The organism is Sphingomonas sp. P4_G2 (assembly GCF_056401155.1).
The window spans coordinates 1-42830 of the sequence record NZ_JBFUJY010000013.1 but is presented as its reverse complement, the minus strand read 5'-3'; the positions used below and the strand labels follow the sequence as shown (position 1 = coordinate 42830).

The 42830-nt window shown below is 64.2% G+C and carries 47 protein-coding genes and 1 pseudogene; 20 read left to right on the top strand and 28 right to left on the bottom strand.

The features are described 5' to 3' along the window. The first annotated feature begins 68 nt into the window (after positions 1-68). Positions 69-1358 (top strand): homogentisate 1,2-dioxygenase, encoded by a 1290-nt coding sequence (hmgA, locus tag AC1DRD_RS21865; RefSeq protein WP_478043016.1) that lies wholly within the window; start codon positions 69-71, stop codon positions 1356-1358. A 9-nt stretch (positions 1359-1367) separates the two neighbouring features. Here the strand turns inward: hmgA and AC1DRD_RS21860 are convergent, their stop codons facing one another. From AC1DRD_RS21860 to AC1DRD_RS21830, 7 genes are all read right to left on the bottom strand, one after another. Continuing rightward, complete coding sequence (locus AC1DRD_RS21860) at positions 1368-2885, bottom strand: hypothetical protein (RefSeq protein WP_478031608.1); 1518 nt, start codon at positions 2883-2885, stop codon at positions 1368-1370. Positions 2886-2967: 82 nt separating this feature from the next. Beyond that, positions 2968-3396 (bottom strand): hypothetical protein, encoded by a 429-nt coding sequence (locus AC1DRD_RS21855; protein WP_478043015.1) that lies wholly within the window; start codon positions 3394-3396, stop codon positions 2968-2970. A gap of 82 nt (positions 3397-3478) precedes the next feature. Beyond that, positions 3479-3877 carry a DUF1801 domain-containing protein gene (locus AC1DRD_RS21850; RefSeq protein WP_478043014.1) on the bottom strand — a complete coding sequence of 133 codons (399 nt, stop codon included), beginning with the start codon at positions 3875-3877 and terminating at the stop codon, positions 3479-3481. Between the two features lie 19 nt (positions 3878-3896). After that, positions 3897-4124 carry a hypothetical protein gene (locus AC1DRD_RS21845; protein ID WP_478043013.1) on the bottom strand — a complete coding sequence of 76 codons (228 nt, stop codon included), beginning with the start codon at positions 4122-4124 and terminating at the stop codon, positions 3897-3899. Between the two features lie 36 nt (positions 4125-4160). After that, on the bottom strand, positions 4161-4571 hold the full coding sequence (locus tag AC1DRD_RS21840; RefSeq protein WP_478043012.1) for an SRPBCC family protein: 411 nt from the start codon (positions 4569-4571) through the stop codon (positions 4161-4163). After that, positions 4568-4891 (bottom strand): ArsR/SmtB family transcription factor, encoded by a 324-nt coding sequence (locus AC1DRD_RS21835; protein ID WP_478043011.1) that lies wholly within the window; start codon positions 4889-4891, stop codon positions 4568-4570. Before AC1DRD_RS21835 ends, AC1DRD_RS21840 begins: the two co-directional genes overlap by 4 nt. A 56-nt stretch (positions 4892-4947) precedes the next feature. Then, a complete protein-coding gene (locus AC1DRD_RS21830) occupies positions 4948-6021 on the bottom strand; it encodes a winged helix-turn-helix domain-containing protein (protein WP_478043010.1) in 1074 nt (357 codons plus the stop codon). A gap of 86 nt (positions 6022-6107) precedes the next feature. Here AC1DRD_RS21830 and AC1DRD_RS21825 point away from each other — a divergent pair, with 86 nt between their 5' ends. After that, positions 6108-6704, top strand: a complete 597-nt coding sequence (locus tag AC1DRD_RS21825) for a hypothetical protein (RefSeq protein ID WP_478031600.1) — start codon at positions 6108-6110, stop codon at positions 6702-6704. 71 nt (positions 6705-6775) lie between these two features. Here AC1DRD_RS21825 and AC1DRD_RS21820 read toward each other — a convergent pair whose 3' ends face one another. Both AC1DRD_RS21820 and AC1DRD_RS21815 read right to left on the bottom strand, forming a co-directional pair. After that, positions 6776-7837: a serine hydrolase domain-containing protein gene (locus AC1DRD_RS21820; RefSeq protein WP_478043009.1), complete on the bottom strand. Its 1062-nt coding sequence runs from the start codon at positions 7835-7837 to the stop codon at positions 6776-6778. A gap of 258 nt (positions 7838-8095) precedes the next feature. Beyond that, complete coding sequence (locus tag AC1DRD_RS21815; RefSeq protein WP_478031598.1) at positions 8096-8431, bottom strand: hypothetical protein; 336 nt, start codon at positions 8429-8431, stop codon at positions 8096-8098. A 201-nt stretch (positions 8432-8632) separates the two neighbouring features. On the opposite strand from AC1DRD_RS21815, the gene AC1DRD_RS21810 reads away from it, so the two are divergent. Continuing rightward, positions 8633-10090 (top strand): amidase, encoded by a 1458-nt coding sequence (locus AC1DRD_RS21810; RefSeq protein ID WP_478043008.1) that lies wholly within the window; start codon positions 8633-8635, stop codon positions 10088-10090. A gap of 37 nt (positions 10091-10127) precedes the next feature. Here the strand turns inward: AC1DRD_RS21810 and AC1DRD_RS21805 are convergent, their stop codons facing one another. Both AC1DRD_RS21805 and epsC read right to left on the bottom strand, forming a co-directional pair. Further along, on the bottom strand, positions 10128-10472 hold the full coding sequence (locus AC1DRD_RS21805) for a DUF2794 domain-containing protein (protein ID WP_478031596.1): 345 nt from the start codon (positions 10470-10472) through the stop codon (positions 10128-10130). Beyond that, positions 10472-11152, bottom strand: coding sequence for a serine O-acetyltransferase EpsC (epsC, locus tag AC1DRD_RS21800; protein WP_478043007.1), 681 nt, complete (start codon positions 11150-11152; stop codon positions 10472-10474). The genes AC1DRD_RS21805 and epsC overlap by 1 nt, the downstream gene beginning before the upstream one ends. A gap of 161 nt (positions 11153-11313) precedes the next feature. Between epsC and AC1DRD_RS21795 the strand changes: the two genes are divergently transcribed. Continuing rightward, a complete protein-coding gene (locus tag AC1DRD_RS21795; protein WP_478043017.1) occupies positions 11314-12084 on the top strand; it encodes a sulfite exporter TauE/SafE family protein in 771 nt (256 codons plus the stop codon). Positions 12085-12089: 5 nt separating this feature from the next. Here the strand turns inward: AC1DRD_RS21795 and AC1DRD_RS21790 are convergent, their stop codons facing one another. After that, positions 12090-12602, bottom strand: coding sequence for a MarR family winged helix-turn-helix transcriptional regulator (locus tag AC1DRD_RS21790; RefSeq protein ID WP_478043006.1), 513 nt, complete (start codon positions 12600-12602; stop codon positions 12090-12092). Positions 12603-12701: 99 nt separating this feature from the next. Between AC1DRD_RS21790 and AC1DRD_RS21785 the strand changes: the two genes are divergently transcribed. The 8 genes from AC1DRD_RS21785 (at position 12702) to AC1DRD_RS21750 (ending at position 22667) form a co-directional block, all read left to right on the top strand. Further along, the gene (locus tag AC1DRD_RS21785; protein ID WP_478043005.1) at positions 12702-13184 is read left to right on the top strand and encodes a DUF3237 family protein; all 483 of its coding nucleotides are present in this window, start codon (positions 12702-12704) and stop codon (positions 13182-13184) included. Between the two features lie 9 nt (positions 13185-13193). After that, the gene (locus tag AC1DRD_RS21780; protein ID WP_478043004.1) at positions 13194-14861 is read left to right on the top strand and encodes a CocE/NonD family hydrolase; all 1668 of its coding nucleotides are present in this window, start codon (positions 13194-13196) and stop codon (positions 14859-14861) included. After that, complete coding sequence (locus tag AC1DRD_RS21775; RefSeq protein WP_478043003.1) at positions 14858-15307, top strand: DUF3237 domain-containing protein; 450 nt, start codon at positions 14858-14860, stop codon at positions 15305-15307. The genes AC1DRD_RS21780 and AC1DRD_RS21775 overlap by 4 nt, the downstream gene beginning before the upstream one ends. A gap of 42 nt (positions 15308-15349) precedes the next feature. Continuing rightward, positions 15350-16129: an IclR family transcriptional regulator gene (locus tag AC1DRD_RS21770; RefSeq protein WP_478043002.1), complete on the top strand. Its 780-nt coding sequence runs from the start codon at positions 15350-15352 to the stop codon at positions 16127-16129. Positions 16130-16273: 144 nt separating this feature from the next. Further along, complete coding sequence (locus tag AC1DRD_RS21765; RefSeq protein ID WP_478043001.1) at positions 16274-18733, top strand: TonB-dependent receptor; 2460 nt, start codon at positions 16274-16276, stop codon at positions 18731-18733. Between the two features lie 63 nt (positions 18734-18796). Continuing rightward, a complete protein-coding gene (locus AC1DRD_RS21760) occupies positions 18797-19750 on the top strand; it encodes a TauD/TfdA dioxygenase family protein (RefSeq protein WP_478043000.1) in 954 nt (317 codons plus the stop codon). Then, entirely contained in the window at positions 19747-21375 is a 1629-nt protein-coding gene (locus tag AC1DRD_RS21755) for a thiamine pyrophosphate-requiring protein (RefSeq protein WP_478042999.1), read from the top strand. The genes AC1DRD_RS21760 and AC1DRD_RS21755 overlap by 4 nt, the downstream gene beginning before the upstream one ends. Next, positions 21372-22667 (top strand): spinster family MFS transporter, encoded by a 1296-nt coding sequence (locus tag AC1DRD_RS21750; protein ID WP_478042998.1) that lies wholly within the window; start codon positions 21372-21374, stop codon positions 22665-22667. The genes AC1DRD_RS21755 and AC1DRD_RS21750 overlap by 4 nt, the downstream gene beginning before the upstream one ends. Before the next feature lie 3 nt (positions 22668-22670). On the opposite strand, the gene ahpD is transcribed toward AC1DRD_RS21750, so the two are convergent. Beyond that, positions 22671-23192, bottom strand: coding sequence for an alkylhydroperoxidase, AhpD family (gene ahpD, locus AC1DRD_RS21745; RefSeq protein WP_478042997.1), 522 nt, complete (start codon positions 23190-23192; stop codon positions 22671-22673). 167 nt (positions 23193-23359) lie between these two features. Continuing rightward, positions 23360-23905: a peroxiredoxin gene (locus tag AC1DRD_RS21740; protein WP_478031579.1), complete on the bottom strand. Its 546-nt coding sequence runs from the start codon at positions 23903-23905 to the stop codon at positions 23360-23362. A gap of 156 nt (positions 23906-24061) precedes the next feature. Here AC1DRD_RS21740 and AC1DRD_RS21735 point away from each other — a divergent pair, with 156 nt between their 5' ends. Both AC1DRD_RS21735 and AC1DRD_RS21730 read left to right on the top strand, forming a co-directional pair. Then, on the top strand, positions 24062-24964 hold the full coding sequence (locus AC1DRD_RS21735) for a hydrogen peroxide-inducible genes activator (RefSeq protein ID WP_478031578.1): 903 nt from the start codon (positions 24062-24064) through the stop codon (positions 24962-24964). 97 nt (positions 24965-25061) lie between these two features. Continuing rightward, entirely contained in the window at positions 25062-25691 is a 630-nt protein-coding gene (locus AC1DRD_RS21730; RefSeq protein WP_478042996.1) for a fasciclin domain-containing protein, read from the top strand. Positions 25692-25920: 229 nt separating this feature from the next. Here AC1DRD_RS21730 and AC1DRD_RS21725 read toward each other — a convergent pair whose 3' ends face one another. Genes AC1DRD_RS21725 through pgsA form a run of 3 tightly spaced genes read right to left on the bottom strand, consistent with a single transcriptional unit; the run spans position 25921 to position 27169 of the window. Beyond that, positions 25921-26361 carry a molybdenum cofactor biosynthesis protein MoaE gene (locus AC1DRD_RS21725; protein WP_478031575.1) on the bottom strand — a complete coding sequence of 147 codons (441 nt, stop codon included), beginning with the start codon at positions 26359-26361 and terminating at the stop codon, positions 25921-25923. Beyond that, complete coding sequence (gene moaD / locus AC1DRD_RS21720) at positions 26358-26618, bottom strand: molybdopterin converting factor subunit 1 (protein ID WP_478042995.1); 261 nt, start codon at positions 26616-26618, stop codon at positions 26358-26360. Before moaD ends, AC1DRD_RS21725 begins: the two co-directional genes overlap by 4 nt. Then, a complete protein-coding gene (gene pgsA, locus AC1DRD_RS21715) occupies positions 26618-27169 on the bottom strand; it encodes a CDP-diacylglycerol--glycerol-3-phosphate 3-phosphatidyltransferase (protein ID WP_478031571.1) in 552 nt (183 codons plus the stop codon). Before pgsA ends, moaD begins: the two co-directional genes overlap by 1 nt. Positions 27170-27588: 419 nt before the next feature. Here pgsA and AC1DRD_RS21710 point away from each other — a divergent pair, with 419 nt between their 5' ends. Next, the gene (locus tag AC1DRD_RS21710; protein WP_478042994.1) at positions 27589-28875 is read left to right on the top strand and encodes an MFS transporter; all 1287 of its coding nucleotides are present in this window, start codon (positions 27589-27591) and stop codon (positions 28873-28875) included. Between the two features lie 24 nt (positions 28876-28899). Here the strand turns inward: AC1DRD_RS21710 and AC1DRD_RS21705 are convergent, their stop codons facing one another. Both AC1DRD_RS21705 and AC1DRD_RS21700 read right to left on the bottom strand, forming a co-directional pair. Further along, entirely contained in the window at positions 28900-29064 is a 165-nt protein-coding gene (locus tag AC1DRD_RS21705; RefSeq protein ID WP_478031569.1) for a hypothetical protein, read from the bottom strand. Between the two features lie 112 nt (positions 29065-29176). Then, positions 29177-30238, bottom strand: a complete 1062-nt coding sequence (locus tag AC1DRD_RS21700; RefSeq protein WP_478042993.1) for an ornithine cyclodeaminase — start codon at positions 30236-30238, stop codon at positions 29177-29179. 119 nt (positions 30239-30357) lie between these two features. Between AC1DRD_RS21700 and AC1DRD_RS21695 the strand changes: the two genes are divergently transcribed. Beyond that, on the top strand, positions 30358-30777 hold the full coding sequence (locus tag AC1DRD_RS21695) for an Lrp/AsnC family transcriptional regulator (RefSeq protein ID WP_084250018.1): 420 nt from the start codon (positions 30358-30360) through the stop codon (positions 30775-30777). 175 nt (positions 30778-30952) lie between these two features. Here AC1DRD_RS21695 and AC1DRD_RS21690 read toward each other — a convergent pair whose 3' ends face one another. From AC1DRD_RS21690 to AC1DRD_RS21675, 4 genes are read right to left on the bottom strand one after another with little or no spacing between them, the layout of a single operon-like run. Beyond that, positions 30953-31345 carry a cupin domain-containing protein gene (locus AC1DRD_RS21690; RefSeq protein WP_478042992.1) on the bottom strand — a complete coding sequence of 131 codons (393 nt, stop codon included), beginning with the start codon at positions 31343-31345 and terminating at the stop codon, positions 30953-30955. Beyond that, entirely contained in the window at positions 31342-32703 is a 1362-nt protein-coding gene (locus AC1DRD_RS21685) for an NAD-dependent succinate-semialdehyde dehydrogenase (protein WP_478042991.1), read from the bottom strand. Before AC1DRD_RS21685 ends, AC1DRD_RS21690 begins: the two co-directional genes overlap by 4 nt. After that, positions 32700-33740 (bottom strand): isocitrate/isopropylmalate dehydrogenase family protein, encoded by a 1041-nt coding sequence (locus tag AC1DRD_RS21680; protein ID WP_478042990.1) that lies wholly within the window; start codon positions 33738-33740, stop codon positions 32700-32702. Before AC1DRD_RS21680 ends, AC1DRD_RS21685 begins: the two co-directional genes overlap by 4 nt. Next, positions 33737-34873 carry a PepSY-associated TM helix domain-containing protein gene (locus tag AC1DRD_RS21675; protein ID WP_478042989.1) on the bottom strand — a complete coding sequence of 379 codons (1137 nt, stop codon included), beginning with the start codon at positions 34871-34873 and terminating at the stop codon, positions 33737-33739. Before AC1DRD_RS21675 ends, AC1DRD_RS21680 begins: the two co-directional genes overlap by 4 nt. Before the next feature lie 170 nt (positions 34874-35043). Here AC1DRD_RS21675 and AC1DRD_RS21670 point away from each other — a divergent pair, with 170 nt between their 5' ends. After that, positions 35044-36495: a serine hydrolase domain-containing protein gene (locus AC1DRD_RS21670; protein ID WP_478042988.1), complete on the top strand. Its 1452-nt coding sequence runs from the start codon at positions 35044-35046 to the stop codon at positions 36493-36495. A gap of 12 nt (positions 36496-36507) precedes the next feature. On the opposite strand, the gene AC1DRD_RS21665 is transcribed toward AC1DRD_RS21670, so the two are convergent. The 5 genes from AC1DRD_RS21665 to AC1DRD_RS21645 all read right to left on the bottom strand — a co-directional run bounded on the left by AC1DRD_RS21665 (position 36508) and on the right by AC1DRD_RS21645 (position 40856). After that, entirely contained in the window at positions 36508-37296 is a 789-nt protein-coding gene (locus tag AC1DRD_RS21665) for a class I SAM-dependent methyltransferase (RefSeq protein ID WP_478042987.1), read from the bottom strand. A gap of 182 nt (positions 37297-37478) precedes the next feature. Beyond that, positions 37479-38825 carry a S41 family peptidase gene (locus AC1DRD_RS21660; protein ID WP_478042986.1) on the bottom strand — a complete coding sequence of 449 codons (1347 nt, stop codon included), beginning with the start codon at positions 38823-38825 and terminating at the stop codon, positions 37479-37481. Between the two features lie 68 nt (positions 38826-38893). Continuing rightward, the gene (locus AC1DRD_RS21655) at positions 38894-39469 is read right to left on the bottom strand and encodes a hypothetical protein (RefSeq protein WP_478042985.1); all 576 of its coding nucleotides are present in this window, start codon (positions 39467-39469) and stop codon (positions 38894-38896) included. Then, positions 39466-39777 carry a PadR family transcriptional regulator gene (locus AC1DRD_RS21650; RefSeq protein ID WP_478042984.1) on the bottom strand — a complete coding sequence of 104 codons (312 nt, stop codon included), beginning with the start codon at positions 39775-39777 and terminating at the stop codon, positions 39466-39468. Before AC1DRD_RS21650 ends, AC1DRD_RS21655 begins: the two co-directional genes overlap by 4 nt. A gap of 431 nt (positions 39778-40208) precedes the next feature. Next, complete coding sequence (locus AC1DRD_RS21645) at positions 40209-40856, bottom strand: TetR/AcrR family transcriptional regulator (RefSeq protein WP_478042983.1); 648 nt, start codon at positions 40854-40856, stop codon at positions 40209-40211. Positions 40857-40962: 106 nt separating this feature from the next. On the opposite strand from AC1DRD_RS21645, the gene AC1DRD_RS21640 reads away from it, so the two are divergent. The 3 genes and pseudogenes from AC1DRD_RS21640 to AC1DRD_RS21630 form a co-directional block, all read left to right on the top strand. Beyond that, complete coding sequence (locus tag AC1DRD_RS21640) at positions 40963-41856, top strand: NAD(P)/FAD-dependent oxidoreductase (RefSeq protein ID WP_478042982.1); 894 nt, start codon at positions 40963-40965, stop codon at positions 41854-41856. A 22-nt stretch (positions 41857-41878) separates the two neighbouring features. Beyond that, positions 41879-42352, top strand: a complete 474-nt coding sequence (locus tag AC1DRD_RS21635; RefSeq protein WP_478042981.1) for a methyltransferase family protein — start codon at positions 41879-41881, stop codon at positions 42350-42352. A gap of 275 nt (positions 42353-42627) precedes the next feature. Further along, a pseudogene (locus AC1DRD_RS21630) lies at positions 42628-42830 on the top strand (IS110 family transposase); the annotation flags it as partial.

The window sequence follows — 42830 nt, the reverse complement described above, 5'->3', positions numbered from 1 at the left end:
CCCACCGCCTGACGGCGGCGGGCCCCTCCCTCTCCCACAAGGGGAGAGGGGATTTTGGAGCAACGTCCGTGGCTGACCACCTCTACCAAACCGGCTTCGGCAACCATTTCGCCACGGAAGCAATTCCCGGCGCCCTCCCGGTCGGCCGCAATTCGCCGCAAAAGCCCGCTTTCGGCCTCTACACCGAACAGCTGAGCGGCACCGCCTTCACCGCGCCGCGCCACGAGAACCGCCGCACCTGGCTCTACCGCCTGCGTCCCTCGGCCGCGCACCCCGCCTTCATCCGCTATGAAGGCGCCAAGCGCTTCGCCCCCGGCCTGAGCAAATCCCCCCTCGCCCCCAACCGCCTGCGCTGGCGGCCGCTCGAAGTAGCAACCGACGCCGACTGGCTCGACAGCCTGACGACGATGGTCGTCGCCGGCGACGGCCCGCGCACCCAGGCGGGGGTGGCGATGCATCTCTATCACGCCACGCGCGACATGACCGACCGCGCCTTCGCCTCGGCCGATGGCGAGCTGCTGATCCTGCCCGAGCAAGGTGCGCTGCTCCTGCTGACCGAAATGGGCCGGATCGACCTCGCGCCGGGCCAGGTCGCGGTGATCCCGCGCGGCGTGCGCTTCCGCGTCGAACTGCCCGACGGACCCGCGCGCGGTTATGTCGCCGAAAATCACGGCCAGCCGTTCCGCTTGCCCGACCTCGGCCCGATCGGATCGAACGGCCTCGCCAATCCCCGCGATTTCGAGACCCCGGTCGCCTGGTTCGAAGATCGCGAAGGTGATTTCGCGCTGATCCAGAAATTCGAGGGCGCGTTGTGGGAAACCCAGCTCGGCCGCAGCCCGCTCGACGTCGTCGCCTGGCACGGCAATTACGCGCCGTACCGCTACGATCTCACTCGCTTCAACACGATCAACACGGTCAGCTTCGATCATCCCGATCCGTCGATCTTCACCGTGTTGACCTCACCTAGTGACGTGCCCGGCACCGCCAATGCCGATTTCGTCATCTTCCCGCCGCGCTGGATGGTCGCCGAGGACACGTTCCGCCCGCCCTGGTTCCACCGCAATACGATGAGCGAGTGTATGGGCCTGCTCTACGGCGCTTATGACGCCAAGGCCGACGGCTTCCGCCCCGGCGCGATGTCGCTCCACAACCAGATGTCGGGCCATGGCCCCGACCTCGCCTCGTGGAAAGGCGCGAGCGAGGCCGAGCTCAAGCCGCACAAGATCGACGGCACGATGGCCTTCATGATCGAGAGTCGCTGGGTGTTCCATTGCACTGACCATGCGTTGGAAACGAGCGCGCTCGACGAGGATTACGATCAGGTCTGGTCGGGATTCCCCAAGGCGGAATTGCCCTAGCGCTAGCGATCAATCGTCGTCTTCGTCGCCTTTGGTCAGAAGGGCCTTGGCCTCCTCCGCCTTGCCGGCATCGATCAAGTGCAGAGCATCAAGCGGAATGTTTTTGGCGCGCAGGCTGTGCGGAGTGAAGGCAATTGGCTGGAGCAAGGTGCGCGCAGTGGCCGCGTCGCCGTCCAGCAGGAATTGCTTGGCGAGCGCCATGCGGACATCGTCGCTCTCCGGCGCCAGGACGGCGGCGCGCATCAGGCCTTTGATCGCGCCCGGGCTGGGCTTGGTCTTGGCGCTGACGAAGCTCATATAATAGAGATAGAGCGGCATGACCTGATTGGGATCGGCGCGGTTCGCCTTGAGAAACCAGGCACGGGCTGCCGTCCACACAGCGGGATCGCTGGCCTTGGCTTCGTGTGCCCGGGCGATCCCAACGCTTCCCTTCTGGAGGAGCGCCAATACCGAATTGGGATCGACCGCCAATGCCTTGTCGGCCGCCGCGTCGGCCTTGTCGAAGCGCCTCGCCACCGTCTCGATCTCGGCAAGCTGTGCCGCGACCACCGCGTCGTCTGGATAACGCTTAGCGATGCCTTGCGCGCTCTGAGCAAGACCGATGCGATACAATTTTGTCCCACCGGTCCGCATCGCGGCATAGACCGGCAGCATCGCCGCTTCCCCGGGAGTCAGCGTCGTGACGACGGCGGACACCGGTTTGCCCGGCGGGACCCGAAGCGGCGCCAGAAGCAGACTTCGTCGATAGCCGCTGAGTTCTTTGTCGAGCGCCGCCAGATCGCCGAACGCCTGTTGCGCGGCCTTGAGGCTCGGCACGCCTGCGTTCATTGCCGAGAGATAGGCGGCAAGCTGGCCACGACGCTCCGGCTTGAGCATCAGATAATGGGTCAGTAGCCATCCATACCCATAGATCAGATCGGGATTGTCGCCGTATCCGTACTGGTTCGGATCAAACAACCGCTTCAGCGACGGTTTGGAACCGTTCAGCAACCCGTCGCCACGGTAATTGGCCGGATAGCCGATGATCAGCGACCCGTCCTTTTCGAATGACGTGTTGGCGTTGAATTCGGCGAAGCCTTCCTGGAACCAATAAGGATAGGCGATCGGAAAATTCGTCGACACGAAATGGTGGGTATATTCGTGCAACAGCAGCGCCTGTGAACTCCACCCTCCCGTCTTTGCCTTGCGATCGATGTTGGGAAGGTGGAGCGTCATGATGAACGAGCTGTCGGTCCGCGCCGAATAGAAGCCTGCCGTGGCGGGACAGCGGCACGCAGCAAAGAACAGGCCTTCCTTGAACGCGTAGATGGCGACGGGGCGCAGATGCTGATCGGGGTTGTCGGGCACGCCGTAGAGCAGGCGCAGCGCCGCATCGAACCGCTCCAGCCGCACCGCGAAATCGCGCGCATTCTCTTCACTGTCGTCGATTGTCAGGATGAAATGATCGGTTCGCGCGTGCCGCCATTCCGCCCTCGCTGGCGACATTATCGCCAGGATGAGCCCGATCATCACGATCAGCCTGCGCATTTTTCCCCCTCGAGAAACTACCCCGTTTCCGCATGATAGGCGAACAATAGCGGTCGAGGAAGGGGCGCGGCCCGCAGGGCCCTCAGGCCGGCAACACCGTCATCGCTCGCCAGCTTATCGCGATCAACACGGCCGCGAGCACCAGCACGCCGATCATCATGGCAATGCTGCGCCGACCGGTAATGATCATCCACAAACCATAGGTGATCGATCCAAGCCCGAACACGATCACCGCGGCGAACACTGTCAGGATCGTCTTTCCCTGCTCCGCGGTGCCGGTGAAGGTGGTGCCGCCGGTCAAGTCCCCGGGGTGCGCCATTGCGGGGGCGAGCACGGTCCAGAGATAGCTCATCAGCCCGACGAGGAAGACACCGCAGGCGAGCAGCAACCAGCCCAGCGCGCGTATCGTGCGCGGCGTCCGCATCTTGCCGCCGCAATTGGGGCAAGGGTTGACGGTCCCCTCGACCTTGGTGCGGCATGACGGCGCAAGACAAGTGCTGAAGGCTGGCATCGATTTCCCCTTTTTGAACCGAGCGGTAACCAGCCGGACAATCGCACGACGGGTTGACGAGTCAACGCCGGGAAATCGACATTCAGCGCTTCTTGCCGCCCCCGTTCGCCGCTGATGCCGCGCGGACCAGTGCCTTGAACGCTTCCTCGTCGATCGCGTCACCCTCGTGGAAGTCGATCGCGCGGCGGACATTGCCGTCCAGGCTCGAGTTGAACAATCCTTTGGGGTCGCCGAGCGCCGCGCCCTTGGCGAATGTGGTCTTGACGCCGTTCTTGTAGGTCTCGCCAGTGCAGATGATCTTGCCATTGGCGTACCAGGTCGGCACCCCGCGCCATTTCCACTCCTCGACGACATCGGGCTCGGCATCGCGGATCAGGGCACGAATCCGCGCCAGCGTCGCGCCGCGCCAGTCGCCCAGCGACGCGATCCGGCCGTCGATCAATTCGGACGGTGATTTGGTGTCAGCCTCAGTCGTGGTCATCGTTCCTCCTCTCGATCGCTCAGGCGGCGTCACGTGCGGGCGACGGGGTGCGGCTCTTCCCCAGATAGGGCAGCGCGAACATGTAGAGGCCGGTTATCATCAACAGGATCAGCGGGAACAAGGCCGTCAGCCCTACCCATGTCGCCTGGCGGCCCAGCACGAGCATGACCGTATTGAAGATCACCGCCACCACGAAGACGATCGATGTCCAGCGGTGAAACTGGCGGATAGCCGAATTGCCGTTCATCCCTTCCTCCCTGATATGCTCGAAAAAACGTGGCGATCAGTCGATCCGGGCCACGACCTCGTCCAGATTGGCGAGGAATTTCTGCCAGCCGAACTTGGCGCCGGCGAAGGCCTGCTGCTGATCGGGGCGGAAACCGGCCTGCTCCATGCGCACGTGCGTGCCAGCGGCCGATGGCGTCAGCGTCCAGGTGACCACGCTCTCCAGCCCCATCGCATCCCAGCTATAGGCGAGCGCGCGTTGCGGCTCGATCTCGAGCACCTTGCAATCGACCGATCCCCAATCGCCGGTCAGCGTGAAGCGGTGATCGACCGTCGGCACGAAATCGTTCTTCATCAGCCATTCCGCGATCAGATGCGGCTGGGTCAGCGCGCGCCAGAGCTTGTCGGGCGCATGCGCGAACTCGCGTTCGATCACCACGGAACGGGTTTCGGTCGAAGTCGTCGTCATTGGTCCATCCTCTTGAGCAAATCATCGAGATCGTCGAACCGGCTTTCCCAGAATTCGGTCATCTGGCTGGTCCAGTCGACGAGGGGCGCGAGCGCCTGCCGCCGCGCGGTATAATGGGTCTGGCGCCCCTCATGCCGATCGAGCACCAGCCCGGCCTTTTTCAGCACGCCGAGATGCTTGGACACCGCCGGCTGCGAGACGCCCGCCATCGCGGTCAGTCCGCCCACCGTCTGCTCGCCGCCACGGCACAGCCGCTCGAAAATCCCACGACGCGTGGGATCCGCCAGGGCGCTGAAAATAACGTCGTGTTGAATCGACATGAATATATAACTCGCTGGCTATGGATGCGACCCATAACCGCGAGGTTATATATCAGTCAAGTGGTGACGTGCAGCCGCTCGCGCGCCCGAAGCAATGCGCCGACGATGCAGGCAGCGAACAGCGCGCCCTCCACGCCCCCGGTCACGACTTGTGTGACCAAACCGAAGTCCTGATCGCCCACCAATATGCCCAACTGACCGAGCCGCAGGTGCGAGCCAGGAAAGGTTCGCGCCAGCAGATCCAGACTGCCGCCCATCAGCCTCCCGCCCAATAGCGGTACCAGCACGCCACCCACCGCTCCGACCAGACCGGCGACAGCGATCCTGCGCCGCATTGAGCCCGATCGCGGCCGGCCGGCCAGCCATGCGCCAAGCCCCACCGCGCCACCGAGCAACAGCCCCTCGGGCGCGCCGGCGATGCCGCCCGGCGATCGGCCGAGCAGCAAGCTGAACGCATCGAGGCCAAGTAGCTTGACGATCCCGCCGATCGCCATGCCGCCAAGCGCTCCACCGACGATGGTCGACCAACCGCGCCGGGTGAAACCAGCCGCGGCAATCCCGAAGCTCACGCCGGCGCCGCCGACCAGCGCCACCACGATAGTCAGCCACAGCAGCACGAACAGCACCGACGCCCCGCCGCCGGACTCGAGCGGCTGCGATGCTGCGACGAAGCCGTAGAACAGCCCGCCGATCGCGCCGGCGATGCCGGCCCCGATCGTTCCCGCGCCGCCGAGCAACACGACCTCACGCCAGGAATAGGAAGAGGTCGGCGGTATCGGGGTCGCCGCTGTCGGCTCGATGCTCGCCTGCTCTACCCAGTCGACCGGCGCGACGAAACGATAGCCGTGCTTGGGAATGGTTTCGATGAAGCGCGGATTGGCCGCGTCGTCGCCGAGTTGCCGCCGCAGCGTCTTGACGCATTGGGTCAGGGCTTCGTCGGTGATCGGCACGCCGCGCCACACCTCATCCAGGAAGCGATCCTTGGTGACGAGCTTGCCGCTTTCCCGCAGCAACAGGACGAGCGCATCGAAATAGCGTGCGTTGAGTTCGACCACGGCGCCGTCGCGCATCAGCCGGCGCTGGGCCGGGTCGAGCTCGAAACCGTCGAAGCGAAAGCTGCCGGACGCCATTTTTCAGCGAAACCTCAGGAGTTGCTCATGCCGCTCACCGGCGAGTCCGTCAGGATGATGTCTCATTCAAGCATGGAGGCGACGTGATGGCAAAGGCGATTGAGCGCGGAGGTGGAATGAACCCCTGGAGGGTTGCGGGCTGGAGCATCGCCGCGCTGCTGCTGCTGTTGCCGCTGGTGGCGATGCAATTCACGCGTGAGGTCAACTGGACGCCATTCGACTTCGCTTTCGCCACGGTGATGATTGGTGGAGTCGGCATCGCGTTCGAGTTGACGGTCAGAGCCACACGCAACAATGCCTATCGCAGCGGGGTCGCGATCGCGCTGGCCGCAGCGTTCCTGCTCATCTGGATCAACGGCGCGGTCGGTATCATCGGCGACGAGGATAACCCGCTCAACCTGCTCTATATCGGCGTCATCGCCATCGCGTTCGGCGGCATGGCCTGGGCGCGTTTCCGGGCGAGTGGCGTGTCACACGCGATGACGATGGCGGCGATCGCCAATGCCGCGGTCGGCGTGGTCGCGGTCTTGGCCGGCCGAAATGAGCCGCCCGGTATCGTCGGACTGATCGTGCTGAACGGCTTCTTCGTCTTGCTGTTTCTGGGGGCGGCGCGGTTGTTCGGCATCGCGGCGGCAAGCGGCGGTACGCCGAACGAGGCCTATCCGAGCACCGACGCTTCGTGATCGCAACGCCACGCTATTTTGTGTCGCGGTTAGCATGCCTCCACGTCCGGAGATGTCATGCGCGTAACGGATTAATGCGAAGAACGCTTCGGGATAAGCTTATGGTAGATTTCTTCGCTGATGAGTTTGGCACTCACGCCCTCGACATTGCTCAAGACGATTACCGTTACATCTGACTCCGGGTAATAGGCCATTTCGCTGTTGAACCCATTGATATTGCCGCCATGCTCGATCTGATGAATGCCATCCCTAACGTGATTCCAGAGACCAAAAGCATATTCGTCCTTCACCGGCTCCGTCATAAGCTTGCTATCTTGCGGCGACAGAATCCGGCCCCCAAACAGCGCGCGCTCCCAAGTGAGCAGATCGCGGCCCGTAGCCACCAGGCCGCCGGCCGAGAATGGAACGCTTTCATCCATGTAGTTGGCGTTAGACAACGCGTTCGCCTCATTGCGATAGCCATCGGCACGGTGTGGCATGATCCGATTTACCGAATCGAACGCCGTCCCTTTCATTCCCAGCGGCGCAAAAAGGGTCTCCCGGAGAAAGACCGCATAAGGTTTCCCCGACACGTCTTCGATTAATTTGCCGAGAACCAAATAGTTCGTGTTGCTGTACCGCCATTTTGACCCTGCCGCGAATTCGGGGCTCTTATCCGCCACCAGGGCTATCAGCTCGCCCGGCTTGGTCGGTTGGCGGGATACGGCCGAAAATCTCGGATCGCTGGTATAGTCCGGCAATCCCGCGGTCTGATCGAGTAATTGCTGGACAGTCACCTTGCTCCACGTCGCCGGAAGGTCGGTAACATAGGTAGAGACGGTCGCGTCGAGTGCCACCTTTTTGTCGGCAACCAGCTTCATCACGGCAGCCGCTGTAAATTGCTTCGTCATCGAGCCAATGCGAAAGCGCGTATCAGGCGCAAAAGCGACGTTCCATTCGACATTGGCGTAGCCGTAAAAGCGATCAAACAGAATGGTGTCGCCCTTCGCTACAAGGACTTGCCCCATGAACGACTTGTCAGCCACGTGCGGCTGAACGATCGCATCCAGGTTGGCGGGTGTTATCAACGTCGTGGGGAGCGGCGCCGTGCCGGCCATCAGAGCAGCGGCTACCGTGCTCTTGATCCATCCCATCCCAATTCCTCTCTGGTCGTCGACTGCCGCTCAAAGGCATCACTCGGATCATGGGAAGTCAATCACTGGAGGCGATCCGCCCGTCGGCAAATGGCGAGCGTCCGTTAAAGGGACTTCGGAATCGGAGGCTGCCGTTCGCCTTTCCACCCACTTCGCGCCGTTCGCGGTGGGCAAAGCGAGCCGGCGGGAAGTACCCCAAAAGGCTATCGCGCCGCTTTCCACCAGGCAGAGCCTTTCGTCTGCGACCTCAAGATTGGGCTATAGATATCCATAGGTTCGCAGCAGATAGGTAGTGCCCAGCATTCCGCCGAACCCTGCCACGGTGCACGCTAGAGCTATCAAATTGCCGAAAAGGGTCAGGCGCTTCTTCTCCGCGTTACGCGTCAGGGCTTCCGTTCTCGCGCCGAATATCATCATCGTCAGGCCGATTATGATCAGCGGTCCCACCAAGAAGGAAGCGAGCGACCAAGTGCTGATCTCAGGAACACCCTGCTCGGCCAGCCGGAGGCGATCGAAAGTGGTGGGCCATGATATCGCAGCGCCGGCCAAAACGCAGGCAATGCCGGCAAGCCGGGTTTTTACATCGGGATTCATCCATCTCTCCGGTAAAATGCGCTACCGAAGCTATGCTATCGAGTGACTATTACGCCAGCAATCGTAATTGCTTGCCGCAGGCGTATCAGCAGGTTTCCACCATTCTCGAACGTCTCCGTTCGACCGCGACCCTACTGTTTCCGGGGCAGAGTGGTTTCGGTTCTCCCTTGAGGAAGCAACGTAATCGAGCAAGGAGGCGCGATGAAGTTCACTGAATATGCGGCCCACGATGCCGTCGGCCTGGGGGAATTGATCCGGCACGGTGAGGTCTCGCCGCTCGAGGTCGTCGACGCCGCGATCGAAGGCATCGAGCTTTATGATCGCGAGATCAACGCCGTCGTCTATCGCGCCTTCGACGAGGCGCGGGCGGCTGCGGCCGGACCGCTGCCGGAAGGTCCGTTCACGGGTGTTCCCTTCCTGGTGAAAGACTTGCTGCTGCAGGTGGAGGGTTGGCCGCGTACGTCGGGCAGCCGCTACGCCGCGAATGCGGGCTTCACGGATGCCCAGGACAGTGGCCTGATGCGCCGCTACCGGGCGAGCGGGGTCGTCCCCCTGGGTAAGACCAACCTTTCGGAGTTCGGGATCGCCGGCACGACGGAAGGGGCACTGTTCGGGCCCTGTCGAAACCCCTGGGACCTCGGACACATTGTCGGCGGATCGTCGGGCGGTTCGGCGGCAGCGGTGGCGTGCGGCATGGTGCCGATGGCGCATGGCGGCGATGGCCTTGGCTCGATCCGGATTCCCGCCTCATGCTGCGGCCTGGTCGGGTTGAAGGTGACGCGCGACCGCAATCCGGATCTGCCCGACGGCTACGATTTCGCGCAAGGCAATGTCGTAGAGCACGTGATCACCCGCACTGTCCGCGATACCGCGGTGATGCTCGACGTGACCGGCAATCCGGAGCCGGGGTCGCCCTATGCCATCCCGCCGAAGGAACGGCCCTATGCGGACGAAGTCGGGCGCGATCCGGGACGGCTCCGCATCGCGTGGTCGGGCGGGACGCCGCTCGCGCGCGCGATTCATCCCGACGTGCAAGCAGCGCTCGAGGATACCGCGCGATTGCTCGACGGGCTCGGCCATCACATGGAGGAGCGCGCGCTCGGCACCAATACGCTGAGCGACTATGTCGCCAATCTGCCGCTTGCCGGCGCGAACTTCGCTGCCGGCATGAAGCGGATGATCGAGGCGATTGGGCGCGAGCCGGCAGCGGACGAGCTGGAACCGCTGAGTTGGGCAGTACTCAACGGCGCGCGCTCAGTGTCGGGTGTCGACGCGCTCTACAGCGCGCAGGAACGCCGGATGCGAGCCCGAACGACGCTTCGCTTTTTCGAGGATTGGGACGTGTTCCTATGCCCGGTGATGGGCACTCCACCGCCCAGGATCGGCTATCTCGATCCGATCAACGTGTCGGCGGCAGACATCCAGACGCGAAATGGCGAGGTCTATCCTTTCGCCGCCCCGTTCAACTTCACCGGTCAGCCCTCAATCTCGCTGCCGCTCGGCCAATCGCGTGAGGGTTTGCCGATCGGAATGATGTTCTCGGCGCGTTACGCCGACGAAGCGACACTGATCCGACTTGCCGCCCAGCTCGAACAAGCCTGCCCGTGGCATGATAAGCGACCGAAGCTCGGCGGGTGGGTAAACGGCGAGCAAACTTGACCGCCGATTCTCGGGGGCGCCGTTTATGGCTCCCGGCCTAATCCTCGATCAGCTTCATCAGCCGCCGTTCGATCGGCGCCAGCACCGGGCCGAGTTCATGGCCGCGCTTCACTACCTGGCCATGTTCGGCGATCAGCGCCCACATCCCCTGGCGATTGCGCAGATCGGGGCGTTTCTCGATCCTGAATTCGGGGCGCTCGGCGGTGCGGCGGAACGCGGCGAACACCGCCGCGGCGTGGCCGAGCTCGATCGCATAATCGCGCCAATGCCCGGCGGCGACCATGCGACCGTACAGATCGAGGATGCGGGTGAGTTCGAGCCGCTCGAAGCCGATCTGGCTCGGTTGGCGGCCGGACAGCGGAAACGGCGTGACCGTTCCCATCAGGCGCGGTCACGCTCCGGGGTTTCCTGTTCGGCGAGCAACGCGTCGAGCCGCTTGCGCAATGTCTCGATCTCGCAGCGAAGCAACTCGACCTTCTGCGTCTGCGGATCGAATATCTCGCTGCACGGCGTGCCGTAAGCGAGGAACGGCTTTTCGCCCTTCCCTTCGACCATCGTCGGCCGCGCCGGGATGCCGACCATCACCGCGCCTTCGGGCACGTCGCGCGTGACGACCGCATTGGCGCCGATCCGCGCGCCGACCGCGACCGTCACCGGCCCCAGCACCTGGGCGCCCGACCCGATGATCACATTGTCCTGGATCGTCGGGTGGCGCTTGCCGGCGACGCCGTCTGCGGGATTGGTCCCGCCGAGCGTGACGCATTGATAGATCGTGACATTGTCGCCGATCACCGCCGTCTCGCCGATCACGGTGAAGCCGTGATCGATGAAGAAGAACTTGCCGATCTTGGCACCCGGATGGATGTCGATCGCGGTGAAGAAGCGCGCGATATGGTTCACCCAGCGCGCCAGGAAAAACAGCCGCGCATCGTATAAGGCATGTGCGATACGGTGATAACCGAGCGCCCAAACGCCCGGATAAAGCAGGATTTCCACGTTCGATCGTGGCGCTGGGTCGCGCGCCCGAATCGAGTCGAGATAAGCCCTGAGGCCAGCAAGCATTGGCGCGTCCCCTTCGCCGATTTCGCTATATCTAGGACGCCCGGCTGACGATTTCCATAACCGCCCTGTCGCAACTTCGTCGGAGAAAAGCCCATCTTTGTTGTAGGAATTAGGTTCGCGCGTCATGCAACGGACAGGGCCCCGGGGAGTTTGCGCTGTTGATGGTCGATGTTTCGCTGGCCTCGATCGAGGCGATCCTGCCGTTCATCGCGATCGGGTTCGCCGCACAATTGGTCGATGGCGCGCTGGGCATGGCGTTCGGCCTGATCAACTCGACATTGTTGATCAGCGTGATGGGCCTGCCGCCGCGCGTTGCCTCGGCCAGCGTCCATGCGGTCGAGACCTTCACTACCGCGGCGTCCGGCATCAGCCATGTCCTGCACCGCAACGTGAACTGGCGGCTGTTCGCGCGGCTGGTGATCCCCGGCATGATCGGCGGCGTGCTTGGCGCCTATGTGTTGTCGTCGGTCGACGCCTCGATCGCGCGGCCGTTCGTGATGGCCTATCTGAGCGCGATCGGCCTTTATCTGCTGTTTCGCGCCTGGCGCGGCCGGGTCGAACCGAGGACGCCCAAGGTGATCGAACCGCTCGGGCTGGTCGGCGGCTTTCTCGACGCGGCGGGTGGCGGCGGCTGGGGTCCGGTGGTGACGAGCAATCTGCTGGTGCAGGGCGCCTCGCCGCGCGAGACGATCGGCACCGTCAACACCGTGGAATTCTTCCTGACGACGACGATCTCCGCGACGTTCATCTTCACCTTGGGATTCGCCGCTTTCACCCTGCAGACCTTGGGTCTCCTGATCGGCGGGCTGCTCGCGGCGCCGCTGGGCGGGTGGCTGGCCAAGAAGGTGCCGGCGCGTCCGCTGATGGCGATGGTCGGCGTGCTGCTGACGCTGACCAGCGCGTTCTCGATCTATCAGGCGTTGTCGCGGTAGCGCTCTTAGACGTCGAACATCTGCGGCGCGCTGTCGATGACGCGGCGCGTGACCTTTTCCAGCGCGGCATTGAGCGCCACCCGCTCCGCGTCGCTCAGATCGGTGAGCCATTGCTCATAGAATTTGCCCCGCGCTCCGCGGATGGCGGCGTGGACCGACTTGCCCGCTTCGGTCAGCGACACCAGGCTGCTCTTGCGGTTGCGCGGGTTGGCTTCGCGCTGGACGAAGCCGCGCTGCTCGAGCGACGCGAGGGCCCGGCTCACTTCGGCCCGGTCCGAATAGGCGACGCTCGCCACTTCCGCAGCGCTGCACTTCCCGATCATTTCGACATGCGTCAGCACCCGCCATTCGGCGAGAGAAAGCTGTGCCGTATCCCGGACATGCTGCGCCGTAACCCGATCGATCATCTTGCTGAGCAAAAGGATGCGATAGGGAATGTGCGAGGGGCCGAATTCGAACGATGGTCGGCTGGACTTCGCCTCCGTCGGTGGTTCGGTACGGATGATCTTCTGCTGCATCGCGATTTTGTAGCCGCCAGAATCGCTATTGTCTTCTCGCCGTGAGGTATCGCGCCTGATCGTTGACAAATCAACAAATGCGGCGTTTATCCGCTGTCCATGAGCGGACACCATCCTTTCGCGCCGGGGCTCGACTACGCCTTCACCATCTCGATCACGCTGTCGAAGCCCTATTGGATCAAACCGGGCGCGCGCGGCGATACGCGCGCCGCAATCTACGCAGCGGAGGGGTCGGTTGAGGGCCCGCGGCTCAATGGTCGCGTGGTCCCCATGTCAGGCGGCGATTTCCCGTTGTCGCGGCCGAACGGGGTGATCGATTTCGACGCCCGTTACCTGCTCGAGGCCGACGATGGCGCGATCATCTATCTCGAAAATCGCGGGTTCCGCTGGGCGCGAAGCCCCGAGATCGCCGAGAAGATGCGCCGCAACGAGCCGGTGTCGTTCGACGATTATTATATGCGCGTGACCCCGCGCTTCGATGCGCCGGCGGGTCCGCACGAATGGATGTCGCAGCACGTGTTCGTCGGCGTGGCGGAAAAGGTGCCGAACGCCAACCGGATCCATTATTTCGTCGTCTTGTAGGGAGGCAATGTGCGTTTTCGGCCGCTCATGCGCGCGGGGAGCGACCCGTTCGGTCACCCCACCAAGCCGCCTTTGCCGCCGGCCGACTTTTCTTGCCGGACCGAACGCGGCCTGACGATCGAGCGCAATTGCCGCATCCGCTTGCGCGACGGCGTGGAAATCTTCGCCGATCTCTATCGCCCCGAGGGCGCGACGACGAACGTGCCGCTGCTCTTGGCCTGGGGCCCTTACGGCAAGCATGCGCTGACCAACCGCGTCTTCTGGCCGCGCTCCGGCGTGGACCCGGAATGGCTGTCGGAGCTGACCCCGTTCGAGGGCCCCGACCCCGTCTGGTGGGGTCGGCACGGTTATGGCGTGGCGGTGGTCGACCCGCGCGGCGCCTGGCTGTCGGAGGGCGATTTCCACCACAATGGCATCCAGGAGGCGGAGGATTGCGCCGACGCGATCGAGTGGCTCGGCCGATTGGCCTGGTCGAACGGACGGGTCGGGATGACCGGCGTGTCCTATCTCGCCAACATCCAATATCTGGTCGCGCCATTACGCCCCGGGCCGCTCGCCGCGCTCAATCCGTGGGAAGGCTTTTCGGACTGGTATCGCGAATTCGCCTATCATGGCGGCATCTTGGAGACGAGCTTCCTGCCACGCGCCTGCGACAATATCCAATGGTCGCTCAATCGCACCGAGGACAGCTGGGCCAATATCGTCGCCCACCCGCTGATCGACGATTATTGGCGCTCGAAGGAACTCGATCTGGAGGCGATAGGCCAGCCGGCTTATGTCGTCGCCAGCTGGTCCGATCAGGGGCTGCATTTGCGCGGCACGATCGAGGCGTGGCGCCGGATGGGATCGGCCGAGAAATGGCTCGACATCCATGGCCAGAAGAAATGGGCGCATTATTACCGGCCCGAGAGCCGCGCGCGCCAGCTCGCCTTTTTCGACCATTATATGCGCGACCGGCCCACGTCCCTCGCCGCCTGGCCGAAAGTGCGGATCGAGGTGCGCGAACGGCATGGCGTGGCCGAGGAGCGCGCGGAGAATGAATGGCCGCTCGCGCGCACCGACTATCGCCGGCTCGCGCTCGACGCGGCGAGCGGTACGATGGACGACGATGCGCCGAGCGAAAGCGAGGTCCGGTATCCGGCGTCCGACGGACGCATCTGCTTCGACCATCTTTTCGCCGAAGCGACCGAGATCACCGGCCATGCCAGCCTGAAGCTGTGGGTCGAAGCGGTCGGGAGCGACGACATGGACCTGTTCGTCGCCCTGCAGAAGATCGACGCGGCGGGCGAGCCCGTCGGCTTCACTTTCTACGCCTTCTATGAAAACGGTCCCGTGGCGCTTGGCTGGCTGCGCGCCAGTCACCGGGCGCTCGACCCCGAGCGTTCGCGCCCGGAACGGCCGGTCCATCGACACACCAGCGAAGACCGGCTTGCGCCCGGCGACTGCGTGCCGGTGGAGATCGAGATCTGGCCGTTCTCGGCTCGCTTCGCGGCGGGCGAGACATTGCGGTTGATCGTCGCGGGGTCGGACATCTATCCGAAGGAGGAAGGCGTGATGCTACCGTTCCCGCTGCACCAGCAGACGCGCAATGCCGGCACGCATATCCTCCGCACCGGCGGCGCCTTCGATTCCGCGATCCTGCTTCCCGTCATCCCGTCAAAGGACTCCTCGCAATGACCGCCGCGGACTGCACGCTGGAGCATGTTTTCGATATCGAAGTCCTGTTTGGCGCCGACCGGCATATCTTCGGCCCGCTGCCCGGCGGCGGCAGCCAGGGCTATACCCCCGCGATCGGCGGCACGATCAGCGGACCGCGCCTTTCGGGCCGCGTGGTTCCGCATAGCGGTGCCGATTATGCCCTGGTTCGCGACGACGGCACCATAGAGCTGAGCGCGCATTACATGCTGGAGGCGGATGACGGCACGAGCATCTATATCCAGAATCGCGGCTACCTCGTGCGGGCCGCCGCCGGCAGCACCCAGCCATCCTATTTCCGCCTGACGCCTTATTTCCGGGTGCCGGCGGGGCCGCACGACTGGCTGTCGCGGACCGTGATAGTGGGCGGCGGCGAACGGCGGACGGCGCCCGATCGGTCGCTGTTCCGCTATTACGCCCTGATGTGACGGGATGAGGCAAAGCGGCCGGCTCCGAGCTATGGTCCGTCGATGAGCTCGACCGGACCCAAGGCACCGCGCGGTGCGGCCGACAGGCTTGCCTATCTGCTCAAGCTCGTCGCCGCGGGACCGCCTCAGTTCACGCTTGGCGAGCTGGCGGCCGGCGCCGGCTTGCCGGCAAGCTCGGTTCATCGCCTGCTCCAGGCGCTGGTACGATCGGGTCTGGTCGAGCGCGGCCATGGCCAATCCTACCGCCCCGGGCGCGAGCTGCATCGCCTGGCCTCGCAGCTCGTGGCGCGGTTCGACCTCGTCCGCTGCGCGTCGCCGCTGCTGGAGGAGCTGGTGACCCAATGGCACGAAACGGCGGTCTTGTGCACCTACAGCCCGTCGATACGCGCCGCGATCATCGCCGATGTGGTGATGACCCCTCACCCGCTGCGCTTCGCGGTCGAGCGCGGGCTTGAGGTCCAATTGCCCTGGGGATCGCTTGGCCACGCCATTCTCGCCTTCCTGCCATATGGCGACGCGGAAGCGATCATGCGCGAGGCCAAGGTCGGGCCGTTGAGCGGCCGCCCGCGATCGTCGCGCCCGGAGATCGACGCAGAGCTGCAGCAGATCCGCGAGCGGGGCTTCGCCCGTTATTTCGATCCGCGCTATGACATCGCCGGTATCGCCGCGCCCGTGTTTGGCGCCTTTGGCGAGATTTTGGGCTGTCTCGGCGTGACCATGCCGTCGAAGCGATACCAGCTCCATCTCGAAGACGATCTCGCCACGGCAGTGCGCGCATCCGCCGAGACCCTGAGCTCAATGGCTGCGATCTCGCACAGCTGATCACGCATCTTCCGTATTCCGGAATTGAGCTTCCGGAATTTGGAATTGCCTTGACAGTTGATTGTTCAACATGTCCATCTCCGCTTCGGCGATGCCGCAAAGGCACGCGACGAACCCTAGGGGGGATGCACTATGGCAATTCGATTGACTGCGCTCCGTGCGGCTACTTCGATCCTCGCGCTTGCCGGCTCCATGTCCATCGCCGCGCCCGCGCTGGCACAAGACACGCAAGACACCAGCGCACCGGATCAAAAGGACAGCCAGGCGCCGTCCAAGGACGACATCGTCGTGACCGCGCAATTCCGGTCGCAGCGGTTGCAGGATGCGCCGCTGGCGATCACCGCGGTGTCGGGAGCCATGCTCGAAGCGCGAGGCCAGACCAGCATCGCCGATATCGGCAGCCAGGCGCCCAATGTCACGCTGCGCCAGGCGCCGGCGACCTATGGCCCGGCGGTCGTCGCCTATATCCGCGGCGTCGGACAACGCGATACCAGCTTCGCGCTCGAACCCGGCGTCGGGCTTTATATCGATGACGTCTATCTGCCGACGTTGCACGGCTCGTTACTCGACCTGATCGATCTCGACCGGGTCGAAATCCTGCGCGGGCCGCAGGGTACGCTGGCCGGGCAGAATTCGATCGGCGGGGCGATCAAGCTCTATTCGAAGAAGCCGGACGGCACGGGCGGCGGTTATGTCCAGGCGACCTATGGCGCCTATAACCGGGTCGAACTGCGCGGCGGCGCCAACTTCACCATCCTGCCGACTCTGTTCGCGCGCGTCTCCGGCACGGCGGTCCACAAGGATGGCTACATCACGCGCTACGATTATGCCTGCACGCACCCCGGCACGGCGATCCCGTCGACATTGGTCAATTCCCAGTCGTGCAAGCTGGGGACCGAGGGCGGCAAGGACTATGTCGCCGGGCGCCTAGCCTTGCGGTATGAGCCGAGCAGCAACGTGACGCTCGATGTCGTGGCCGACGTCACACGCGATGACAGCGAGGCGGGACCGACGACCCTGCTTTATGTCGGGCAGAACGCCAATCCCGGTGTCGCCAACACCGGATCGGCAACGACGGGGACCTCGGTTCCCGCGTATACGCTCAATGGCGTGCGATATGGGACATCCACCGGATCGCAATTCATCAGCTATTCGCCGTTCGGCAATTATGCGCAGGATACATTCAGCTCCAGCCCGTACATCAGTTACGAAAATTACATGGAACTCAAGCCGCGCGACGGATCGGCGCCTTGGTCCGCCCCGATCAAATCGGCGATCAATTCCTGGGGCGTGTCAGGAAATCTGAAAGTCGATCTGTCGCCCGATTTCAGCATCACGTCGATCACCGCCTATCGCAAGTTCGATGGCGTCTACTCTTCGGCCGATGGGTCGCCCTTCTCGCCGACCTTGCAGGCGAGCCAGATCTACAATCGCCAGTTCAGCCAGGAGCTCAGGCTCAACGGCAATATCGGCTCGGCGTTCAACTTCACCGTCGGCGGCTATTATCTGCACAAGCGCAGCCAGAACATCACGCGCGTCACCCTCACGACGCTCAACTTCATCGAGAACAACAAGATCCCGGCGACCACCAAAGCCGTGTTCGCCAATGGCGATTGGGAACCCCTCAAGAACCTGCATCTGGTCGGCGGCATCCGATATACCGACATGACCAAGAGCTTCATTTACGGGCGCAAGGGGATTCCCGGATCCTCGACGGGAGGGGCGACGCCGCCGTCGATCGCTTCGCTCGACGGCCTGGTCGGGACATTCAAAGGCAATCGCGTCGATTGGCGCGCCGTGCTCCAATATCGCTGGTCGGACGAGATCATGACCTACGCCCAGGTTTCGACCGGCTTCAAGAGCGGTGGCGTCAATCCGCGGCCGTTCTTCCCGGCCCAGGCGCTGGCGTTCGGACCCGAGACGCTGACCGCGTATGAGGCGGGATTCAAGAGCGACCTGTTCGACCGTCACGTACGGCTGAACGTCAGCGCGTTCCTCAATAAATATAACGACATCCTCGTTACCGTGGCGAGTTGCCCGCTGCCGGGCGTACCGGCGGCGCCGTGCGCGCTTCCGCTCAACGCCGGCAAGGCGGACGTGAAAGGCGCGGAGGCCGAATTGACGCTGCGCCCGGTCGAGGGCTTCACCATCGATGCGTCGCTTGCCTATCTCTACTTCAAATACACCTCGATCTCGGCGACCGCCGCGACCTCCGGCATCGGCATCGAGGACAAGGGGCAATATATCTCGCCCTGGCAATGGAGCCTGGGCGTGCAATATGATTTCGAGTTCGCCAGTGGCGCCAAGCTGACGCCGCGGATCGACGTCGATCACCAGGATTCGTTCAATCGCAACGCGAACAATGTCGACGCCGTGACTGGCGGCAAGGACATCTTCGGCGAAGTGAAAGGACGCACGCTCGTCAATGCGAGGCTCACCTTCCGGACGCCGAAGGACGATTGGTCGCTCGCGATCGAGGGCCGCAACCTCACCAATAAACTCTATTATACCGATATTTTCGACAATCGCGGGTCCACCAATTCGATCCAGGGTTCACCGGGCGAACCGCGGACATGGGCCGTCACCCTAAAACGGAAATTCTGAGCCGCGGCGAAACAGCCCTGCCACCACCCGCTCGCCTCGATTCCGAATCCAGTGGAGTTTGCCATGGTCTCTCAGCCCAACCCCATCGCCACCGCAGCGCCAAGCGGGCCGATCGTCGCGGGGCTGCCCATGCCCGATTTCCGCCGGATCGGCGTGAAGCCGATTTCGGGCGCGTGCGGATGCGAGATCAGCGGCGTCGACCTGCGCCAACCGCTCGACGACGAAACGCTCGCCGAGGTGATGAAGGCGTTCGAGCATTTTCTGGTGATCCTGTTCCGCGACCAGGATCTGACGCCCGAGCAGCACAAGCATTTTTCCCGCTATTTCGGCGAGATCACCGAACTGCCCCAGGCGCCGATCTATGACGGGCATCGCGACATGCAGGAGGTGCGCCGCGAAGCGCACGAGCCCGAAAATGTCGTGCCGTCGTTCGAGCATTTCCACACCGACAGCCCGTTCCTGCTTCAGCCGCCCAAATGCGTCGTCATGCGCGCGCTGGAAGTGCCGCAATGGGGTGGCGATACGGCATTCTCGAACGCCTATCTCGTCTACGAACATATGTCCGATGGGCTGAAGGCGCTGCTCGACGGCCTTCAGGTGGTCTATTCGGGCAAGGATATCTGGGCAAAGAATGCCAAGCTGGCTCCCGACAAGCGGCTGCGCCTGCGCGAGAGCCATGATTTCACCGAGGACGAGCTCGAAAATGTCCATCCCGCGGTGCGCGTCCATCCCGTGACGGGGCGCAAGGCGCTGTTCGCGACGACCGCTTACTTCAAGCGTTTCGTCGGATGGAGCGAGGAGGAAAGCCGGGCCTTGCTCGCCTATCTGCAGAGCCTGGCCCAGCACCTCCATTATCATTGCCGCGTGAAATGGGAGAAAGACACGCTGATCGTGTGGGACAATCGCTTCACGCTCCACCGCGGCGTGCATGATTTCAAATATGAGCGGCGGCATCTGGTCCGCACCACCGTGATCGGTGAGCGGCCCCTTGGTCCATCGGACCTCGAGCGATCATGAAGGTCAGCGCGGCGATCGCGGAAATACTCGCGCGCGAAGGGATCGACGTCATCTTCGGCTATCCGCGCAATGCCGTGCTCGAACAGGCGGCGGCGATCGGCATCCGCCCGATCATCGTCCGCCAGGAGCGCACCGGCGTGCACATGGCCGACGCGCTGTCGCGGCTCTCCCGCGGACGGCGGATGGGCGTGTTCGCGATGCAGCACGGGCCCGGCACCGAAAACGCCTATGGCGGCGTCGCCCAGGCCTATTCGGAAAGCGTGCCGATATTGGTGCTGCCGCAAGGCTATACGCGGCGGCTGGCGCACGTGCCCGACAATTACAACGCCAGCATCTCGATGCGCGACATCACCAAGACCTGCGAGCCGATCCTGCGCGCCGAGGATACGCCCGCCATCCTGCGCCGCGCGTTCACCGCGCTGCGCAACGGGCGGCTTCGTCCCGCGCTGGTCGAAATGCCGTGGGACGTGCTCGACGAGGAACTCCCCGAACCGCTCGATTATACACCGGTCGTCACCACCCGCAGCGCGCCCGATCCGGAAGCGATTGCCCGAGTGGCGGATCGCCTGGTCGCGGCAAAGCGGCTGGTCATCCATGCCGGGCAAGGCGTGCATTGGGCCGAAGCCTATACCGAATTGCGCATGCTCGCCGAATTGCTCGGCGCGCCGGTGTCGACGAGCCTCGAAGGCAAGAGCGCGTTCGATGAGACGCATCCGCTTGCGCTCGGCTCCGGCGGCGCGGCCATTCCGGGACAGCTTCGCCATTTCCTCGACCGCGCCGATCTGATCCTCGGAATCGGCTGCAGCCTGTCCGAAACCGCATTCGGCGTGGCGATGCCGGCAGGTGCGGCGATCGTTCACGCAACGCTCGATCCCGCCGACATCAACAAGAGCGTGCCCTGTATCGACGCGCTGATCGGCGATGCGAAACTGACGCTGGCGATGCTGGTCGCGGCCTGTCGCGACCGGCTGGACGGCTCGCGCGATCCCGGCCCGGCTGCCCGCGAGATCGCCGAAGTCGAAGCCCAATGGCTCGCCCAATGGCTGCCGCTGCTCGAAAGCGACGATACCCCGCTCAGCCCTTATCGCGTCCTGTGGGACCTGCAGCGCACCGTCGATGTCGCCAATACGATCATCACGCATGATGCGGGGTCGCCGCGCGATCAGCTCTCGCCTTTCTGGACGACGACGTCGCCGCTCAGTTATATCGGTTGGGGCAAGACCACCCAGCTCGGCTACGGCCTCGGCCTGGCGATGGGGGCGAAGCTCGCCTGTCCGGACAAGCTATGCATCAACGTCTGGGGCGATGCCGCGATCGGTTTCACCGGCATGGATTTCGAGACGGCGGTGCGCGAGCGGCTGCCGATCCTGTCGATCCTGCTCAACAATTCGGCCATGGCGATCGAGCTGCCGATCATGCCCGTCGCCACCGAGCGCTTCCGCGCCACCGACATTTCGGGAAATTATGCCGACTTCGCGCGCGCGCTGGGCGGTTATGGCGAGCGCGTCACCTCGCCCGACGAAATCGTCCCCGCCATCCGGCGCGGGATCGCGGCGACCCAGGCCGGACAGCCGGCACTGCTCGAATTCATCACCGCACAGGAAACACGGGCATCGCGCTTATGAGCAGTTCCCGCGAAACCCGGCGCTGGCCCTGGTCGGCGACCTGGCCGTTATTCGTCCTGACGATGGTTTCGGTGTCGAACTATCTCGACCGTTCGCTGCTCGGGCTCGCGCTTCCCGCGATCAAGCGCGAGCTGGGATCGTCCGACACCGTGCTGGGCTTGGTCTCGGGACTCGCCTTCATCCTCTTCTACTCGTTGCTCGGCATTCCGATCGCCTGGCTGGCCGATCGCGCCAACCGGCGCAACATCATCGCCGCGGGTCTCGCTTTCTGGAGCGTGATGACAGCGTGCACGGGATTGATCGGCGGCATCTGGCAATTGGCGGTGGTGCGGCTGCTGATGGGCGCCGGCGAAGCCTGCGGAACAGCCCCATCCAATTCGCTCATCGCGGACCGTTTTCCGGCGGAACGGCGGCCGCTCGCGCTGGCGTTGTTCGGAACGGCTTCGCCTTTGGCCTTCATCCTGTTCTTCCCGCTCGCGGGGTGGATCGCGCAGACCTATGGCTGGCGCGCGATGTTCATCGCCATCGGGCTGCCGGGGCTGTTGCTCGCGCTGCTGGTGATCTTCACGGTTCGCGAGCCGGAACGGACCGTGCCGCCTCCCCCTCGCCTGCCGATCGCAAGTTCGCTGCTCACCGACCTGCGCGCGCTCTTCGCCAACCGCTGCTTCACCTGGATCTTCGCCGGCGTGACGCTGATGGGGGCGAACGTCTGGGCATCGGGGGCCTGGGTGCCGTCCTTTTTCATGCGCGTGCATCATCTGGGCGTTGGCGACGTCGCCAACATCATCGGCCCGACGCGTGGGTTCATCGGCCTGTTGGGTATCCTGATCGGTGGCGTGCTGATCGATCGTCTGCCCAAGGAGCGCATCGCCTGGCGGGTCGGCCTTCCCGCCATCGCCTGCTTGCTGGCCGGCCCGGCCGAAGCGCTGTTCCTGCTCGGCAATTCGCATTCGGCCTGGCTGGGCGGGTTCGCGCTCAGCAGCTTCTTCATGCTGATCCACCAGGCGCCGATCTACGCCGCGGTGGTGAACATCGTCGGCGAGCGGCGCCGTGCGCTTGCCACCGCAGTCATCCTGCTCGGCGCGAGTTTGATCGGCGACGCGGCCGGCCCGACCGCGGTAGGCGTGCTCAACGACCTGCTTGCCCCGCGTTTCGGCGACGAAGCCATCCGCTATTCGATGCTGATCGTCGCCGCCACACCCGTGTTCGCCGGACTCTGCTTCCTGCGGGCGGCGACACTCTACGCCGCGGCGGCAGGCGTCGAGCCGGAGAGACCGACCGCGACGCCCTAACGATCAGGCTATCGCAGCGTGCACCGTCGCGACGGCCTTCATCACCGCCGCCCAGCGCACCGCGTCCTGGATCGCCTGGGCCGTCACGCCGGCCTTCTTCAGCACATTCTCATGCGCGTCGATGCACAGCCCGCAGCCGTTCATCGCGCTGATCGCCAGGCTGAACAGCTCGAAATCGTCCTTCTCGATGCCCGGCGCGCCGATCACGTTCATGCGCAGCTTGGCCGGCATGTTGGCATATTCCTTGTTCCCGGCGAGGTGGGTGAAGCGGTAATAGACGTTGTTCATCGCCATCACCGCCGCCGCCGCGCGCGCCGCATTGGCGGCTTCGGGCGACAATTTGCCGGCGACTTCCGCCTCGGCCGCTTCGACCAGCGGCTTGTAGCCGGAGGCATGCGCGCAAGCCAGGATCAGGCCGTATTTGCGCTGGTCGCCGAGCGCCGTTTCGTTGAGCAACGACCCGACATTAAGCCGGATATCCTTGGCGAAATCGGGCAGCGACTGGGCGAAATCCTTGAGCGACATGCGATATGCTCCTCGCGGCGATGATCGCCGGCGTTGGGATAAGCGCCCCGGCCGAAGCCGGGGCGAGAGATCGGGAAAAGGGTGGCGCGGGGCCGAGGGGGGGAAAGACCCCGCGCCGGGGGATACGGCCCCTGATTCAAAAAGGCCGCATCTGTTAGACGAAGTCGTTAGGCGGCAACCTTGAGGACATCGTCGCCTTTATTCCAATTGCACGGGCAGAGCTCGTCGGTCTGAAGCGCATCGAGCACGCGCAGCGTCTCCTGCGGGTTGCGGCCGACATTGAGGCCGTTGACCTGCACCGCCTGGATCACGCCGTCGGGATCGACGGTGAAGGTGGCGCGATAGGCGACATTCTCATCGGCATCGAGGATGCCCAGCGCAGAAGCGAGCTTGCCGCCATTGTCGGCGATCCACGGAAAGTCCGCGGCCGCCAGGTCCGGATCCGACTTGCGCCACGCCAGGTGGACATGGCTGGTGTCGGTCGAGGCGCCGATCAGCACCGCGTCGCGATCCTCGAAATCGCCCTTGAGCTGCGAATAGCCGACGATCTCGGTCGGGCAGACGAAGGTGAAGTCCTTCGGCCAGTAGAACACGATCTTCCACTTGCCGGGAGCGGCGGTGGTGACGTCGATCGTCTCGCCGGCGGGCAAGGCGTCGACGCCCTGCTGGACGGGAACGGTGATAGCGGGGAACTTGTCTCCGACGGTCAACATGATTCTGGGCCTCCTGCCTGAATTGGGGTCGGCCTTCTTGGACATCCTCTCGGGGAAAGGCGGGCCTTCAGGCCTCTTTCGTTCGAGCCGCATATAGGCTGGCTTTTAAACGATCCAATAGGTTATTTAGCCGTTGTTGATCGATTGAGGCGATGAATGAGTACTACCTATCTTCCGACGCTGAAGCAGCTGCAATATCTCGTCGCCTTGAAGGACCATGGCCATTTCGGCCGCGCGGCCGAGGCGTGCTTCGTCACCCAATCGACCATGTCGGCGGGGATTCGTGAGCTCGAGACATTGATCGGCGTGACCCTGGTCGAGCGGACGCGGCGTGTCGTCCGGTTCACCCCACTGGGCGACCGTATCGCCGACAAGGCGCGGCGGGTGATTCGCGAGGCCGAGGAACTGGGCGACATGGCGCGCGCCGCCGGGCGTCCCTTGTCGGGAGAGATGCGAATGAGCGTCATCCCGACGATCGCGCCGTTCATGCTCCCCCACATCCTGCCGGCGCTGCGCCGAGACTATCCGGACCTGAAACTGTTCCTGCGCGAGGAGACGACGGGCACGGCATGCGAAGGCCTGCATAACGGCCGCACCGACTGCGTGCTGCTGGCGCTGCCTTATGCCTGTGGCGAGGTGACCGCGGCGCGGTTGTTCGACGATCGCCTGTTCGTCGCCTTTCCCGATGCCGAGCTGCCCAATCCTCCCGCCATGATCGCGGCAGCCGATATCGACGAGAACCGATTGCTGCTGCTCGAGGACGGGCATTGCCTCAAGGATCATGCCCTCGCCGCCTGCAACCGGCCCGAACTGGGGGCGCAGGCGATGATGCTGGGCACGTCGCTCCACACCATCGTGCAGATGGTCGACAATGGACTGGGCGTGACGATGCTGCCCGAAATGGCGGTGCAATCGGGCATATTGGACAATACCGCGATCTCCGCGCGGCCGCTCGCGGGGGATCATGCCACCCGCACCATCGCGCTGGTCTGGCGGCGCGCATCGCCGCGCGAACGCGACTTTCGGCTATTGGCAGACATCCTCAAGGCGGCGGCCTGACGCTTTTCCGCGTCGGGCGATGGGAAACCGAACGGCCATCCGCGCGTATCCTTCAGGACACCCGGCACGGGTGCACCCATGAAAGGATGCTCATAGAATGAAGCTGTTGCGTATCCCGGCGCTTGCTCTCGCGCCGGTCCTTGCCCTTCCCGCTTTCGCCCAGACCACGCCCGCCGCGCCGCCGGCCGGCCCCGCCCCGCAGACCGCGGCGCCTGCTCCCGCCGCTGCCGCCGCTCCCAATCCGTCGGTCGGTGGCGCGGCGATGGATGCCGGCAAGACGATCGTCGCCAACGCCTCCGCCGCGCCCAACCTCTCGACATTGGTCAAGGCGATCACCGCCGCGGATCTGACCGCCACCTTGTCGGGTCCCGGGCCGTACACCGTGTTCGCACCGACCGACGACGCCTTCACGCGGCTGCCGCCCGACACGCTCGCGCAGCTGATGAAGCCCGAGAACAAGGCACTGCTGGCCAAGGTGCTGACCTATCACGTCGTACCCGGCACGATCGATTTCACCCAATTGAAGGCGCAGATCACCGCCGGCAACGGCACCGCTACCTTGACCACCGTCGCCGGCCAGCCGCTCAAGGTGACGATCACCGGCAATAACGTCGTCACGCTGACCAGCGTCAACGGCAATGTCAGCTATCTGGAGACGCCCGACGTCCACCAGTCGAACGGCATCGTCCACGTCGTCAACGGCGTGCTGCTGCCCAAGCTGAACTGATCTCGGCAGAAATCAGCCTTCCAATCCCCTCCCGCCAGGAGGGGCTATCGCATAAGGACCGGTATGGCGGTGAGGCTGCCACGATTGGCTTCCACCGTCATGCCGGCCTTGTGCCGGCATCCACCGCGCCGCTTACCCAACGGCTGATGGATGTGCGGCACAGTGGATGCCGGCACAGGGCCGGCATGACGAGGAGGGAATGGCCCGAACATATCTTCAATAGCCGCGGTCACTGTTTCCAGCGGTCGGCGGCGTGAAGATCGCTGTCGCGCTCGCCGACCCAGCGCGCGTCCTGGCCACGCGTCTCCCGCTTCCAGAACGGCGCGTCGGTCTTGAGCCGGTCAATCAAAAAGGCGCACGCCTCCAACGCCCCGGCGCGATGGGCCGCCGCGGTGCCGACAAAGACGATGCGTTCGCCCGGTTTCATCGCGCCGACGCGATGGATGACCGTCGCCGCCGCCAGCGACCAGCGTTGGACTGCTTCCGCCGCCAGGTCGCGCAGCGCCTTATCGGTGGCGTCGGGATAATGTTCGAGGAACAGTTCCTCCACCCCGTTATCGTCGCGCACCAGTCCGGTGAACGTCGCCACCGCGCCGCCTCCGGCGCGTTCGAGTGAGTCCAGTTCGGCGGCGACGTCGATCGCCGCATCGGTGACGAGAACCCGGATCATCCGCCGGTCACCGGCGGAAACAGGGCGATTTCGCGCGCGCCGACGATCGACGCGTCGAGCGACACGAACAGCTGATCGACCGCCGCCCTGAGCTTGGTCTTGTCGCCGAGCGCTTCGGCATAGCCGCCGCCGCGCGCCGCGAGCCAGTCGATCAGCCCGGCGACGTCGGCTATCTCGGCCGGGGGCGTCGCGCGTTCGTGGCCGGTCCCGATGCTTTCGCGCACCCAGGCGAAATAGAGCAGGTCGATCGCCGCCATCAGTCCATGTGCTTCAGGCCGGCGCGCAGATAATCCCACCCGGTGACCAGGGTGAGCGCGGCGGCGCCCCACAAAGCGACCAGGCCGATGCTATGGACGATCGGCCAGCCAGGCAGCGCCCCCGCCAGGATCATCGCGCCGAGCGCGACGAGCTGGAGCGTCGTCTTCCATTTGGCGAGCTGCGACACCGGGACCGAGACCTGGAGGCCACCGAGGAACTCGCGTAAGCCGGACACCATGATCTCGCGCGCCAGGATGATGATCGCCGCGATCACATGCCAGCCGCCGATGTCGCGCGTCGCGACCAGCATCAGGATGACGGCCGCCACCATGATCTTGTCGGCGATCGGATCGAGGAAGACGCCGAGCTTCGACACCGTCCCCTGGGCGCGGGCGAGATAACCGTCGAGATAATCGGTCAAGGCGATCAGCGCGTAGAGGACGAAGGCGAACGCATAACCCAGCTCCCAGCCGGGCCACCACAGGAAGGCGACGAGCAGAGGCACGCCGAGGATGCGCGACAGGGTCAGGATGTTGGGGAGCGTCCACATGATCATTATCCCTAGGGCGCCCGGCGGGAACCGGCAACGCCCCGGATCGAGCGGTGGGGGCAATCGCCTATCGAGCTTGCGTGGTGAACTGGCTCGTTTGTCGCATTTCGCATCCCCTCGACGCCGGGAATACGCCGCTCATTATCGAGGTGATTCCCTGTCCACCTTCGTCATGCCGGGCTCGTCCCGGCATCCACCGTGGTACCTGACCAACGGCCGCTGGGTGCGCGGCACGGTGGATGCCGGCACAGGGCCGGCATGACGGCGGAAGCGAAGGGTGTGTTGGGGCCGGGCGCAATCGAGCGCTAGCGGCGATTTCAGGACGCCAAACCACATTTACCAATTGAACGATTGTCGCTGCCTATGCCCCTCGGCTAAGGGACCGGCTTCTTTCGCCACGACGGGGCCCCAAACTCGTAATGCATAGTGCGCTCGGCTTGTTGAAGGAGCGCCGATTCCTGCCGCTGTTCGTCACGCAGTTCCTCGGTGCCTTCAACGACAATCTGTTCAAACAGGCGATGGTCATCGTCGTGGTTTATCAGATTTACAACAACCCACAGTACGAACAGAGCTTCACCGCGCTCGCCACCGCGATCAGCATCGTACCCTTCTTTCTGCTGTCCGCGCTTGCCGGCCAGCTCGCCGACGCCAACGACAAGAGCAAGATCATCCGCATCGTCAAGACCGCGGAAATCGTCATCATGCTGGTCGGCGGCAGCGGGCTATTGCTCGCCAAAGCGGGCCATACCGCGATCGGCATGGCGTTCATGCTGACCGCGGTGCTGGCGCTCGGCATCCATTCGACCTTTTTCGGACCGATCAAATACGCGATCTTGCCGCAGCATCTCGAAGAGGATGAGGTGCTGGGCGGCACCGGGCTGGTCGAATCGGCGACCTATCTGGCGATCCTGCTCGGTACCGTGCTCGCCGGCTTCATGAAGGTGGAACATGCCGTCATCGGCACGCTGGTCGTTGCGGCGATCGGCTGGTTCGCCGGACGGAAGGTCCCCCCGGCTCCCCGCGTCGGGCCCGAGCTCAAGATCAACTACAACCCCTTCACCGCCTCGTGGCGGCTGATCAGCGGGACGATGCACATCCCCCGCCTGTTCCTGGCGATCTGCGCGATCAGCTTCTTCTGGACGATGGGCGCGGTGCTGATCATCATCTTCACGCCGCTGGCCAAGAACGTGCTGACTGCCGACAAGCACGTCGCGACCTTGCTGACCGCTCTGTTCTCGATCGGTATCGCGATCGGATCGGTCGCGATCAACTCGCTGCTCAAGGGCCATACTTCGGCCAAATACGGCCCCGCCTCAGTGCTGATCATGGGCGCGTTCGTCGTTTTGTTCTCGCTCCTGTGCAAGACGTGGCCGCCCGCGGTCGGCCATTATTACGGCTGGCTCGAATTCATCGCGATGCCGCGCGCGCTGCTGGTGATCGGCGCCTTGATGGGGATCGCGATCTTCGGCGGGATGTTCGTCGTGCCGCTCTACGCCTTCCTGACGACGACGGTGACCAAGGACGAGACCTCGCGCACGGTCGCCGCCAACAATGTGGTCAATTCGGGATCGATGGCGATCGGCGCAGCGATGGTCACCGCGCTGTCGCACGCCGGCGTGACCCCGACCAACATGCTGTTCGTCGTCGCCGCGATGTGTCCGATATCGGCCTGGCTCGCGCAGAAGCTGCACAAGGCCTGCGACTGAGCGGAGGCCCGCCAGCGCGGGCTGTCAGAGAATGAGCGTGTAGATGCAGATGAAGAAGGCGGTGAAGCTCATCACGAAGAGCTTCAGGTCGCCATCGTCATTACGTCGCAACGTCTCCCCGCCAAGGCCGAGCCGGCGGCGGAAGGAATGGCTGGCCCCACGCGGGGCGATTTCGAGATACCCTGGCATAGGCAGCAGTTAACGCGCCGTTTACGATTTCGGCCATCGTTAAGATTGGTTAACCACTGTCCGTGAATGGGACGGTCGCGGAAGGAACTTTCTGCCAGCCGTCGGGCGATACTCACGCTTGGCGAGCAAGCACGGTTTCGCTGTCGCCCGCCATCGTCGATCCGGCTGCGGCAAGCACGCCGAACAGGTCGCGCGGATCGCTCGGCCGCGCGAGCAGGTCTATATTGCTGTAGAGGCCCGCCTCGCCCACCACGTCGTCGAGATAGCGCAGCGCCGAGAAATCCTCGATCGCGAAACCGACCGAATCGAACAAGGTGATCTCGTCGCGATGCGCGCGGCCCGGCGTTTCGCCGGCGATCACGCGCCACAATTCGGTTGCCGGAAAGTCGGCCGGCTTCTGCTGGATCTCGCCCTCGATCCGCGTCTGGGGCAGATATTCGACGAACACGCTGGCGCGGTCGAGGATCGCCTCCTGCAATTCGGTCTTGCCCGGGCAATCGCCGCCGACCGCGTTGATATGGATTCCCGAGCCGATCATGTTGTCCGACAGGATCGTCGCGCGCTTCTTGTCCGCGGTCACCGTGGTGACGATGTCGGCACCCTCGACCGCTTCCTGCGCGGACGGCGTGACGGTGATAGCGAAATCGCGGCCGGCCATGTTGGCGCGAAACTTGGCGGTCGCGGCGGGATCGACGTCATAGATGCGCAAGCGGTCGATGCCGAGCAAGGCGCGGAACGCCTCCGCCTGGAATTCCGACTGCGCGCCCAGCCCAATGATCGCCATCGTCCGCGCCCCGGGCCGGGCGAGATAGGTCGCGGCCAGCGCCGACATCGCCGCGGTGCGGAGCGCGGTCATGATCGTCATCTCGGCGATCAACCGCGGATAACCGGTCGCGACATCGGCCAGCACCCCGAACCCGGTCACGGTCTGCAGCCCCGCCGCCTGGTTGGCGGGATGGCCGTTGACATATTTGAACCCGAAATCGCGGCTGTCGGCGATCGGCATCAGCTCGATGACGCCGCCGGGCGAATGGCTGGCATAGCGTGGCGATTTGTCGAATTCGGGCCAGCGGCCGTAATCGGCGGCGATATAATCGGCGAGTTCGCGGAGCAGATTGCCCAGCCCCTTGCGCCGGACCAGCTCAACGACGTGACCTACCTCGACTAAGCGCATGATCCTCATCCTTTCGAGCGAGGATGCTAGGCAGGCGAACCGCTGCGCATAATTGCATTATCGCTGGATAAAAATACAACGATGGAGCAGAATGCTCAGCCGCAAGGAGCATATCGATCATGCAGGAGCTCGACTCGACCGACCGGCGGCTGATCGCCGAATTGCGCAAAGACGGCCGCGCGCCGATGGCGCAACTCGCGACGCGCATCGGCATCTCGCGCGCGACGGCCGAGAAGCGCGTCGCGCGGATGGTCGAGAACGGCACGATCCTCGGCTTCACCGTTCGCGCGCGCGACGAGACTTCGAGCATCCGCGCGGTGATGATGATCGAAGTGGCGGGCCGCGCCACCAGCGCGGTGATCCGCAATTTGAAGGAAATTCCCGAACTCCACACGCTCCACACCACCAATGGCGGCTGGGACCTGATCGCCGAATTGCGCGCCGACAGCCTGGGCGATTTCGACCGCGTGCTGCGCGAGGTGCGGCTGATCGACGGCGTGCTGAACAGCGAGACAAGCTTGCTGCTGAGTTCGGCTTGAGTGACGGCGGGGCGTCGAGAGACATAGCCCTCTCCCGCAAGCGGGAGAGGGTTGGGTGAGGGTCTTCTTTCTTCTTCCAGGCGAATGGAATTTCGAGAAGAAGTAAGAAGACCCTCACCCTCCCGCTTCGCGGGCCCCTCCCTCTCCCGCAGGCGGGAGAGGGGTGAGCAGTCCCCTACCGCTCTTCATCGATCCGCGTCGTCACCCCGGTCGCGACGATCGTCCGTGTCGCGTCGATCGAGGCATAGGTCCAGAAGATCGCCATCTCCTCGCTGTCCGAAATATTCCGAAAGCAATGCGGGATTTCCGCCGGGATCCAACTCGTGTCGTTAGGCGCCACCGGATGGTCGGTCCCGTCGATATGCGCGACGCCATTTCCCGACAGCACCACCACGCATTCCTCGCAATTATGCGTGTGGAGCGGCACCGCCGCACCCGGCGCGATCCTGGTGATCCCGGTCAGCATCGCGCGCGATCCGCGGCCGGCGGTGACCAACGGCGTGGTGACGATGCCGCCGCCGCGATCCTTGACCGGCAGGCCTTGGGGCATGAGGACGATCGGGGTCATGCGGCGCTCCGGATGGTCTTGGCGTTGGTGAATTCGCGTAAGCCCAGGTCGCCGAGTTCGCGGCCGTAACCGGACGCCTTGATCCCGCCGAACGGCACGCGCGGATCGGATGCGACCATCGCGTTGACGAACACCGCGCCGGCATCGATCCGCCGCGCAAGGTCGAGCCCGCGCTGGGTGTCGCGCGTCCAGATCGACGCACCGAGCCCGAACGCGGTGCGGTTGGCGAGCGCGATCGCCTCCTCGGTATCACGTGCACGGATGATCGCGGCGGCAGGGCCGAACGTCTCTTCGTCGAATGCGGCCATGCCCGGCACGACGCGATCGAGGATAGTCGGCTGATAGAAGAACCCTGCCCCCTCTCCCGCCGCGCCGCCGATCACCGCGCGCGCGCCGGCCGCGACGCTGCGCTCGACCTGATCGGCGATCGCCGTGCGCAGATTGGCGCGCGCCAGCGGCCCGAGCGTGGTGCTGTCGGCAGTCGGATCGCCAAGCACGAGCGCGCTCGCTTTGGCCGCGAAGGCCTCGACAAAGTCGTCGGCGATGTTCGCATCGACGATGAAGCGCTTGGCGTTGACGCAGCTCTGCCCGGCATTGGTGAAGCGCGCGGTCACCGCCATCGTCGCGGCACGCTCGATATCGGCATCGGCGAGCACCACGAACGGGTCCGACCCGCCGAGTTCGAGCACCTGTTTCTTGAGCGCATTGCCCGCCTGCCCCGCGACGATCATCCCGACCTGGGTCGAGCCGGTCAGCGTCACCGCGGCGATGCGCGGATCGGCGATCAACCGGCCGACCGTCTCGGGCTCGACGCGCAAGCTGGCAAACAGCCCTTCGGGCGCGCCGGCCCCGGCGACGATCCGCTCGATCGCCATCGCGCATTGTGGGACGTTGGCGGCATGCTTGAGGATCGCGCCGTTCCCGGCGGCGAAGGCTGGCGCGAGAAAGCGCGCGACCTGCCAGATCGGATAATTCCACGGCATGATCGCCAGCACCACGCCGAGTGGTTCATAAGCGACGAACGCCCCCGGCGCGCCGCCGACCGGGGCATCGGCCAGCATGCCGGCTGCGGCATCGGCATAGAAATCGCAATTGAGCGCGCATTTCTCCACCTCGGCACGGGCCTCGGCGATTGGTTTGCCCATCTCCTCGGTGACCAGCGCGGCCAGCCCATCGCGCTCGCGGCGGAAGCCTTCCGCCAGCCGCTTCAGCAGGGCGCGGCGATCGCTATGCGCGGTCCAACGCCACGCGCGCTGCGCCGCGATGGCGCGGTCGAGCGCGGCATCGACCGCGCGGTCATCGTGGAGCTCGAATTCGGCGATCATCGCGCCGGTCGCGGGATTGATCGTCACGTTCATAGCGTGGCGACCACTGCCTGCGCGAAGGCATCGGTGCCGAGCGGCCCGCCGACATCGCGCGTCCGCATCTGCGGATCGTCGAGCACGCGATCCACCGCATGCTCGATCCGGGCCGCAGCGCTGGTCAGTGCCGCGTCGGATGTCCGCCGCCCGAGCCAGTCGAGCAGCATCGCCGCCGACAGGATCAGCGAGGTCGGGTTGGCGATGCCCTTGCCGGCGATATCGGGTGCCGAACCGTGCTGCGCCTGCGCGACGCAGATATCGTCGCCGGCATTGATCGATCCGCCCAGCCCGAGGCTGCCGCTCAGTTCCGATGCTTCGTCGGACAGAATGTCGCCGAACATGTTAGTCGTGACAATCACGTCGAACCGCGCCGGATCGCGCACCAATAGCGCCGCGGCGGCGTCGACGATCACTTCGTCGAGCGTCACCGTCGGAAATTCGGCGGCGACCGCGCGCACCTCGCGCAGGAACAGACCATCGGTCAGCTTGAGCACGTTGGCCTTGTGCACGACGGTCAGCTTGCCCGACCGCGCCGCCGCGATCTCGCACGCCGCGCGCGCCACGCGGCGCGAGGCCAACGCGGTGATCTTGCGGATCGAGAAAGCGCTGTCGGCGTCGGGCATGAACTCGCCGGGGCCGGCATACATGCTGCGGTCGGCATAGAAGCCTTCGGTATTCTCGCGCACGATCACCAGGTCCATCGGCTGACGCAGGATACTGAGCCCGGCGCGCGAGCGGCAGGGCCGGACGTTGGCGTAAAGCTGGAACCCGGTGCGCAACGCCGCCGACGGATTGGGCTGGCCGGCGGGATAGGTGTAGTGCGACACCGGCCCCAGGATGACGCCATCGGCTTGCGGGACCGCCACCATCACCGCGTCCGGCAGGGTCGAGCCTGATGCCGCCAGGCTCGCCTCACCGATCGCCATCTCGTCGAAGGTCACACCCTCGCCCGCCGCCGCGCGCACGACCGCGATGGTCGCGGCAGTGATTTCGGGGCCGATCCCGTCGCCCGGCAACACCAGCAACCGCGTCATTGGCCGACAACCTTCATTACAACTTCCTCTCGTTGATCCTTGGCGCGCGCGGCTTTGCGCGCTCGCTCGCGCTGCGTGCGCGTGAACCACAGCCACAATCCGCTGAGTGCCATGCCGAACAGGGTCAGCCCGGTGACGAGCATGATCGCCTGCGTGACCGCCCCGCCCCACAGACCGGTATGCACTGTGTAGACCCAGTCGAGGAACTCGGCCCCGCCCGATTGCCTGCCCGCGATGTAATGGGCGAGCTCGCGGCCGTCATAGCGGTTGAAATAGACCTGGTTGGTACCGTCGGCGCGGATCGTATGATTGCTGCCCAGGAACACCGCGACGACGCGGCCGCCGCTCGAAAAGCGCAATTGGCGAAGCGGCGTGTCGCCATAGGCCGCCTTGGCCCGCGTGATCAGCGGATCGACCGGCAGCATCGTCGCGCCGTCGCTCTTGGCGACCTTGGGTGACGGGCGGCTCTCGGTTGTCGCCACCAGGTTCATTCCGGCGCGGACCTGTTCCTTCCACACCATCAGCACACCGGTGGTCGCAGACATCAGCAGGATCACCGCGACCCCGCCGCCGACCGCGCGGTGCAAGGTCCGCCAGCGCAGATCATTGTTGCCGTCGAGCTTGACCCGGAACCCCTGCTTCAGTCGCTTTCGGCCGGGCCACCAATAGGAAAAGCCCAGGATCGTCAGGAACAGCAGAGAGACGCCCTCAATTCCGATCAGCGTCTCCCCGATCGGCCCCGACAGCAATTGCTCGTGGATGTTGAAGATGAACTCAAGCGGCCAGGCGGTGGCGGTGCCGTCATGGACGGCATGACCGTCGAACGGATCGATCGCGGTCAGCCAGCGCGCTTTCTTGATGGTCGATTTGACGATCACTGCCTGGTTCGCGGCATCGGGAAATTCGACGCGCGTCAGCTCGGCATCGGGGTGCGCGCGATGAAATGCGTCGAGCAGACCCTGGACCGGCAATCGCGCCGGACGCTCCGCTACGATCAGCGACGGCACCACGACCGGCTCGAGCGCATCGCGAAACGCCATGATCGCGCCGGTCAGTCCCTGCACCATCAGGAACAGCCCGACCGTCAGGCCGAGCCAGCGGTGCCATTTCAGATAGGTTGGTTTTCGGATCACGCCGCACCCAAAAGACAGAGAGTCGGAACTGGCGCGAGACGACCCCCGAGCCCGTTCGCGGTCGATAGGCAAATTTTGAACTATTGACAAGAATAATACAAAATCATTGACGATGGACCGGGCGGACGGTAACCGTTCGGGACCCTTCAGCCCCTGTTCGGGACCCCTTCGTGGCCTCTTCTCTTCCGTCTGTTGCAACCCCTTCCCCGGACGGCCTGCGCCGCGGCTCGCCGTCGAGCGCGGGGGTCGATTCGCGCGAAATCCTGGGGTTCATCGACGATGCCGAGGCGGCCGGGCTGGAGCTCCACAATCTGATGCTGTGGCGCGACGGTGTGGTGGTCGCGGAGGGCTGGCATTGGCCGTATAGCGGCGACCGGCTGCGCATGACGCATTCGATGACCAAGAGCGTCACTGCCTGCGCGATCGGCATGCTGGTCGATGCCGGCCGGCTGACGCTCGACCAGAAAGTCGCGCCGCTCTTTCCCGAAGTCGCGATCGATCCGGACAGCCGCGCGGCGCGGATGACGGTCGAGGATTTGCTGACGATGCGCTCCGGGCAGGGCACCGAAGTGTCGGGATCGATCTGGCGCGGCATCGCCACCAGCTGGATCGCCGAATTCTTCCGCATTCCGTTCGATCACGAACCGGGCACCACCTATGTCTATTCGAGCGCGGCCAGCTACATGCTGTCGGCGATCGTCACGCGCGTTACCGGACAGACGACGTTCGACTATCTGAAACCGCGGCTGTTCGATCCCCTGGGCATCACCAACATCCGCTGGGATGTCGGCCCCGACGGGATCAACCCCGGCGGCAACGGGATCAGCTTCACCACCGCCGACGGCCTGAAGCTCGGCATCCTGCACGCGCAACGCGGCCTGTGGCAGGGCCAGCGCATCCTGTCTGAGCGCTGGGTGGCCGAGGCGACCCGGATCCATGCCGGCGAACCGGGCGACCAATATGGCTATCACTGGGTAGTCGGCGATGGTCACTTCGCCATGCTCGGCGTGTTCGTCCAGATGGTCCGAGTGTTCCCGGGATCGAACGCGGTCCTCGCCTTCAACGCCGCGATGGACGAGAGCAAGGTCGTGACGCCGTATCTCGACCGGCACTTTCCCGCAGCCTTCGCGAACGGCACCGATGCCGCCGCCGATGTCGCGTTGGCCGAACGCCTAAAGGGATGGAGCGAGCGCCCCTCCTTCGTCTCGACCGCACCGATCGACCCCGCGGCCTTCGCCGGCCGCTGGACGATGGCCCCGAACGACAAGGGCCTGACCGGGCTGGCGTTCGACTTCGGCGAGGACGAGGCGCGCATCACGCTAAGCGACGGCGAAGGCGAGCATCGCCTGACCGCCGGACGCGATGGCTGGACGATCGCCCCCGCCTATCTGCCCGGCGCCGACCTCCACCACGGCTATCGCATGGAGGGCTTGCCGGTCGCGGCCGCGCTTCGCTGGATCGCCACCAACAGGATCGAACTGGTCGTCCACTTCCTGGAATCGGCATTCCGCGACACGTTCGTATTCGAGGTCGACAGCGACCGGCTGACAATGGACCGTTCGGTCAACATCAACTCCGGCGCCCGCGCCTGGCCGACGATGACGGCGGTGCGGGCGAGTTAGGCCGAGGAGGCGCTATTTCGCGCGGCCCGTCACGGCGTTTGCCCGCGACGAATATGTAATGCGGCCCGAGCTGTCCGATCGCACACGGGTGCGCATACGGGCTTTCAGCCCCGCTTTGTCACTATCGCTCATGTCGCGGGTGGCCTGGGTCATACCGATGGCGATCTCGACCGAGCCCCAGAAGTCGTCGAAATCCTCGAAAGTGCGAGCTACCGTGATCTCGCGCGTCGCGACATCGGTCAGGCCGGCATCGAGCCATAGCGAACGAAGCGCATCCATTCGCGACACCTCGGCGCTTGGCGGCAGCAAGGGCTGGATGCCTGACGAGCGCATCTCTTCCTGGAGCGCGGCCATCGGAAATCCGCCGGGCTCGAGCAGATCCCAGACATACGCCGAAATCGCGCCGCCGGGTTTCACTACCCGCACCATCTCGGCCACGCCCTTTGCCGGATCAGGCACGAAGAAGATGACCAGCGCCATGACCGCGGCATCGAAGCTATGGTCGCCCACCGGCAGCGCGGTCGCATCGCCCTGCAGGAACTTGGCAATCCCGGCCTGATGGCGAGCGCGCGCGAAAGCGAGCTGCCCTTCCGAAGGGTCGACGCCGACAATCTCTGACGGCGCGCAACGCTCGACCAGCAACTCGGTAAAGGCACCGTTGCCGCAACCGACATCTATCCAGCGCAGCCCGGTGGCGGGCGCCAGCCAATCGACGAAGTCCTCGCCGACCAGGCGACTCCACACGCCCATCATGCGCTCATAGGCCGCGCCGTCATCGAACCGTATCTGGTTGTCGCCCATCAGCCTTGCCTCCGCCCCCACGGCAAGGGATCGCTCATATCCGCCTGGAGAGCAACTGGGGTCGACGGGTTTGCGCCCCATTATCGGTCATTCGCGGGGCGCTTAGTCGCCCCAGTAACTGCCGTTCGTTCAGCCGAACAAAGCGGCGGCTATGTGTGGAGAGCGGACGCTGCCGCGCTGATTCACTGTCCCGCGGGCGCTGGCCTCATCTGTGCGCCGACAACTTTCCCATTGGCGTCGAGCGTGACGGCGACGATGATCGCGCCGTTTGCAAATGAAGCCCGGTACTCGTCGCCCCCCATCATGCCGACGTCCTCGAATTTGATCGAACGCAACTCCCCGAGCGGCAGCAAGAACGTCTGTCGGAGCATGGGCAGGTGCTCGCGGTTGAAGCTCGCGAATTCAGGAGTCATCGAGGCGTAATCAGGATTTCCGCTGACGAGCCCAGCGATGAATTGCCGAGTGGCGGCCTCCGACCCAGGGAGAGGAGTTGAACGCGGCGCAAATACTTGTTTCAGGGAAGCGGTTGCGATGTCGATCGCCGGCTTCTGTCCCAATCGCGCCAACGCAACCTTCAGAGCATCGGGTGCAGGCACCTTTATGTCCGGCTGAACGCCGCGGCCTTCCCAGTTCGTCTTCGTGATAGGGTTTTCCGCCCGGCCCCACGGGATGCTTGCGACGAAGCCGTGGCCGAGATCGACGGGGCCCGTCGGGTTCGCACCGCCGCCGGTTACCTCGCCGACAATCTTTCCCAGCTTGTGAGTCTGGACGTCATAGGCAAACTCCTCGCCGCCGGAGAAGGTGTTCTTACTGGTCAGGACAAAAACCGGAATCTTGGCAAATTTTACCGGGGTTGGCTGGCTGTAGAATTTCTGATGGTCAAAGTTATTCGTCTTCGGAACGCGCGATACGATGTCGTTGATCTCGATCGATCGCTCCGACGAAATCAGATAGCTGACGAGATAATCGACCGCATCTGGCGATCCTCCCATGTTTCGGCGATCATCAATGATCAGCGCACGGCTGCCCTTGAGGACGGCCATGGCCTTGTCCACCGTCGGCTTGAATGCTGGCAAAGGCGGAAAGCCAACCACTTCGATATAGCCCACACCGCCAGCCAGCTTGTCGGCGCGGACTATACCCGCTTCCGAGCGCGGCATCGCTCTAACCGGACCTCCGGGTGCCGGCGGTGGTCCACTCATCGAGCTGACCGACATGTGCTTGTCATGGGCGATTGCCGCGACATCCGCGGAGAGCCGCGCTGCGAAGGCGCTCGGATCGGCGAGTTTGTCGTATTCACCAGCTGCAAGCGACGCACTGATCTTTTCCGCAGCCTTTTGCCCGACATCCGGAAAGATGTAATTGTCACGAAGGGCGTCGCTGAGTTTCGCGACGACATCGCGCCGCACGTTGCTGTCGATAGTGTTGGCTTGAGCCGCGATTGGTTGCGGAGTCGGCGCGGACTGCATCGGTGCCGCCGCCAAGGGACAAGCAACCAGACCAAAGAACATCAAGGCTGAATGGCGCATCGCTTACCCCCTGCTGTTGATCAACTCAGGTGTTCACTCTCGGACGCTTGCCTGGCGTCTGCACGCAATTAGACACGCTCAACGGCCGCGCGGCCCTCGCTCCGAAGAACGAAGATGCCGCAGCCCAAAAGGGCCGCCCAGATTATCAGCCCTTCGAGAGCAAGGGCGCGATACAGTGCAACGTTGGCCCATTCATTGGTGCTCGCAGCTGGTGATCCCAGGAAAATGAACGCGACACCGTAAATTACGGCCATCGTGCTCGCGGCTTGGATCAATGCGAGAGCGCCGCGGAAAAAACTCCATATCACCGCTGCCACAAAGACTGCTGACGAGAGCAGATCAATCAGCGCGATTGACGCGTCTATGGCGGCGGCGCGTTCTACCGACAGGGCGGAGACAACAGCCAGCACCAGCATCGCCGCAATCCCACCAACGCGAACCGATTGTGTTGCAAAGTTCACGCTCAAAACCCTTTCCTTGAATGAAGCCCAGACACATCCGGCCGCGAAACCCACGGCATCGTTTTCTTCTAGCGCGTCTACCTCGGCCTTCATGGCTGCAGCCCAGGTGGCTCGCTCCGGTGGAAGCAAAGCCGTGCAATGACGGATGAGCTCGGTTGCAATCTGGCGGCTCAAGCTGTTCATGCTGTGATCGCTCCTGGGATCAGGCCGGCACCCTCGGTCGCCTTGGCGAGCAGCGCACGCGCGAAGGCTCGACCTGGAGAGGTAAGTCGATATGCATGACGGGGAGCGCGCGCGGGTGGGACAGGCTGGTGCCACTCGGACTCGAGTAATCCGTCATCCTCCAAGCGCATCAGCAACGGATAGAGTGTTCCGGACTTGAGCCCTGTTTCGCGACTGAGGTCGTATCCGTGTCGCCAGCTGGTCGGTTGAGCCAGCAGCGCGCTCAGAAGCGCGGCAGCTTGACGGGAGGAATGAGCGGGACGTGCCATTCTTATAGTCTACATATATCGAGTTTCCCGGCAACCGATTTTTCGATGGCGAATTATTTTGGGCAGAATGCCACATCCGATCGACTTTGATCCGAGACTGACGCGCGGGTCCTGACGAGTTGGCGAGTGTCCGAACTCCGCACCACCATTTACCGCTTTCGGGATAGACAAGCCCACGAGAGGTGGGGGCATCGAGCGATGCCGTGCACCTCAAATACGGAATGAGCGGCTCTTGCGGCCATGCCGAGCCCTCCGGTTCTCATGATCGATCGTCCGGGAATTGGCTCCAATGTGCTCGGCGGCCGCGACGGCATCTCACCGCGGCTGCCGCACTGGTCGGAATTACGGTGACGCGAATTACGGTGACGGGTGCAACGATAATTCGGTATTGTTGCACCCGTCACCGTAATTTGAACCCATCCCCGTCTGGGCTATCCGCCCGCATGGTCGTCGCCACCGTGCGCGGCGATGAACATGGCGACGGCCGACCGGCAATAGGATTCGATTTCGGTGTCGTCCGCTGCTCTCTGCTCATCGAAGCGTGCGATAAGCAGGAGATCGGATCCTTTGAAAAGCGCGGCAAACAAGCGGGCGGACTGGAGAGGGTCGGGCACGTTCAGCGCCCCCTTCGCGTGTAACTGACGCAACAGGCCCTCGATTTGGGCGATGACATGGGCGGGGCCGGCTTCGTAATGGACCTTGCTGAGCGACTTTTGATTCGTCTTGTCGGCCATGACCATGGCTTCGACGCTGCGGACATCCGAGCGCAACAATGTGCGAAGCAGGGACGATCCCGCCGCCATGAGTTGGTCTTCGGCCGAACCGTCGACGCCTTCGAAAAAGGCCTGTGGTACGAACTGTTGGCAGCGAGCCGCCATGGCCGCGCTGAACAGCGCCTCCTTGTTCTCGAAATGCCGATAGATGCTGAGCTTGGATATCTTCGCCCGCTGGGCGACCTTGTCCAATGTCGTCGCTTGAAAGCCCAATTCCACAAAAAGTTCGTACGCGGCATCGACGATCGTTTGGCCAAGCGCCTCGTTGGCGGGCCGGCCGCGCCGGGCCTGGTTGTTTTCGGTCACGACAATTCCAGTACTTGACAGTATCCCAATCCAGCATTACGATACCACACAGTTTCTAAAATGTGCAAGCCAGGCCCAGCACAGCCACAACTCGGAGCCCTTCACCATGGATGACGTCATCATCATCGGCGGCAGCTTTGCCGGTCTCGCCGCCGCGCTGCAGCTCGGCCGTGCCCGCCGCAAGGTCACCGTTCTCGATACCGGCCTGCCGCGCAACCGCTTCGCCGGCCACTCGCATGGTCTGCTCGGCCACGATCACAAGCCACCGCTGGACATCCTGGCCGAGGCGCGGCAGCAGCTGGCGCGCTATCCCACGGTCAGGCTGGTCAATGCCCGGGCCGACAGCGTTTCCGGCACCATCGACGATTTCTCTGTCATCACTGACGATGGCGAACGCCTTGGCGCGCGCCGCCTGATCCTGAGCTACGGCGTCGTCGACCAGATGCCCGATGTTCCGGGCTTTGCCAAAGGCTGGGGCAGGTCCATCGTGCCCTGCCCCTATTGCGACGGTTTCGAAGTCGCCGACGAGCATTGGGGCCTCGTCTGGTCCGGCCCACAGTCGCACAATCAGGTCAGGCTGTTTCACGATTGGACCGACACGTTGACGGTCTTGGCCGATGGTCACGAAATTGCATCCGATGTCCGGGCCGATCTGGCGCGCCGCGGTATACCTGTCGTCGATGGCCGGATCGCCGAAATCGCCCATCTCGGGGACCATAATGCCATCGTCATGCTCGATACCGGGTCCAAGGTTGCGGTCGACATCCTGTTCGCGCATCCGCGCAACAAGCCGTCGGCAAGCCTGCATGAATCGCTGGGTCTCGCCACGGTCGATACGCCCCTCGGCATCGTCCTCAAGGTCGACGAGCGCCGCGAAACCAGCATGCCCGGCATCTACGCCGCGGGCGACCTCACCAACCCCGTCTTGCCCTCGGTCACCACGGCATCATGGCAAGGCGCAATGGCTGGTATCTTCGCCCAGCAGTCGATGCTGGTTTGAGAGCAGAGATAGGAGGATGAGCATGGCCGTCGAACCGGACAGCGCGGGTGTGCGCTTCCCTCCGCCCTTCGTCTATCTGGGAGCGCTCCTGTTGGGGCTGGCGGTGGAGCGGTTCGTCGTCCTGCGCTCTTTCGGCATCGACTGGCGGTTGCTGGTCGCGACGGGCGCACTGCTGTTCGTTGCCGGCGCGGGGATCATGCTTGCCGCGGCAGGGCTGTTCCGGCAGCTGGGCACCAACATTCCGCCGGCGCAGCCAACGACCCTCATCGCAACGACCGGTCCTTATCGGTGGACCCGCAATCCCATGTATCTCGGCATGGCGCTTGTCTATGCCGGCCTTGCGATCGGCTTCGACGGGCCGATTGCCTTCGCCTTGCTCCCGTTGGTGCTGATCGCGATCCAGACGCAGGTGATCGCCCGCGAGGAGCGCTATCTCGAGGCGAAGTTCGGCGACGACTACCGCCGCTACAAGGCCGAGGTTCGCCGCTGGCTCTGACTATTCCGCCGCTGCCGCCTGCGGGGCCTTCTGATGAACCAGCACTAACGTCCTTGCCACGAGCTATCATATTCTGAAGGTTGCGGGCCGGTGTCACGGAAAACCGACTGGCCGGCTGGTCATGCCGGGCTCATCCGTCCGTGGTCCGACCCGTCATCCGCCTACCGCACCAAAGTCGGCTTGGGAAATTACGGTGACGTGGCGTAATTGAGGTAGCCATCCTCCTGCTTAGGTGCGGAGTCGCCTTTCGGCGCTCCAGAGCAGGAGGATGACCGGTGAAGATTTTCGCAGCATTGGATGTTGGGGACAAGGCCACGCATATTTGCGTGCTCGATGACGAAGGCGATGTGGTGTGGCGTGGAGTCTGCGCGACTGATCCCGAGGTGATCGCCAAGACGCTGGCGCGTCATGCTCCCGGGCTGGTCCGTGTGGTGCTCGAGACCTGCTCCCGGGCTGGTCCGTGTGGTGCTCGAGACCG

Bases quoted from the DNA above. Each gene is read 5' to 3' on its own strand.
- AC1DRD_RS21860 (WP_478031608.1), bottom strand. From the start codon at position 2,885: ATGCGCAGGCTGATCGTGATGATCGGGCTCATCCTGGCGATAATGTCG.
- AC1DRD_RS21855 (WP_478043015.1), bottom strand. From the start codon at position 3,396: ATGCCAGCCTTCAGCACTTGTCTTGCGCCGTCATGCCGCACCAAGGTC.
- AC1DRD_RS21850 (WP_478043014.1), bottom strand. From the start codon at position 3,877: ATGACCACGACTGAGGCTGACACCAAATCACCGTCCGAATTGATCGAC.
- AC1DRD_RS21845 (WP_478043013.1), bottom strand. From the start codon at position 4,124: ATGAACGGCAATTCGGCTATCCGCCAGTTTCACCGCTGGACATCGATC.
- AC1DRD_RS21840 (WP_478043012.1), bottom strand. From the start codon at position 4,571: ATGACGACGACTTCGACCGAAACCCGTTCCGTGGTGATCGAACGCGAG.
- AC1DRD_RS21835 (WP_478043011.1), bottom strand. From the start codon at position 4,891: ATGTCGATTCAACACGACGTTATTTTCAGCGCCCTGGCGGATCCCACG.
- AC1DRD_RS21830 (WP_478043010.1), bottom strand. From the start codon at position 6,021: ATGGCGTCCGGCAGCTTTCGCTTCGACGGTTTCGAGCTCGACCCGGCC.
- AC1DRD_RS21825 (WP_478031600.1), top strand. From the start codon at position 6,108: ATGGCAAAGGCGATTGAGCGCGGAGGTGGAATGAACCCCTGGAGGGTT.
- AC1DRD_RS21820 (WP_478043009.1), bottom strand. From the start codon at position 7,837: ATGGGATGGATCAAGAGCACGGTAGCCGCTGCTCTGATGGCCGGCACG.
- AC1DRD_RS21815 (WP_478031598.1), bottom strand. From the start codon at position 8,431: ATGAATCCCGATGTAAAAACCCGGCTTGCCGGCATTGCCTGCGTTTTG.
- AC1DRD_RS21810 (WP_478043008.1), top strand. From the start codon at position 8,633: ATGAAGTTCACTGAATATGCGGCCCACGATGCCGTCGGCCTGGGGGAA.
- AC1DRD_RS21805 (WP_478031596.1), bottom strand. From the start codon at position 10,472: ATGGGAACGGTCACGCCGTTTCCGCTGTCCGGCCGCCAACCGAGCCAG.
- epsC (WP_478043007.1), bottom strand. From the start codon at position 11,152: ATGCTTGCTGGCCTCAGGGCTTATCTCGACTCGATTCGGGCGCGCGAC.
- AC1DRD_RS21795 (WP_478043017.1), top strand. From the start codon at position 11,314: ATGGTCGATGTTTCGCTGGCCTCGATCGAGGCGATCCTGCCGTTCATC.
- AC1DRD_RS21790 (WP_478043006.1), bottom strand. From the start codon at position 12,602: ATGCAGCAGAAGATCATCCGTACCGAACCACCGACGGAGGCGAAGTCC.
- AC1DRD_RS21785 (WP_478043005.1), top strand. From the start codon at position 12,702: ATGAGCGGACACCATCCTTTCGCGCCGGGGCTCGACTACGCCTTCACC.
- AC1DRD_RS21775 (WP_478043003.1), top strand. From the start codon at position 14,858: ATGACCGCCGCGGACTGCACGCTGGAGCATGTTTTCGATATCGAAGTC.
- AC1DRD_RS21770 (WP_478043002.1), top strand. From the start codon at position 15,350: ATGAGCTCGACCGGACCCAAGGCACCGCGCGGTGCGGCCGACAGGCTT.
- AC1DRD_RS21760 (WP_478043000.1), top strand. From the start codon at position 18,797: ATGGTCTCTCAGCCCAACCCCATCGCCACCGCAGCGCCAAGCGGGCCG.
- AC1DRD_RS21755 (WP_478042999.1), top strand. From the start codon at position 19,747: ATGAAGGTCAGCGCGGCGATCGCGGAAATACTCGCGCGCGAAGGGATC.
- AC1DRD_RS21750 (WP_478042998.1), top strand. From the start codon at position 21,372: ATGAGCAGTTCCCGCGAAACCCGGCGCTGGCCCTGGTCGGCGACCTGG.
- ahpD (WP_478042997.1), bottom strand. From the start codon at position 23,192: ATGTCGCTCAAGGATTTCGCCCAGTCGCTGCCCGATTTCGCCAAGGAT.
- AC1DRD_RS21740 (WP_478031579.1), bottom strand. From the start codon at position 23,905: ATGTTGACCGTCGGAGACAAGTTCCCCGCTATCACCGTTCCCGTCCAG.
- AC1DRD_RS21735 (WP_478031578.1), top strand. From the start codon at position 24,062: ATGAGTACTACCTATCTTCCGACGCTGAAGCAGCTGCAATATCTCGTC.
- AC1DRD_RS21730 (WP_478042996.1), top strand. From the start codon at position 25,062: ATGAAGCTGTTGCGTATCCCGGCGCTTGCTCTCGCGCCGGTCCTTGCC.
- AC1DRD_RS21725 (WP_478031575.1), bottom strand. From the start codon at position 26,361: ATGATCCGGGTTCTCGTCACCGATGCGGCGATCGACGTCGCCGCCGAA.
- moaD (WP_478042995.1), bottom strand. From the start codon at position 26,618: ATGGCGGCGATCGACCTGCTCTATTTCGCCTGGGTGCGCGAAAGCATC.
- pgsA (WP_478031571.1), bottom strand. From the start codon at position 27,169: ATGTGGACGCTCCCCAACATCCTGACCCTGTCGCGCATCCTCGGCGTG.
- AC1DRD_RS21710 (WP_478042994.1), top strand. From the start codon at position 27,589: ATGCATAGTGCGCTCGGCTTGTTGAAGGAGCGCCGATTCCTGCCGCTG.
- AC1DRD_RS21705 (WP_478031569.1), bottom strand. From the start codon at position 29,064: ATGCCAGGGTATCTCGAAATCGCCCCGCGTGGGGCCAGCCATTCCTTC.
- AC1DRD_RS21700 (WP_478042993.1), bottom strand. From the start codon at position 30,238: ATGCGCTTAGTCGAGGTAGGTCACGTCGTTGAGCTGGTCCGGCGCAAG.
- AC1DRD_RS21695 (WP_084250018.1), top strand. From the start codon at position 30,358: ATGCAGGAGCTCGACTCGACCGACCGGCGGCTGATCGCCGAATTGCGC.
- AC1DRD_RS21690 (WP_478042992.1), bottom strand. From the start codon at position 31,345: ATGACCCCGATCGTCCTCATGCCCCAAGGCCTGCCGGTCAAGGATCGC.
- AC1DRD_RS21685 (WP_478042991.1), bottom strand. From the start codon at position 32,703: ATGAACGTGACGATCAATCCCGCGACCGGCGCGATGATCGCCGAATTC.
- AC1DRD_RS21680 (WP_478042990.1), bottom strand. From the start codon at position 33,740: ATGACGCGGTTGCTGGTGTTGCCGGGCGACGGGATCGGCCCCGAAATC.
- AC1DRD_RS21665 (WP_478042987.1), bottom strand. From the start codon at position 37,296: ATGGGCGACAACCAGATACGGTTCGATGACGGCGCGGCCTATGAGCGC.
- AC1DRD_RS21660 (WP_478042986.1), bottom strand. From the start codon at position 38,825: ATGCGCCATTCAGCCTTGATGTTCTTTGGTCTGGTTGCTTGTCCCTTG.
- AC1DRD_RS21655 (WP_478042985.1), bottom strand. From the start codon at position 39,469: ATGAACAGCTTGAGCCGCCAGATTGCAACCGAGCTCATCCGTCATTGC.
- AC1DRD_RS21650 (WP_478042984.1), bottom strand. From the start codon at position 39,777: ATGGCACGTCCCGCTCATTCCTCCCGTCAAGCTGCCGCGCTTCTGAGC.
- AC1DRD_RS21640 (WP_478042982.1), top strand. From the start codon at position 40,963: ATGGATGACGTCATCATCATCGGCGGCAGCTTTGCCGGTCTCGCCGCC.
- AC1DRD_RS21635 (WP_478042981.1), top strand. From the start codon at position 41,879: ATGGCCGTCGAACCGGACAGCGCGGGTGTGCGCTTCCCTCCGCCCTTC.